Genomic DNA, 57,218 nt, shown 5'->3' with positions numbered 1-57,218 from the left:
GGAAGCCAAGGCCGTGCGCGGCGGGCTCGACCTGTCGCGGGTGATCGCGGTCGGCGACGGCATGCCGACGGACGTCAAGGGCGCGCAGGATTTCGGCCTCGACGTACTCTATATCAGCGCAGGCATTCATGCGGCCGAATACATGGTTGCCGAAAAGACCGATGAGACCAAGCTGACGGCATTCCTGAAAAACGAGGGTGCCACGCCGAAATGGTGGATGCCGAGACTGGCGTAACGGATTTGGCGTGATTGACCTGCACGAAGAGATGACTGGCTAACGGACATGACGGTTTTTCATCGCAACGAGACCCGCGAACCCCTTCCAGAAGCGCTGCGCGGCGGGGTCATCGCCATCGGCAATTTCGATGGCGTGCATCGCGGCCATCAGTCGGTGCTCGACAGGGCTCTGGAAGAGGCACAAGTGCGCGGCGTTCCAGCCCTGGTTTTGACCTTCGAGCCGCACCCGCGCAGCGTCTTCCGCCCGGACAGGCCGGTGTTCCGCCTGACGCCGGCACCACTGAAGGCGCGCATCCTCGAAGGAATGGGATTTTCCGCCGTCATCGAATATCCGTTCGACCGGACTTTCTCCGAGCTGTCCGCATCCGATTTCATCCGCTCCATCCTGATGGACTGGCTGCATGCCAGCCATGTGGTCACCGGGTTCGATTTCCATTTCGGCAAGGGCAGGGAAGGCGGCCCCGCTTTCCTGATGGCCGCCGGTGGCGAAAACGGCTTTGGCGTGACGCTGGTCGATGCTTTTCGCGATGAAAATGCTGCGGTGATCTCCTCCAGCCATATTCGCGCGTTGCTGGGCGAGGGGGATGTCGCGCAGGCGGCCGGATTGCTGGGCTATCGCTACACCGTGGAATCGGAAGTCATTGACGGCAAGAAGCTTGGCCGCACACTCGGCTATCCCACCGCCAACATGCAGCTTCCGCCGGAAGTCGAACTGAGGAACGGCATTTACGCCGTCCGCTTCCGCCGCGCCGACGGCAGCATCCATGATGGCGTTGCCAGCTTCGGCAAGCGCCCGACGGTCGATAGCAACGGCATCGCCCTGCTCGAAACCTTCGTCTTCGATTTTTCCGGCGATCTCTACGGCGAAGTCTGTTCCGTCTCGTTCTTCGGCCACTTGCGCGACGAGCTGAAATTCGACGGCCTCGATCCGCTGGTGGTGCAGATGAAGCAAGACGACGCCGAAGCCCGCGCCTTGCTCTCCGGCGTCAAGGCGCTCAGTATGATCGACAGCAAAATCGCATTCGGTCTGGATGCAAACTCCTAAAAGGATGATCCCAATGGCCACCACGCCCCGCCGGCCCGTCAGCGCCATGGATGCCGCCGAAGCTTTGTTCAAGCCGGTCAAGAAGGTCGCAGCACCCGCCGTCGAGAAGCGTGCTTTGCCGGAAACCAGGGAACTCGTGTCGATCAAGCTCGACAGCGCCGTGCTCCACTATTTCCAGGACGACGGCCCCGGCTGGCAGGACCGCATCAACGACGCGCTCCGCGCCGTGATGGTGGCAAATCCGAAGGATTGATGGGGCTTTTCTGCTGCGTTCCCTCTTCTCCCCAGCGGGGAGAAGGTGGCCCGTAGGGGCCGGATGAGGGGGCCGAAGGCCCCTTCTGTCTTGCTCCGGCTTCGCCGAAGCGCCCCCTCATCGCCTCACTTCGTTCGGCACTTCTCCCCGCTGGGGAGAAGAGGAAATCGGAGCGCTCTGCTGAAACTTTGCCGTTGTCATCTTCCTTTTCGCGCAAAAACCGCTTAAACAACCGGCCACCATGACCCGATATCGTCGATTGATACGTGATCAGCGAATTATTGGCCCGGCCTTCCCAGCGCTTTGATAGCCGCCGGAAGGTCCGGGTTTTCGGCGTTCGGCACGAGCGCCACCGTTTCCCTTATGATATCCCGTTCGCATGCGCGGCGACACGCGCCCAGATATGATTGCTGAAACCATGACCGATACCGTTGAAAAGCTTGATTATTCCAAAACCCTCTATCTGCCGGAAACCGAATTTCCGATGCGCGCCGGCCTGCCGCAGAAGGAGCCGGAAACGGTTGCCCGCTGGCAAGAGATGGGCCTCTACAAGCAGTTGCGCGCGTCTGCCGCCGGCCGCGAAAAATTCGTCCTGCATGACGGCCCGCCCTATGCCAATGGCAATATCCATATCGGCCACGCGCTGAACAAGATCCTGAAAGACATCATCACCCGCTCGTTCCAGATGCGGGGCTTTGATGCAAACTATGTTCCGGGCTGGGATTGCCACGGCCTGCCGATCGAATGGAAGATCGAGGAAGCCTATCGCGCCAAGGGCAAGAACAAGGACGAGGTTCCGGTTAACGAATTCCGCCAGGAATGCCGTGACTTCGCAGCCAACTGGATCAAGATCCAGTCGGCCGAGTTCAAGCGCCTGGGCATCGAGGGCGACTTCGACAATCCCTACACCACGATGGCCTTCCACTCCGAAGCCCGCATCGCTGGCGAACTGTTGAAGATCGCCAAGTCCGGCCAGCTCTATCGCGGCTCCAAGCCAATCATGTGGTCGGTCGTCGAGCGCACGGCATTGGCGGAAGCCGAGGTTGAATATGCCGATATCGAGAGCGATGCGATCTGGGTGAAGTTCCCGGTACTGGAAGGGCCTGAAAGCCTCAAGCACGCCTTCGTCGTGATCTGGACCACGACCCCCTGGACCATCCCGGGCAATCGCGCAATCGCCTATTCGTCGCGTTATCCTTACAGCCTGTTCGAGGTCGAAAGCGCCGAAAACGACTTTGGTCCGCAGCCGGGCGAAAAGCTTATCTTCGCAAAACGCCTTGCCGACGATTGCGCTGCCAAGGCGAAAGTGACGCTCAAGCTGGTTTGCGACGTGACGCCGGAAGAACTGGGCGGGATCACCTGCGCCCACCCGCTCGCCTCCCTTGGCTACGACTTCAAGGTTCCGCTTCTGAACGGCGATCACGTCACCGATGACGCGGGCACCGGTTTCGTCCACACCGCCCCCAGCCACGGCGCGGACGACTTTGTCGTCTGGATGGATCACGCCCGGGCTCTGGAAGCACGCGGCATCTCGTCGAAGATCCCGTTCACCGTCGATGATGCCGGTTTCTACACGGCCGATGCGCCCGGCTTTGGCCCGGATCGCGACGGCGGTGCAGGTCGCGTCATGGATGACAACGGCAAGAAGGGCAATGCCAACGAGCTGGTCATCAAGGCGCTGATCGAGGCGAAGAACCTGTTCGCCCGCGGCCGCCTGAAGCACAGCTATCCACATTCTTGGCGCTCGAAGAAGCCGATCATCTTCCGCAACACGCCGCAATGGTTCGTCTACATGGACAAGGATCTGGGCGCCGGGTTGATCTCCCCCCTTGAGGGGGAGATGTCACCGAAGGTGACAGAGGGGGGTAAAGCCCCCGCGAATTCTGTGCCGGTGACACCCCCCTCTGTCGGCCGGGCCGACATCTCCCCCTCAGGGGGGGAGATCAACCCGGAACGGCCTTCCACCAAGCCCGACACCCTGCGCAATCGCGCCCTGTCCGCCATCGACAACACCCGCTTCGTGCCGGCCGCCGGCCAGAACCGCCTGCGTGCGATGATCGAGAACCGTCCGGACTGGGTGCTGTCCCGCCAGCGCGCCTGGGGTGTGCCGATCGCCGTCTTTGCCGACGTCGAGGGTGAAGTGCTGGTCGATGAGGCCGTGAACGCCCGCATCATCGAAGCCTTCGAGGCCGAAGGCGCGGACGCATGGTTCGCCGAAGGCGCCAAGGACCGCTTTCTCGGCAGTGATCATGACCACGGCAAGTGGATCCAGGTCATGGACATTCTCGACGTCTGGTTCGATTCAGGTTGCACCCACACCTTCACGCTGGAAGATCGCCCGGACCTGAAATGGCCGGCCGACGTCTATCTCGAAGGCTCCGACCAGCATCGCGGCTGGTTTCATTCGTCGCTGCTCGAAAGCTGCGCGACGCGCGGCCGCGCGCCGTACAACGCCGTCGTCACCCACGGGTTCACCATGGACGAAAAGGGCGAGAAGCAGTCGAAATCCAAGGGCAATGTCGTTGCGCCGCAGGACGTGATGAAGGAATCGGGCGCCGATATCCTGCGCCTCTGGGTCGCCACCACCGATTACTGGGAAGACCAGCGGCTTGGCAAGGCGATCATCCAGACCAATATCGACAGCTATCGCAAGCTGCGCAACACCATCCGCTGGATGCTCGGCACCTTGGCGCATGACAAGGGTCCGGAAGGCGGCGAAGACATCGCCTTTGCCGAGATGCCGGAACTCGAGCGCCTGATGCTGCACCGCCTGTCGGAACTCGACCAGCTGGTGCGCGAAGGCTACGACGCCTTCGATTTCAAGCGGATCGCCCGTGCACTGATCGACTTCTCCAACATCGAGCTGTCGGCATTCTATTTCGACATCCGCAAGGACGCGCTCTATTGCGATGCGCCGTCGAGCCCGCGCCGCCGTGCGAGCCTGGTGGTCATCCGCAAGCTGTTTAATTGCCTCGTCACCTGGCTTGCCCCGGTCCTGCCATTCACCACGGAAGAAGCCTGGCTGTCGCGTGATCCGTCGGCCGTCTCCGTGCATCTGGAACAGTTCCCGGCGGTGCCGGCTGAATGGCGCGACGAGGCACTGGCTGAAAAGTGGAAGAAGATTCGCACGGTGCGCAAGGTCGTCACCGGCGCGCTCGAAGTCGAGCGCCGCGACAAGCGGATCGGCTCCTCGCTTGAAGCAGCCCCTGTCGTCCACGTCGGCGATGCCGATCTTCTGGCAGCGCTCGAAGGCGAGGATCTGGCGGAAATCTGCATCACGTCCGGTGTGACGATCGTTGCCGATGCCGGCCCGGCGCAAGCCTTCCGGCTGGACGATGTTGCCTCCGTCAGCGTCGAGCCGGCGCTTGCCGAAGGCGTCAAATGCGCCCGGTCCTGGCGTATCACCGCCGATGTCGGCTCCGATGCCGCGTTCCCGAATGTGTCCGCCCGCGATGCCGCTGCGCTGCGCGAACTCGGCTACGCTTCTTAAGGGATAGTTTACCGGGTGAATTGCGTAATTGCCGCTCATCCGGTAAACCTGCCTGAAAATCGGCGGATTTATCCGTCATGGGCGCAGCAATGCCGCTCAAGTATCGATCGTGCCGGCACCGCTGGAAGGGTTTTCATGGGAATGACGCGAGAGTTTCGAATGTATGCTGGCCTGTTTGCCGTTGTGGCGGGCAGCGTCGTCTTGACCGGCTGCATCGGTGGCCCGACCTACGGGACGGACAAGACGGCCGGCGAGCATCTGATAGACGACCTCGGCAGTTCCGTAAGCCTCGGATCGACCAAGCCCAACAATGTCAAGTATCAGCCGCGTCCCGGCCTGGTGCTGCCGCCTTCAGGCGAAACCGCGCAATTGGTGCAGCCGCAGCAGAATTTGGCCACCAAGGACAATCCGCAGTGGATCGAATCGCCGGAAGACACGCGCCAGCGTCTGCGCGAAGAAGCCGACGCCAACGCCGATAATCCCAGCTACGTCTCGCCACTGGCCAAATCCAGCGCCAATGGCCGCAAGCTGACGACGGCCGAGCAGACGCAGGCCTATCGCGACGCCCGCAAGATCCAGATGGGCGCCTATGCCGACAAGCGCCGGTTCCTCAGCGACCCGCCGCTCGAATACCGCAAGCTGCCGGAAGAGGCGACGGCGGATTTGGGCGAGCCGGAGCAGGTCAAGGAGCGCCGCCGCAAGAAGGAAGCTGCAATCAAGGGCAGCGGCAAGAAGTGGTATCAGATCTACTGATGTTCGATGTTTGAGATTCGCCAAGCTACCGCCAAGGACGCAGAAACCATCCTGCGTTTCATCACTGAACTGGCCGTCTACGAAAAGGCCGGACATGAGGTCGAGGCGACCGTTCAATCGGTGACCTCTTCGCTGTTCGGCGAAAATTCAGTTTCGCATGCGGCCATCTGCGAGCGCGATGGCGTGCCGGTCGGCTTTGCCGTCTGGTTCTTCAGCTATTCCACCTGGCTGGCGCGCAACGGCCTTTATCTCGAAGACCTCTATATTACGCCGGATCAACGTGGGTCGGGCGCCGGGCGAACGATGCTGCGCTATCTGGCGCAGATCGCGGTCGAGAAGGGATGCGGCCGTTTCGAGTGGAGCGTGCTCGACTGGAACGAGCCGGCCATCAAGGCCTATGAGGCAATCGGCGCCGAGCCTTTGTCGGAATGGACACGCTACCGTCTGTCCGGTGCGGCACTCGAAAGCTTTGCCGCCGGGTAAGATTTCCGGATCGGGCGTTCAGCGTCTTCCGGCAAAGAATTCCTTGAGGATGTCTGCGGCGCTCTGACCGGAAAGACCGGAATAGACGTCGGGTGCGTGATGGCAGGTCGGCTGGCTGAAAAAGCGGACGCCGTTATCGACGCCGCCGCCTTTCGGGTCTTCGGCGCCGTAGTAAAGCCGGCGCAGGCGGGCAAACGAAATGGCCGCCGCACACATGGTGCAGGGCTCCAACGTCACGTAGAGATCGGCGCCGTTCAGCCGCTCTGCCCCGATGGCGCTTGCAGCCGTGCGGATCACTTCGATTTCGGCATGCGCGGTCACATCGTTGCGCTCGCGCGTGCGGTTTCCGGCGCTGGCGATAATCTCGCCGTTGACAACAAGGACGGCACCAACAGGCACTTCGCCGCGGGCAGCCGCCATCCTGGCTTGTTCCAAGGCCAAATCCATAAACCGGCTCGTTTCAGCCATCGTCGATACCCGTGATAATTTCTCTTAACCCAAGGGCTGTGACCTGATAGGACAGCCCAAAAGGCAGGCAACACAAATGACATTCAAAGACAAGCCCCAGCGGCCTGGCGGAAAACCCGCACGGTCCGACAAGAAGCCCTATACCGGCGCGCGCAACACCGCTGCCGATCATTCGGCTGTTGATAGCACCGATGCCGAGAAGCCGCGCAAGCCGCGTCCATCAGCGACGGAAACGGTCGGCGCCGACGTGCCGCAGCGCATTTCCAAGATCATGGCGCGCGCCGGCGTGGCCTCGCGCCGCGATATCGAGCGCATGATCATGGAAGGCCGCGTTTCGCTCAACGGCAAGCTGCTCGACAGCCCCGTCGTCAACGCGACGCTTGCCGATCACATCGAAGTGGACGGCCAGCCGATCCGCGGCATCGAGCGCACGCGCCTCTGGCTCTACCACAAGCCGTCCGGGCTGGTGACCACCAATTCCGATCCGGAAGGCCGCGCCACCGTTTTCGACAACCTGCCGGAAGATCTGCCGCGCGTGCTGTCCATCGGCCGCCTCGACATCAATACCGAAGGCCTGCTGCTCTTGACCAACGATGGCGGTCTCGCCCGCGTGCTCGAACTGCCGGCCACCGGCTGGCTGCGCCGCTACCGCGTCCGCGCCCACGGTACCATCGACCAGGCAGCGCTGGACAAGCTGAAGGACGGCATCGCCGTCGACGGCGTGCTCTACGGCGCCATCGATGCGACGCTCGACAAGGTTCAGGGTTCCAACGTCTGGATCACCATGGGCCTGCGTGAAGGCAAGAACCGCGAAATCAAGAACGTCATGGGCGCGCTCGGTCTCGACGTGAACCGGCTGATCCGCATTTCCTATGGCCCGTTCCAGCTCGGCGAACTGCCGGAAGGCCAGGCCCAGGAAATCCGCGGCCGCACATTGCGCGACCAGCTCGGCCCGCGCCTGATCGAGGATGCCAAGGCGAATTTCGATGCGCCGATCTTCGATGCTGCAGCCGCCGAGGACGAAAAGCCGCAGAAGAACGAATGGGCGGCCGGAAAGCCGGAAGCCCGCGAGCGTGGTGCGTTCAAGGAAAAGGCCGGCGACAAGCGCGAGCGTGCTTTGTCGCGGCTGGATACGACACGGCGGGACGACCGCAGCGGCGGCCGTGCTGACCGCAATGACCGTGGCGGACGCGATGCGCCCGAGGCGAAATTTGACGGCCCCAAGCGCGAGCCGGGTTTCCGTGCCCGCAAGGCCAATGTCTGGATGGCGCCGGGCGCCCGGCCCTTGGCCGAAAAAAAGCCGAAGGACGCCCAAGGCGCCGAGGTTGCGGAAAAGCCTGTACGCCGCGAGCGCCCGGAAGGCGCGCCGGACGTCAAGCGCTACGGCAAGTCCAGGGATGGTCTGGCGACCAAGTCCAACCGGAAGTTCGATCCGGACCGCAAGAAGGCAAGCGTCTACGATCGTCCCGATCGCGGCCCGCGCGTGATCGTCACGCGTGATGCAGATGACAACGACTGGATCCGCGCAACGGAAGAGCCGAGCCGCGACGAAGGCCGTGGTGGCGACCGCAAGCGTTCGGGTGGCGACGATCGTGGTGCCCGCAGCTTCGGTGACCGCGCCCCACGTGGTGATCGTCCACAGGGTGCCCGTCCCCAAGGTGACCGCCCGCCACGCCGCGATGGCGACAAGCCGTTCGGCGATCGCAAGCCGCGTGCCGAAGGCGCCGGCTCGTTCTCCGACCGTCCGAGAAGCGACCGGCCTGCCGGTGACCGCCCGCAAGGCGATCGTCCCCGCAAGCCGTTTGGCGAAAAGTCGTTCTCGCGTGAGGATGGCGATCGCAAGCCGCGTGATTTCGGCGATCGTCCGCCGCGTGGAGATCGTCCGCAGGGCGACCGTCCACAGGGGGATCGCCCGCCACGCCGTGACGGTGACCGTCCATTTGGCGGCAAGCCCTCGGGCGACCGGCCAGCTGGCGGAAAATCCTTCGGCGGCAAGCCGGGCGGCGCAAAACCGTTCGGCGCGAAAACCGGCGGTCCTCGCAAGCCAAGCACGGGTGGTGGCAAACCTTCGGGTGGCCGCCCAGCCGGTGGTGGCAAGCCACGCGGCCGCGGGAACTAAGCGCCAGTGCGGATCGTCGGTGGCGAGTTTCGCGGGCGCGGGCTCGCAACGCCCAATTCCAATGACATCCGGCCGACCACGGACCGGACGCGCGAGAGCCTGTTCAATATCCTCAGCCATTCCTATCCGGAAGCGCTCGAGGGCCGCGTGCTGGATCTGTTCGCCGGCACCGGCGCGGTCGGGCTTGAAGCCCTGTCGCGCGGCTGTAGTCAGGCTTTGTTCGTGGAAATGGGCACGGAGGGCAGGGGCCTGTTGCGCACCAATATCGAAGCGTTCGGCCTGACCGGCCGGGCGCGCGTCTTCCGCCGCGATGCCACCGATCTCGGTCCCGCCGGCACCGTCGAGCCTTTCCATTTCCTTTTTGCCGACCCGCCCTATGCCAAGGGTCTTGGGGAGAAGGCGCTTGCTTCGGCCGCCAATGGCGGCTGGCTGGTGCCGGGCGCGCTTGCGGTTCTTGAAGAGAGGGCGGATGTGCATCCCGTGCTGCAGGATGGATTCGACTTCATCGACGACCGCCTGTTCGGCGAAACCAAGATGCATTTCTACCGTTACCGCACCGCGTGATACCGGAAAGACGCTGAGCATGACGCAAGGCCTCGACACATCGCAGACATCAGCCGGCCCGACCGTCGCCCTTGCACTCGGCGGCGGCGGCGCGCGCGGGCTTGCTCATATCCATGTGATCGAAACGCTGAACGAACTCGGCATTCGCCCGGTCGCCATCGCCGGCTCGTCCATCGGCGCGATCATGGGGGCGGGCATGGCGGCGGGGATGAGCGGTACCGATATCCGCGAACACACGCTGGCAACCGTCGGCCGGCGCAAGGAGATCGTCAACCGGCTCTGGAGCCTGCGCCCGGCGAGTTTCGCCAAAGCCGTGACCGGCGGTTTTCGGGTCGGACAATTCAATATCGAACGCATCCTGCCTGCCTTCCTCCCGGAGGCCATTCCGAATGATTTCGCCGCTCTGCATATTCCGTTGAAGGTGATGACGACGGACTATTATGGACAGACCGAGCGCGTTTGTGAGGACGGCGACCTGCATCAGGCGCTGGCCGCCTCGGCAGCCCTTCCGGCCGTCTTCATGCCGGTTCGCATCGATGGCCGTGTGATGATCGACGGCGGCATCTACAATCCGGTCCCGTTCGATCATCTGACGGGGCTGGCCGATATCGTCATCGCCGTCGATGTGGTCGGCGGACCGGATGGCGACGGCGAAACCATGCCGAGCCGGATCGACAGCCTGTTCGGCGCCAGCCAGTTGATGATGCAGTCGATCATCGCGATGAAAATGAAGGCACAACCGCCGGAAATCCTCCTGCGCCCGGATGTCAGCCGCTTCCGGGTGATGGATTTTCTCAAAGCCCAGGAAGTGCTGACCGCCACTGCCGCGGTCAAGGATCAGCTGAAGGCCGCACTCGATACCGCCTTCAACGCCAGAATCCGGGGCTAGGACGGATCAATCGGCTCCGGCCAGAACATCGGGGGCCGGCTTCGGTTTCACCGGTGGGGATTCCGGCAGGATATCGTCGTCGGCAGCGAGCGCCGGCGCCGTCTCGCGCCTCGGCTTGATCAGCGGCTCCGGCTTCACCGGTTCGAAATGCAGCATGTCGCGGCCGGCGCTGATGCCTTCCGCTTCCTGTACCACCAGCCGGGCCTCGTCGCGGCGGCGGATGTCGTTCATGATTTCCTCGGCCTCGTTGTCGGCGATCCCCAGCCCTTCCAGCGTCTTGCGGCCGAACACCAGACCGGATTCGAACGTCTCGCGCAGCTCGTAATCGACGCCACGGGCGCGCAATGACAGGGTGTGCAGCCGGTCATAGGCGCGGGCGTAAATCCGGGCATTCGGATATTCCGCCTGTACCATGTCGACGATCCGGTCGGTGATCTCCTGCTTCTGCGTGCAGATGGCGACGATCTTGGCGCGCTCGATGCCGGCGGCGCGCAGCACGTCCAGCCGTGTTCCATCGCCGAAATAGATGCGGAACCCGAAGGTCGCCGCTTGGCGCACACGGGCGGCGGAATGGTCGATGATCGTCACCTCGCGGCCGCCGGCCAGAAGGATCTGCGAGGCGATCTGGCCGAAACGGGAAAACCCGATCATCAGCACATCGGCGCCGGCACCATCGAAATCCTCCTCCATCTCCTCCGTCGCCTCGTCCTGCTCTTGCATCAGAAGGCCGGCCAGGGCCGAAGCCGCAGGCGTCAGCGCCATCGACAAGGTCACCACGACGATCAGCAGGGAGGCCCAGCTGTCGGAAAATACGCCGGCGGTGGCGGCAGCGGTAAACAGCACGAAACCGAACTCACCCCCCTGCGGCAGGAGCAGGCCGATTCGTACGGCGTCATTGTGCGGCGAACCGGTAACACGGCAAAGCGTGTAGATGACCACGGCCTTGACCAGCATCAGCAAGGGCACGGCGATCAGGATCAGCACAGAGTTCTCAACGATGACATGCAGATCCAGCGACAGCCCGACCGCCATGAAGAACAAGGCGAGCAGCAGCCCACGGAAAGGCTCGATATCGGCTTCCAGCTCATGGCGATAGGATGACTCCGCCAGAAGCACGCCGGCCAGGAAGGCCCCCATCGCCATGGAAAGTCCGGCGAGCTGCATGAGCGTTGCGGCGCCCAGCACGATCAGCAGCGCTGCCGCGATCATGACTTCGCGCGCACCGGTGCGGGCAATGACCTGGAACAGCGGATTGAGCAGATAGCGGCCGGCGATGACCATGATCAGGATCGCACCTATGGCAACGGCAAAATCCTGCAGCGGCGGCGTCGTATCTTCCGGTGCCTGCAGGGCGAGCAGCGGGATCAGCGCCAGAAGCGGCACGATCGCCAGGTCCTGCAGCAAAAGGACCGAAAAGGCGCGCTGGCCATAACGCGTGTTGGTGTCGCCGTTCTCGTCGAGGATCTGCAGCGCAAACGCCGTTGAAGATAGCGCCAGTCCGAAACCGGTGATGACGCTGCCGCTCCAGTCGAGCAGGCCGCCCCAGAAAACGATCGCCGAGATCGCGGTGCCGGTCACAAGCACCTGCGCGGTGCCAAGCCCAAAAATGTCGCGCCGCATCTGCCATAGCCGCGACGGCTTCAGCTCCAGTCCGATGATGAAGAGCAGGAACACGATGCCGAGTTCGGCAAAGCCGAGGATCTGCTCGCCATCGCTGATCTGGTGCAGCAGCGGGCCGATGATGATGCCGGCTGCCAGATAGCCGAGAACGGTGCCGAGCCCGAGCTTCTTGAAGATCGGCGCTGCCACGACGGCGCCACCGAGCAAGAGCAGGGCCTGTGAGGTGAGGGCGGGTGTCGTCGACATACGTGTTTTTCCCTGGCGCGCAGCCGCATATTGCGGCTCTGGCGTGTCTGGCTGGGCAGGAGTTTGCCCTAAATTCGGCATTTGGTCGGGGGCGGCGATCAAGAATCAGGATATGCCCTTGATGCCGGTCCTACTGCACAATAAATGGAGCGGGAATGAAAGGCTAAATCATGTCCGATATTATCGATTCCGGTGTTCTGCAGACAAGGGCGGCCGCGCTCATCGATTTGGCGCTGAAAGCGGGTGCCGATCAGGCCGATGCGGTGGTGGTCCGGGGCCGCTCCCGCTCCGTCTCCGTGCGTCTCGGCAAGGTCGAAGGCACCGACGCATCGGAAAGCGATGATTTCTCGCTGAGGGTTTTCGTCGGCCGCCGTGTCGCCAGCGTTTCGGCCAATCCGGGCTTTGATCTAAAGGTCCTGGCCGAGCGCGCGGTGGCGATGGCCAAGGCCTCTCCCGAAGACCCCTATGCAACGCTTGCCGACAGCGAGCGCCTGGCACGCTCCTATCCGGATCTCGAGCTGTACGATCCGGCGGAAGTCTCGACGGAAACCCTGACGGCGGCTGCCCTTGAAGCCGAAGAGGCCGCACTTGCCGTCAACGGCGTCACCAACTCGAGCGGGGCCGGCGCCTCTGCCGGCATGGGCGGCATGGTCCTGGTCACGTCGCACGGATTTTCCGGCGCCTATATGGGCACCCGCTTCGGCCGCTCGGTCAGCGCCATTGCCGGCGACGGCACCAAGATGGAGCGCGACTATGACTTCGACAGCCGCCTCTATTTCGCCGACCTGAAATCCGCAGCCGAGATCGGCCGCACCGCCGGCGAAAAGGCGGTTGCCCGTATCGGTCCACGCCAGGTGCCGACGCAGAAGAATGTCACGGTTATCTTCGATCCGCGCATGTCGCGCGGTTTTGCCGGGCATATTGCCGGTGCGATCAATGGTGCCTCGGTTGCCCGCAAGACCTCGTTCCTGCGCGACATGATGGGAAAGCCGGTGATGAAGGCCGGTATCACCGTTACCGATGATCCGCTGGTGGTACGCGGCTCTTCTTCGCGCCCGTTCGACGGCGAAGGGGTCACCGGACAGAAACTGTCGATGATCGAGGATGGCGTGCTGCAGCAGTGGTTCCTGTCCACTTCGACCGGCCGGGAACTGGGTTTGGAAACCAACGGACGCGGCGCGCGTGGCGGCACGGCGGTATCACCGTCGGCGACCAATTTTGCGCTGGAACCCGGCGACGTCTCGCGCGAAGAGCTGATCCGCAGCGTCGGAACGGGTTTTTACGTCACCGAATTGATCGGCCAGGGCGTTAACATGCTGACCGGCGAATACAGCCGAGGCGCTTCCGGCTTCTGGATCGAGAATGGCGAATTGACCTTCCCGGTCTCGGAAGTCACCATTGCGTCCAATCTCAAGCAGATGTTCTTTGCCATTACGCTGGCCGACGATATCGACCGCAAGTTCGGCGTCGCTGCCCCGACGCTCGCCATCGAAGGCATGACGCTCGCGGGCAGATAAGCGCCCGACCAAATATCTTTAACGCGGCCGATGCCGCGGGAAACGGAAGTTTGACATGAATGCCGTTCGCCCATCGCCGGAGCAATGGTCCGGCGATCTGGACCTGATCACGATGGCGGCGAAGGCTGCAGGGGAAAAAGCGCTGTCCTATTTCCGCAAGGATCCGGACGTCCAGTGGAAAAACGGCGGCCGTTCGCCGGTCAGCGAAGCGGATTTTGCCGCCAACGATATCCTCAAGGAAAAACTTCTGGCGGCCCGGCCGAACTATGGCTGGTTGTCGGAGGAAACTGACGACGATGAGGCTCGGCTTGGCTGCGATACCGTTTTCGTCGTCGATCCTATCGACGGAACCCGCGCCTTTATCGCCGGCAAGGATGTCTGGTGCGTCAGCGTCGCCGTCGTGCATCGCGGCCGTCCGGTCGCCGGTGTGCTCTTTGCTCCGGCGCTTGGTGAGCTGTTTCAGGCGACCGTAACGGGTGAAGCGCTGAAGAACGGCGCGCCGATCACGGTCAAGGCAATCGGTGCGGAGGTTTTGCGGATCGCGCTTGCCGAGGAAACGGTCGGACTTCTGGAACCCGGCTACCGGGCGAGCGTGTCGCGGATTCCGCATGTGCCGTCGCTGGCCTACCGGATCGCGATGATCGCCGATGGCCGCATCGACGGCACGATCGTCAAGAAAAACTCGCATGATTGGGACTTGGCGGCGGCCGATCTGATCCTGGAGCGGGCAGGCGGCGCACTTTTCAGCCTTGACGCGCAGCCGCTTTCCTACAATCGCCCCAATGTTCGCCATACCGTCCTGTGCGCGGCTGCAAAGCCTGCATTACCAGCGTTGATTGCCGCATCGCAAGGGCTGGAGGGCCATTGACCTTTCCGGCTGAATGCCGCAAACCACGAGCAAAATACGGCAAGAAAATTGGAAGGTCTGATGGCTCAGAATTCGGAAGTAAAACAGCGGCTGCATCTGGTGTTCGGCGGTGAATTGACAACGCTGACCGGTGTTCAGTTCCGTGATCTCGAAAAACTCGATGTCGTCGGCATTTTCCCTGACTATGACAGCGCGCTGACGGCCTGGAAGTCCAAGGCTCAGCTGACCGTCGACAATGCGCATATGCGCTATTTCATCGTCCACATGCACCGGCTCCTGGATCCGGAACAGGCTTGATGCCAGGGCGTTTCGGACAGCCGGGCCTTGCGGCTGGCCGGTGCACGGGAGTTTTGTCCGCATGACCCACATGCTCGCCCGGCTGGCTCTGTCCAGCTATCGCTGGATCGGCACGGCGGTCTATCCGCTGGTCTGGGGCTATCTTGCCGCCCGCGCCGCCAAGGGCAAGGAGGACAGCGCCCGCCGTCAGGAGCGTTACGGCCATGCCAGTGCCCCGCGTCCGCACGGACCGCTGGTCTGGTTTCATGCCGCCAGCGTCGGCGAAACGACTGCCATCATCCCGCTGATCAATGAGGTCTCCCGCCGCGGTATCTCGGTGGTGTTGACCACCGGCACGAAGACATCGGCACGCATTGTCGCCGACCGGCTTGGCTCGCGCGTCATCCATCAGTATGTGCCGCTCGATTTCAAACCTGCCGTCAGCCGTTTCCTCGATTATTGGGAACCGGATCTGGCAATCATCGCGGAATCGGAGATTTGGCCGATGACGATGATGGAACTGGGGCGGCGCCATATTCCGCAAGTGCTGGTCAACGGCCGCCTGTCGGACCGTACGTTCGGCCGCTGGAAGAAGCGTCTCTGGCTTGCCGACGCGCTGTTTGAAAACCTGGCGCTGGTCATTGCTCAATCCGAGGCAGACGCCGACCGGTTTCGCACCCTTGGTGCACTGCCGGTGATGGTGTCCGGCAATCTCAAGGTCGACACGGATGCGCCACCGCACGACAGTCATGCGCTGAAGCATTACCACCAGCAAATCCGCGATCGCAAGACCTGGGCTGCCATCTCGACCTTCGAGGGCGAGGAGAATGCCGCCGGTATCGTTCATCGGGCGCTGAAGGAGCGCACCGGCCTCCTGACCATCATCGTGCCGCGCCATCCCGAGCGTTGCGATGCGATCGAGACGATGCTGACCTCCAAGGGGCTGACGGTCGCAAGGCGCACCCGCAATGACCCGATCACCGCAGAAACCGATATCTTCCTCGGCGATACGATCGGCGAGATGGGGCTTTACCTGCGTTTGACAGAGGTGGCCTTTGTCGGCCGCTCGCTGTTTGCCGAAGGCGGACAGAACCCGTTGGAGCCGGCCATGCTCGGCTGCGCCATCCTGTCGGGCGGCAATGTCCAGAATTTCCGCGACACCTACCAGATGCTCGCCAAGAACGGCAGCGCCAAGATCATCCGCGATGTCGAGATGCTGGCCAAGGGCGTGAATTATCTGCTCGTCAACGACGAGGTTCGTCGCAAGATGATCGATGCCGGGCTTGAAACCGTGCATGAAATGCGCGGAGCATTGTCGGCGACGATTAGGGGCCTCGAGCCCTATATCAACCCGCTGACGGTAAAGGCACGGCTGCAGCCACGCGGCGATAACTGATTTTTTTCCGGTGGGGTATTGATGACGGCCGACAGGACCATTTCCGGCATCCTCTTCGACAAGGACGGAACGCTGCTCGATTATGTGAAGAGCTGGGTTCCGGTGAATTATGAAGTCGCCAGCATCGCTGCCAATGGCGACGCGGCACTGGCAAGGCGCCTGCTTACCGCCGGTGGCATGGATCCCGATACCGGCCATGTGCTGCCCGACAGCCTGCTGGCAGCGGGCAACACCGTCGAAATCGCCACCGGCATGGTCGCGGCGGGCGCGCCCTATACGGTCGAGGCCCTGACGGTGAAACTCGACGGGCTGTTTTCCAATTCGGCTGAATATGCGGTGCCGGTAACCGACCTTGCTGCGTTCTTTTCCGGCCTGCATGCCAAGGGCTACCGCCTCGGCGTCGCTTCGAGCGATAACGAACGCTCGATCCGCGAAACCGCCAAGCGCTTTGGTTTCGATGGTTATCTTGACTATGTCGCCGGCTATGACAGTGGTTTCGGCACCAAGCCGCAGCCCGGCATGGTGCATGGTTTCTGCGCCGCGACCGGGCTTCAGCCCCACCAGGTCGCCGTCGTCGGCGACAACAACCACGACCTGCACATGGGCCGCAATGCCGGCGCCGGCCTGACAGTAGCCGTATTGACCGGCACCGGCTCGCCGCAATCGCTGGTGGCGGCATCCGATCACTGCCTCAACGACATTACCGAGCTTGAGACGGTTTTGGTCTAACGCCGGCCCTGTTTTCTAGCGGAACAGCTGCATCAGCAGCGACGGCGCATTGTTGGCGATGTTGAGCGCCTGAACGGCCAGCTGGACCTGGGCCTGCACGGCTTTGAGCTTGGTGGAGGCATCGTTCATGTCGGCATCCACCAGCCGGCCGACACCCTTCTGAATCGTTGCCGTCAGCGTGCGGTTGAAGTCCGTCTGCATCTCGATGCGCATGCTGAGCGAGCCAAGCGTCGCTCCCCGGTCGGTCAGCGTTTTGTGGATATCGTCATAGCGTTTCAGGAGAAGATCGGTCGCGTAGCCCACCAGTTCGGCGGGCACTTCGCCCATATGCGAGGCGCTGTACATGTCGTCGGTCTGGGCGCCGTTGGCAAAGCCGATCTGGGTGCGTCCGTTGAAGGCCGGCAGCCAGGCCGTTCCCTTGCCGGGGTCTTGATGAGCCACGCCGCCGGTCATGCCGTCGGCCTGTGGGGTATCGACCAGTCCGTTCTGCGCCGCGGTGCTGCCATCGTCATTCTTGTAGGTGGCCGGGCCGAAGACATTGAGATTGCTGTCGCCATAGATGTTGATGATGCCGACTTTGCCCTTCGTGTAGCTGGCCACGATGCCGCCGAAGGCGACATTGGCATCGGGAGGGCTCATCTCGATGTAGTTGAGCGTCTTGCCATTGCCGTCGACATAGCTTTTTTCCGTATAGTGCAACTCGCCCGGCACCAGCAGGTTGCGGCCGTTGAACGACGAGGACTGGGCGGTCGAAAGAAACTGTTTTTCCAGCTCGTAGATCTCCGAGCTGACCTTGTAGCGATCGACGCCCGGCTCTTTCATCGCCATGATCTTGGTCTTGATCTCGGAGGTGATGGAGATGAGGTCCTCCATCCCCTGATAGGAGACATCGACGAGGGCAGCACCCAACTCCAGCGCGTCGATCACGGTGCTCGTCGCCTTGGTGGTGTTGCGCATGTCGGTGGCGATCGACCAATAGGCGGCATTATCGGCTGCCTCCGATATCCGCATGCCGGAGGTGATGACATTCTGCATCTTGGCATGGGTGCTGTCATTATGGCGCAAAATCGCCAAAGCGGCGGTGGCCGCCGAGTTGAAACTTATGTTCATTTTTATGTCCGCTACAAAAAACAGGAAAACGGAAGGCACCAAACCTTGGTTAACCGAGAGTGCCTTAGCCTGGTTAATACTCGGTGTATCGCGCGCGGCCGCCGTCGGCCTGGCAATGCCGTTCGGCGGTGTCACATGAACGGCTCGTTGCTTCGTTCGAGGCGCGCACGGCTTGCAATTCCCGGCAATCTGACGTTTTGTGTCGCGGACCGAGACGGCATTTTTTCGATGGAAAAAATGTTTTGATAGGACAAGAATGTCGCCGCGCAAGACTTTGCGAAATCCGGAAGTAACCGGCCGGCGCTGGGAGGCCCGGAAGGACTGATGGTTTCTGATGCACCGCCATTCTGGTGGACCAAGGCGGATTGGCGCGCCTACGGCCTCTGGCCCTTCTCCTGGATTTACGGCCGCATTTCCGGTTCGCGCATGGATCATGCGCGCCGCGCGTCCGTGCCTATCCCGGTCATCTGCGTCGGTAATTTCACCGTCGGTGGAGCCGGCAAGACGCCGACCGCGATCGCGCTTGCCCGTGCTGCCCGCCAGCGCGGGCTGAAGCCGGGATTCCTCAGCCGCGGCTATGGCGGCTCGCTCGACGTCACGACAGTGGTCGATCCCACCCATCACCGCGCCCGCGACGTCGGCGACGAGCCGCTGCTTCTCGCCCGCGAGGGTCTGGCCGTGGTCTGCCGCAAGCGCGTCGAGGGCGCCCGCCGGCTGGTGGCTGAAGGGGCTGACATCATCATCATGGACGACGGTTTCCAGAGCGCCCGGCTGACCTTCGATTTTTCGCTGCTGGTGATCGACAGCCGCCGCGGCATCGGCAACGGTTTCCTGATCCCCGCCGGTCCGGTGCGTGCGCCGATTCCCCAGCAGATCCGCCATGCCTCAGCTTTGTTGAAGATCGGTAATGGCGATCGTGCCGACGCGCTGATCCGCCGCTCGGCGCGCGCCGGCAAGCCGATCTACGCCGCCAATGTCGAACATCTCGACGATGGCGGGCTGAAGGATGTTGCGGTGATGGCCTGGGTGGGCATTGCCGATCCGGAAAAATTCTTCCGCACGGTGCGCGAAACAGGGGCGATCATCGCCGAAACCCGCAGCTTTCCGGACCATCACCATTTTTCAGAGGACGAGATCGGCGATCTGCTCGATCATGCCGCCGCCCATGGCTACCAGCTGGTGACCACCGCCAAGGATATGGTGCGGCTGGAACCCGGGCATGGCCGCGCCGGGGAGCTGATAGAAAAGAGCAGGGTGATCGAAGTGGAAGTCCGCTTCGACGATCCCGGCTCACCGGGCAAGATCATCGATGCTGCGGTCAAGGCGGCCCGCACCCGCAATCTGCGCAAGTCGTAGGCACGAGTGCCACCGGGCGCGATTACGTTGGAATGACGGAACGTCTAAATCTGGTTTGGCAGGATGCCGGCGCGCTTGTCCGCCTCATAGGAGGCCTCGGCGTCGGCATAGGGTTCCTGTCGCGCCACGCTCCAGTAGCGCAGCTCATCGACCGGGATGACGGCGCCGGTCATTGCGCAGATGACATGCGATCCGGGCAAGACGATCTGAAAGTCGCCGTCGAGATAGCGGATCTTGGCTTCCCGGTTGCCGTTGCCCTCGAATCTGTTCATCGTCCTGCGACCTCGCATCAATTTTCGTCCGCTGTTTGGAAGCGCCATCTCGACAGGCATCCCGGTGGACGCGTCAAGATGAGCGTTCCAGCGTCATCTGTCGTGACCATGCTCTAGCGCGACATTGCCGAAATTTCCAGCGCAATTGACGGTTCGGATGCTCAACTGCGTCCGAACAGCCGCTCGATATCGGAAAGCTTCAGCTCGATATAGGTTGGCCGCCCGTGGTTGCACTGGCCGGAGCCTGGCGTCGCCTCCATCTGCCGCAGCAGCGCGTTCATTTCCTCGGGCCTGAGCCGCCGGCCGGACCGCACCGAGCCGTGGCAGGCCATGGTCGCCGCCAGATAATCCAGCCGGCTGGCAAGGCCGTTGGCGGTGTCCCATTCGGCCAGCTCGTCGGCCAGCTGCCGCACCAGCCCGACGGCATCCATCTCGCCGAGCATCGAGGGTGTTTCGCGAATGGCAATCGCCCCCGGCCCGAAGCGCTCGATGCCGAGCCCGAGCCGCGAGAATTCCGCCGAATGGCTGATCAGCCGGTCGCAATCGTCTTCCGGCAGATCGACGATCTCGGGAATGAGCAGGGCTTGCGCTGGGATCGGCCGCGAGTTCAGCCCTTTGCGCAATTCTTCGAACACCAGCCGTTCATGGGCGGCATGCTGATCGACGATGACAAGGCCATCCTCCGTCTGGGCGACGATATAGTTTTCATGCAGCTGCGCCCGGGCTGCGCCAAGCGGATGGGCTTTTTCCGGTTGAGGGGCGGCGGCAAGTTCGGGTTCGCTCGACGGTGCGCGGGCCGACGGCATTGTCATCCCGGCAAAGGCTTCCTGTGGCCGTTCACCGAAACCGGCAGGCGCCGAGCCGAAATCCATCGGCCGGTAGGGGGAGGCGGCGGCCGTCCAGTTGCCGTTCGGCCGCTGCGGCTCTGGCCGGAATGCCCGCATCAGGCCGCTGGCGCCGGTCGTCGAGGCGCGGTCGCCATCCTGTGCCAGTGCCTGGCGGATCGCACCGATGATCAGGCCGCGTATCATCCCGGGATCGCGGAAGCGGACATCGGATTTGGCCGGATGCACGTTGACATCGACCACATCCGGATCGACCGTCAGCGACAGCACCGCCACTGGATAGCGCCCCTGCGGAATGGTCTCCGCATAGGCGGCGCGTAGGGCCGACCAGATCAGCTTGTCCTGCACCGGGCGGCCGTTGACAAAGGCATATTGCTGCAGCGAATTGCCGCGGTTGAAGGTCGGCACACCGGCAAAGCCGGTCAGCCGCGCGCCCTCGCGTTCGGCATCGATCTCGATCGCGTTGTCGCGGAAATCCCGGCCCAGCACCTGGGCAATCCGCGCCAGCCGGTCGTCGCCGGTCGAGGGGAATTCCAGCGTTGTCCGGTCGGATCCGGACAGCACGAAGCGCACGCCCGGAAAGGCGATCGCCATGCGCCGGACGACCTCGGAGATGGCCGAGGCCTCGGCCCGCTCGGTTTTCATGAAATTGAGCCGTGCCGGCGTCGCAAAGAACAGGTCGCGCACCTCGACCACGGTGCCCTGGTTGACGGCAGCGGGCTTCACCGGTTGCAGCTTGCCGCCGAACACGCCGATTTCGGCGCCATGGCTGGCGCCACCCGGACGGCTGGTGATCGTCAGCCGCGCCACCGAGCCGATCGAGGGCAGGGCTTCGCCGCGAAACCCCAGTGTGCGGATGTCCAGAAGATTGCCGTCGAGCTTGGATGTGCAATGGCGGCGCACCGCCAGTTCCAGATCGTCCGGCCCCATGCCGCAGCCATTGTCCGTTACCCTGAGCAAGGTCTTGCCGCCGCCCGCCGTGGCGATCTCGATGCGGGTGGCGCCGGCATCGAGCGCATTTTCGATCAGCTCCTTGGCCGCACTGGCAGGGCGTTCGATGACCTCGCCGGCGGCGATCTGGTTGATGAGGGTTTCTGAGAGTTGCTTGATGGCCATGGTCTATTGTCCGGGATTCGGCTGCACATGAAAAGGATGCTGGAGGGTCTATCCCCGGCTGTGTCGAGGTGGTGGTCCGGGACGAATTCGGCCGGGTTTAATCTGGCCTTAATACAAAGCTGCGACGGTCTGCGACAACCTGAATGAGCACAGGTTTTGTCATTTGGAGCCTGTGGCGCAGCTGTCCGCCCAGGAACGGAACCCCAAATACGGCCTGATAGGCGCGTTTGTCAGCATGTCCCCGGAAAAAGAAGCCGCCAAGGTTATAAGAGGGCTATGCAATGAATGATGTAGCGTCTTTCGGCGCGAACATCCAGAAAACCGTGCTCGAGGCGACATCTGACGCACTCGGCTTGGCCATTCTTGTCTGCGACAAGAATGATGAGATCGTTTTTGCCAGTCGCCCCATTCTCCAGTTCTATCCCATTCCGGTGCATTTTCTGGAGGCGGGAACACGGCTGAAGGATTTTCTCGGCGCGATCTTTGATTCCGGCGTTCGCAGCGGCACGGCGCCCGAGACCAGCCGCCGTCATGCCAATCGCGACGAATGGATTTCCGAACATCTGTCGCATCACTGGCGCGAACGTTTCGACGCCGTCGAGCGCATCGGCCGCCAACGCTGGATCAATGTGCGCAAGCGTCGCCTGTCGAGCGGCCTGGGCATCGTCGCGATCAGTGACGTTTCCGAGCAGAAGAAGCGCGAAGAGAAGATGCAGCTCGATATGGAGCGCGTCGAACTCACCGAGGGCATCCTCGATTGCCTGCCCAATCCGATCTGCGTCAAGGATCGCAATCTCAGCTATGTCGCCGTCAACAAGGCATTCTGTGCCATCCACGGCATGACCGCCGACGCCATCCTCGGGCGATCCGTCTGGGATCTGCTGGAGCCGGATCTGGCTGAAAAATTCGAACGTTCCGACCGGGAAACGCTGGAGAACGGCGATGCCCACTGCCAGCCGGAACAGATCGTCCAGGCGGATGGCGAAGATCTCTGGGTCGTCACCCGCAAGTTCCGCGTTGGCGATCCCGGCAAATATCTGCTTGTCACCTGCATGAATGACGTGACCGATCTGGTTGTCGGCTATGGCGGACTGGATGATATCACGTCCGGCCGGTCGCCTTTGGACATCAAGGATTACGGCGCCTTCGCCCCGGCGCAGAATTGCTACGATCCGTTCCGTTCGATCGATATGCAGCATCTGGTCGAAGCCGGCGCCATCATCGATCCCGACATGAAGGGCAAGCAGAAAATTCTCTTGATGACATCGGCGGCAGCTGTCGAAATCAACCTGGTGCCGCAATTGCGCCGCTGGGGTTATGACGCCTGCGCGGTCAGAAATACCACCGAGCTTGCAGCCTTCAGGGATGCGTGTGCGGCGCGCGGGATCACGATCGAGGCCCTGCTGATCGATGGCACGATGGCAGATGCGCTGGCGACGGTGGCGAACTGGACGATGTCTCCGTCGCTGGTGATTGCCAAGGATTGGAAAGCCATCGAACTGCGCGCCAGCATTCTGGCTTTGTGCGAAAACGGGATCGGCGCCTTGCCGTCGGCAGAGTCTGAAGGCCCGGCCGATTGGGACATCATCGTACCAGACGTGAGCTTGACCGGCCGGCCGATGCCCGAGGTCGAGGTCGTGGTTGCCGAAGACAATGAAATCAACCAGTTCGTCTTTGCCCAGATCCTCGAAGGCCTCGGCATATCCTACCGCATCGCCGCCAATGGCGAGGAGGCCGTCAAGCTGTGGCAGCAATACCGGCCGAACCTGGTGCTGATGGATGTCTCGATGCCGGTGATGAACGGGTTTGATGCGACGCGCGCCATCCGCGCTCTCGAGAAGACTGCAAGCTTCCAGACGCCAATCATTGCCGTCACGGCGCAGGCGCTCGATATCGATATAGAGCAGAGCAAGCTCGCCGGCATGGACGATTACATCACCAAGCCGATCAGCCCGGACATGATCGAGGCCGTCTACCGCAAGTTCGTCAACACCAAAGCCGAGCGCATGACGGGCTGACGACCCTTTCTGTCCGAATGGCGATGAAACACCCAGAAAAGGCAAGCAAGAGCACAGGTTTGAACCCTATTGATGTCAACTCCCTAGAATTAGGGAGAAGCATGCGGAAAGAGAGGAAGAGGCGCTTTCGAAATCTTAACCCTCCATGCCCATCGTCTGTTCCTGACACTGCCTTGAATCCAATCCTGGGAATGCGTTTATGAATTCTGCTGAAACACCGTCTCAGCACATCAGCCGGAACGATTTGCATGCAATGGCCTATACCGATCCGCTGACCGGATTGGGCAATTCCTACAGATTGCGCGACAAGGTGCGCGAAATCGCTGCCGATCGCGCCAGTGATCCCGCGCCGTTCACGATCGGCCTTGCCAATCTCGACGGGTTCAAGCCGATCAACGATCTCTTCGGCCCCGAAGCCGGTGATGAAATCCTCTGCCAGGTGGCCAACCGGCTGCTTGCCTGCGTGCCGGATGGCGCCACCGTGATCCGCGCCGGCGGCGACGAGTTCGCCTTCGTGTTGCCGCTTGTGTTCGAGCGCAAGGCCGCCGAAAAGATCGGCCATATGCTGAAGGAGGTGCTCTCGGCCCCTTTCGATCTCGGCGAGCGCAATGTCCGCCTGTCCGCCTCCTTCGGCTTTGCCGTCTATCCGTTTGCCGGCGAGGAATTCGAGGACCTGTTGAAAAGCGCCGACACGGCGCTCTATCGCTCCAAGCGGCGCGGCCGTGGGCAGATCACCGTCTATTCCCAGGAAATCGCCCAGGAGATGAAGCGCGCGACGCAGCTCGAACAGGCGCTGCGCAATGCCATCATCGCCGATGAGGTCGATGTCCATTTCCAGCCGATCGTCAGCCTGAAAAACGACACGGTGGTCGGTTTCGAGGCGCTCGCCCGCTGGTGCGATCCCGATCTCGGCTATGTCTCGCCGGCCGTTTTCGTGCCGCTCGCCGAAGAGCGCGGCTTCATCGATTCCCTGTCGGAAACGCTGCTGCGCAAGGCGGCCGAGACCGCGCTGCTCTGGCCGAAGGAACTGTTTTTATCCTTCAATCTGTCATCGGCCCAACTGATGGACCCATCGACCAGCACCAACGTCCTGTCGATCATCCGGCAGGTCGGCCTTGATCCGCGCCGGCTGGAACTGGAAATCACCGAGACCGCCGTGATGACCGATGCGGACGTGGCGCAAAAGATCGTCACCGAACTTCGCGCCGCCGGTGTTCGCATTTCGCTCGATGATTTCGGTACGGGCCAGTCGAGCCTCGGGCGTCTGAGAGATTTCTCCTTCGACAAGGTCAAGGTCGACCGTGCCTTCGTCTCGCGCATTTCCGCCGACCGGGCATCCGAACATATCGTCAAGGCGATCATCGCCATGTGCGATGGCCTCAACCTCGAAGTCGTTGCCGAAGGCATCGAGGATTTCTCGGAAGCCTTGAAACTGAAGGGGCTCGGCTGCGGCATGGGGCAGGGCTATTTCTACGGAAAGCCGGCCGATTCCGTCACCACCCTGCGTTATCTCGCCGAGAATTATCACGAAGCCGGCCCGGCGCTCTCCGTCGCGGTCTGAGATTTTTCGCTCAACTCTCCCGCTCCCGGCGTCCTTCCTCCAGAAGCCAGTCGCGCACCCGGCGTGCCTGGAGATTGAGCTCGCGCGAACGCGGCCAGACGACGTAGAAGGCCAGATCCGTCTTCAGCACATGATTGCCGACCGGAACGAGCGCGCCTGAGCGGACCTGCCGTTCGATCAGATGGTTCCATCCAAGTGCTACGCCTTCGCCGGCGAGCACCGCCTGGATCACCAGGACATAATCGTTCAACGTCAGCCTCCGCGCCTTGGCGGGATAGGACACGCCGGCACTGGCAAACCATTCCTGCCAGCTGTAGGCCTGCCTCACCGGCTCCTCCAGATGGATCAACGGGTGTTTCAAAAGATCAGCCGGCCGCTGCGGCATGCCGTTGGCTTCGACGAAGGCGGGCGATGCGACCGCGCAGATCACCTCGGGCGCCAAAAGTGCCGTATGATAGCGTGGCCAGTGGACCGGATCGCCACCGCCGCGGACGGCTAGCGGGATCGGCTCTTCCTCGAGGTCCAGATCGCGCACGCTGGTCTGGATGCGCAGGTCGATCTCGGGCAGGTCCTCGCGCAGTTTCGTCAGCCGCGGCAGCATCCACATCGAGGCAAAGGCGGTCGAAGCGGCGAGCGTCACATTGGTCTCGCGGCGTTTGGCGCGGATTTCCTCGGCGGATTTCTGGATGCGCGACAGGCCGAGCGAGACGTCGGCATGGAATTTTTCGCCCGCTTCGGTCAATTGCACGGCCCGATGCACCCGGTGAAACAGCGGCACGCCGAGCTGCTCTTCCAGCCCGCGAATGGCATAGGAGACGGCGGCCTGCGTCATCGCCAGCTCATTGGCGGCGCGGGTGAAATTCTGATGCCTTCCGGCCGCCTCGAAGACGATCAGGCTGGAGGCGGAGGGCAGCAGGCGGCGAAGAGTTTCCATAAGGTGAGCTTATATCATGTCTCCAATTTTTCCAGCGTTACACTGGGCTTTTTCACGATTAGCCTCGATTACGAAAAGGGGAGGCATCATATGGAAACGCTCTTGGCTACTGAAGCAGATCCGGCAAGACGCGCACGGCCCGCCCGCACGGCCCGGCGTGACAATGCGGCGAAGATCGTCGGCATTCCCTATATCGCCCGCAACATCCCGACCTACGATATCCTCAGCGAAGACAACCTCCAGAAGATCGAACGCGTCGCCGACCGCATCCTCAGCGAAGTCGGCATCGAGTTTCGCGACGATCCGGCCTCGCTGGATCACTGGAAGCGGGCAGGGGCCAAGGTCGATGGTCTGCTGGTGCGCTTTGAGCCGGGCATGCTGAACGAGATCGTCTCGACTGCACCGGCCCAGTTCACCCAGCATGCCCGCAATCCCGCTCACAATGTCGAGATCGGCGGCAGGAACGTCGTCTTCTCGCCGGCTTACGGTTCGCCCTTCGTCATGGACCTCGACAACGGCCGCCGCTACGGCACCCTGGAGGATTTCCGCAACTTCATCAAGCTGGCCCAGTCGAGCCCGTGGCTGCATCATTCCGGCGGCACGATCTGCGAGCCGGTCGACGTGCCCGTCAACAAGCGCCATCTCGACATGGTCTATAGCCATATCAAATATTCCGACCGCGCCTTCATGGGCTCGATTACCGCAGAAGACCGGGCGGAAGATTCGATCGATATGGCGCGGATCGTTTTCGGGCGCGATTTCGTCGATCGCAACTGTGTCATCCTCGGCAATGTCAACGTCAACTCGCCGCTGGTCTGGGACGGCACCATGACCAGATCGCTGCGCGCCTATGCCCGCGCCAACCAGGCGGCGGTCATCGTGCCGTTCATTCTCGGCGGTGCCATGGGTCCGGTCACCAATGCCGGCGCTATCGCCCAATCCTATGCCGAGACGCTGGCCGGCTGCGCGCTGACGCAGCTGGAACGCAAGGGTGCGCCGGTGATCTTCGGCAATTTCCTCTCGTCGATGTCGCTACGCTCGGGCTCTCCCACCTTCGGTACGCCGGAGCCGGCGATCGGCTCGATGGTCATCGGCCAGCTCGCCCGGCGGCTGAAACTGCCGCTGCGCTGTGCCGGCAATTTTTCCAATTCGAAGCTGCCGGATGGGCAGGCGATGCAGGAAGGCGTCATGTCGATGCTGTCGGCCGTGCATTGCGGCGCCAATTTCATCCTGCATTCCGCCGGCTTCCTCGATGGGCTGCTCGCCATGTCCTACGAAAAATTCGTGATGGATACGGATTTCTGCGGCGCGCTGCATTCCTACCTCGCAGGCGTGGTGGTGGACGACAATACGCTCGCCATGGACGCCTTCCTGCAGGTCGGCCCCGGCAGCCATTTTCTCGGCTGCGACCACACGATGCGCAACTACCAGACGGCATTCTGGGATTCAGGCCTGTCCGACAACGAGCCGTTCGAGAAGTGGAGCGAGGAGGGCGGCTCGACCGACATGGCGGCGCGCGCCAACAAACGCTGGAAAAAGACGCTGGCCGAATACGAAGCGCCGCCTCTGGACGTGGCAATCGACGAGGCGTTGACGGAGTATATGACGAAACGCAAGAACAGCATGGCGGATGCCTGGTATTGAGAGGTTACCCCTCACCAAGCGCGCCCAAGGGCTCGACATGCGTCTCGCCCGGGCTTGCTATCCTCTCCCGCAAGGGGAGAGGTAAAACTGAGGCGCCCTCCGCATGTCTTCCTCTCCCCTTGCGGGAGAGGATACGCAGGCCGGGCGAGTTTACGAGCCCTTGGCCGAAGTTGGTGAGGGGTGCTGCAACAGTCTCGAACTTGAAACCTGAGCCAGACCATGACCCTGTCGAAAGACCCGCTTCTCCAGCCCTACCAGCTCAAGCATCTGACGCTGAAAAACCGGATCATGTCGACCTCGCATGAGCCGGCCTATTCCGAAGACGGCATGCCGAAGGACCGCTACCGGCTCTATCATCTTGAAAAGGCCAAGGGTGGCATCGCACTGACCATGACGGCGGGATCGGCGATCGTCTCGGAGGATTCGCCGCCGGCGTTTGGCAATCTCCATGCCTATTCCGACGAGATCGTGCCGTGGCTGAAGAAGATCACCGACGACTGTCACGAGCACGGCGCCGCCGTGATGATCCAGCTCACCCATCTTGGCCGCCGCACCGGCTGGAACAAGGGTGACTGGCTGCCGGTGCTGTCGCCGTCGCCGGTGCGCGAAGCCGCCCACCGGGCGTTTCCCAAGGAGATCGAGGATTGGGACATCGAGCGCATCGTCGGTGATTATGCCAGTGCCGCCCAGCGCATGCAGGCGGCCGGGCTCGATGGCATCGAGTTCGAAGCCTATGGCCACCTGATGGACGGCTTCTGGTCGCCGGCGACCAACCATCGCGACGACGAGTTTGGCGGCTCGCTGGATAACCGCATGCGCTTCTCCGACATGGTGCTCGATGCCGTCCGCAAGGCCGTCGGGCCGGATTTCATCGTCGGCATCCGCATGGTGGCGGACGAGCAATGGGATATCGGCCTGTCCCGGGAGGAGGGCGTCGGGATCGCCAGGCGGCTGGCCGGTTCCGGCAAGGTCGATTTCCTCAACATCATTCGCGGCCATATCGACCATGATGCGCATCTGACCAATGTCATTCCGATCCAGGGCATGGCCGCATCGCCGCATCTGGATTTCGCAGGCGACGTTCGCGCGGCCACGAAATTTCCCGTTTTCCACGCCGCCCGCATCGCCGATGTCGCCACCGCCCGTCACGCGATTGCCGAGGGCAAGCTCGACATGGTCGGCATGACGCGCGCCCATATCGCCGATCCGCATATCGTCAAAAAGATCATCGAGGGCCGCGAAAGCCAGATCCGCCCCTGCGTCGGCGCCACCTATTGTCTCGACCGCATCTACGAGGGCGGCGGCGCGCTCTGTATCCACAATGCGGCCACAGGCCGCGAGGCGGCCATCCCGCATGTGATTTCCAAGACAACCGGGCCACTGCGTAAGGTGGTCGTGGTCGGCGCCGGACCCGCCGGGCTGGAGGCGGCCCGGGTACTGGCCGAGCGCGGCCATTCGGTCGAAATTCTGGAGGCGACCGGCGAAGCAGGCGGCCAGATTCTGCTGGCAGCCCGCAATCCGCGCCGCAGGGAAATGATCGGCATCGTCGACTGGCGCTTGTCCGAGCTGGAGCGGCTGGGCGTTCCCATCCATTACAATGTCTTTGCCGAAGCCACCGATATTCTGGAGCGAAAACCCGATCTGGTCGTCATCGCCACCGGCGGTATCGCGCAAAATTCGCTGCTTGAGGCGGGCGATGACCTGGTGGTGTCCAGCTGGGATATCATTGCCGGTGCCATCAAGCCCGAAGGTCCGGTCCTGCTTTACGATGACAATGGTGCCCATACCGGCATGACGGCAGCGGAAATGATCGCGGCCACCGGTGCCGAGCTGGAGATCGTCTCGCCGGAACGCATGTTCGCACCGGAAATTGGTGGTATGAACCATGTGCCCTATGCCAAGGCCTTTGCGGAAAAGAATGTGCGGGTGACCATCAACACAAGGCTGAAATCGGTGCGCCGCGAGGGCAATCAGTTGGTGGCGGTGCTGGGCTCGGACTATTCGGCGCATGCCTCGGTCGAACGGCGCGTCGCCCAGGTCGTCGTCGAGCACGGCACCCTGCCGATGGCCGGCCTCTATCTCGAGCTGAAACCCCTGTCGAGCAATCTGGGTGCGGTGGATTACAAAGCCCTGATCCGCCAGGAAAACCCGATCAAGATGCGAAATCCCGACGGAGTGTTCGACCTGTTCCGCATTGGCGACGCCGTCGCCAGCCGCAATATCCATGCGGGAATTTATGACGCGCTGCGGTACGGAGTGCTGTTTTGAAGATGAGGCTCAAGGTGCCACCATCGAACGGCTAACGGTTCGTGCTCTGTGCCGAGAGGTTGTTGGGCTCTCCGAGCTACAGCCAAACTCTCCGTCGTCCCTGTGCTTGTCACAGGGATCCAGTCAGCCCAAGTCCTTGGGCTGAAAGACTTTTTGACCCGACAGACGTCGGGTCGCTGGATCCACGCCACAAGGGCGAGGATGACGGAGGTGGGATATCGTCTGTGTCAAATAGCCAATCTGCACACTAGTCAGCATGACAAAGGCGCCACCTTCCGGTAGCGCCTTTGCATATCATCCAGCGTCCGAGAACGCTTACTGGTTGGATGCAGGCTTATTCAGCCGGCTTCACGTCCGTTGCCGGAGCCGTGGCCGACGTGGTTGTCGTATCGACCGGGGCATTGGCATTCTTTTCCGCAACCTGCTGCGACTTGGTCTTGAATTCCGGTGCGGCCTTCAGCGTATCGGCGGTTTCCGCCGTGGTCAGCTTCAGGTCGTCGGAATTCGGCACATCGGCGACGGCAATCGTATCGAGCGGAACGGCAACGTTCTTTTCGCCGAGACCGAGGAAGCCGCCAACGCCGATCACGGCTGCTTCGACCGAGCCATCCTTGGTAAAGATCACGTCGTTGATCTCGCCGATGCTTTCATCCGACGCATTGTAAACGGACTGGCCGATATAGGTGCTGGCGGCGATCTGGTCGGCCCCCTGTTCGGTCAGGTAACCGGCGCCAGACGCAGGCGCAGTTGCGGCTGACTGGTCCATCGGCTTCTTCATCGCGTCGGCGGGCTGTTCGCCGGTCATCGGTGTTTCCATCGCCGGCGGCTGTGCCGAAGGCTGGGTGGTTTCCTGAGCAAAGCCCATTGGCGCGAAGATGGTTACGCCTGCAAAAAGTGCACCTGCAGCGACGGAAGTCACGAGTTTCTTGGTCATTGTGAACCTACCTTTTCGTTCTTTTTGTCGATCAAGGCGCGGCATCCAAAATCTTACCGCCGCACCGGTGATGCAGACACAACGTGGCAGGCTGGGAGTGGTTCCGCAAAAAATTATGCAATTTTCGAGGGAACTTTTAATGAGGTTTTTTATCCCGCGCCGGAGCAAAGGCGGTAAAACCGAACATCGAGCCCGGTTTTACGTTTTTGGGTCGAAAGCCCCAAAGCGAAGACAGGTTGTACCATCCCCCAGCCTTCAGAGCTGATAAACCGGTTCGAAACGGCCCTTGACGGTAAGACCGAGTTCAAACGTCTTGCCGGCGTTCGGATCGGCCTTGCGGGCTGCGTCGTTCATGTCCTGCCAGGCGGAGGTCACCAGCAGGCGGTCCGCCTTGGTGCCGATGAAGGCGGGGCAGCTGGACTGGGTGGCGGGAACGGCGTGGCGGGCAATCCGTGTACCGTCCGGCGCGTAGACGTCGACGGCACCCTGGCCCCAGCGCGCATTCCAGATCAGCCCGTCGGCGTCGCAGACCGAGCCGTCGACATCGCCGGGATTGCCGCTCTGGTCGCTGAAGACCGTTGCCTCACCGGTCGGCAGACCGGTCGCCGGATCGAGATCGACCCGCATGATGTGATTGATGGCGGAATCGACAAAATAGCCGATGCTGCCATCCGGCGAAAAGCAGATGCCGTTCGGAATGCTGATACTGCCGTAGATCCGTGTCACCACGCCCTTGGCAACATGATAGATCGCGCCGGCTTCCTTTTCGGCCTTGCGGCCCATGGTGCTGACCCAGATGCTGCCGGACGGATGCACGCGGCCATCGTTGGAGCGGTTGCCCGGATTGCTTTCCAATGCTGCGTAGGCCGTCAGTTCGCCGCTTTTGCTGTCGCGGATGAACAGGCCGCGATCCGACGCGATCAACTGGCGCAGCGGATCGATCACCGCCAGCACGCTGCCCATGAAGGGCAGTGCATGCAGGGTTTTGCGGCCACTTTCCAGATGCAGTTCATGCAGCTCGCGGCCCTTGATGTTGAACCACCAGGCGGTGCCGGTGGCCGGATCGAAGGTCGGGCCTTCGCCGAGTTCGAGTGTCAGGTCGCTGAGGATGCTGCCGGAAAAGGGAATTGTTTCGCTCATGCTCATGCCCCGAACACTGCGTCATAGGCCTTGATGGTGACCCGCGCGCGCTCCGCAACCTCGGCAGCGCTCATGCCGGCCTTGTACAGGCTGGAGCCGAGGCCGAAGCTCTTGATGCCGATCTTGGCATAGTCGCCGAAATTGGTGTCGGAGACGCCGCCGACGGCGGCGATTTCCAGGTCCGGCGGCAGGATGGTGCGGATCGCCGCGATACCGGCCGGGCCCAGCACGCTGGCGGGAAAGAATTTCAGGCCCGTTGCGCCGGCATGGGCGGCGGCCAGCGCTTCGGTGGGGGTGAGCACGCCGGGCATGGTGACCATGCCACGGGCGGCCGCAAGCGCGATCACGTCTGTCTCGACATTCGGGCTGACCATCAGCTTGCCCCCGACGCCGTCGAGTTTTTCCACCTGCTCGGTGGTCAACACAGTCCCGGCGCCGATCAGGCAGTTGGCGGGCGCCATCTTGACGGCAGTCTCGATCGAACGGAACGGATCAGGCGAATTGAGCGGGATCTCGATGGCGGTAAACCCGGCTTCGAGCAGTGCGCCGACCACGCCCTGGGTTTCTTCCGGCTTCAGACCGCGCAGGATGGCGATCAGCGGATATTTCATCGGCGGGAAAGGGATGCGGGTCATGACTGTTCTTTCTTTGAATAGGCGAGTGGCTTCAGGCAGGCCAGATGGCGTTGGCGGCGGCGGCGAGGCCCTGGCGAACGGCGGCATCGGCATCGATGGTCACGGGGGTAAGGTCGAGCGCTGACAGGGCCGATTGATAAAGACCGGCAAGCGCTCCGGACGCGACGAGGCAAACGCTGCTTCCGGGCTTTGCCGTGGCCAGCGCGCCGGCAATTTCGAGGCCGATCAGGGTTCCGGACAGCCGGGCCTTGGCATCATTGGCAGACAGCCCATGCAGCAACTGGCCGCTGCGCACCGTAAAGACCAGATTGGTGGCAAGGGCTGGAGTTTTGACGGCCTTGGCAACCGCACCGAGAAAAGCCGGATCATCATTGGCAAAGGCGCCGGCATCGGCAACGGCATGGCTGAGGATCGAGTGCTTGGCGATGACGTCGAACAGTTCGCCGGTCATGAAGGTGGAGAAACCATCGACGATGCCGCCGGTAACGCGCACCCACTTGCTGTGCGTGCCCGGCATGCAGATCAGATGACTGCCGTTGCCGAGTTGCGATATGGCGCCGAGCAGCTGGGTTTCCTCGCCGCGGATCACATCGGGCGCGTCTTCGTTGCGCTGGGCAAGACCGGGCAGGATGCGGATATCCCGGTTGGTATCGGGCACGGTGACGGCCGCCTTGACGATGGCGCCGAGCGGAGCCGGCGTATCGAGATAGCCTGCCTCGACCCAGCCCTGGCGGGCACCCGCCATGCCGCAGACGATCACCGGCAGATGCGGCGGTGCTGCAACAGCAGCAAGATGGGATTCGAGGATGGCGGAAAAACCGGTCTTGGTGGCTGTCGTCATGCCTTCGCCGCTGCGGCGTTCGGCAAGGATCTCCCCGCTTTCGCTGATGACCCACAGGCGGAAACTCGAGGTTCCCCAGTCCACTGCCGCATAGGATGCTGCCGTCATTAAAATACGCCTCCGTCGATGATCATGGCCTGAGCCGTCATGCGCGCCGAACAGTCGGAAGCGAGATAGAGACAAGGCCCCACCATGTCTTCAGCGACGAGCATGTGCTTCAGGCACTGTTTTTCCAGCATGCCGGCAATCGCGGCATCGTCTATCCAGAGCTTCTTCTGTCGCTCGGTCACCACCATGCCCGGCAGCACCGCATTGACGCGGATAGTGTCCGGTCCGAGCTTGCCGGCCAGCGATTTGGTCAGGCCGACGATACCCGCCTTGGCGGTCGCATAAGCGGGGATATCACCCATATTGAGCATGAAGGCGATCGACGAGAAGTTGATGATCGAGCCGCCACCGGCCCGCCGCATATGCGGGGCGGCGGCCTGGCAGGCAAAGAAGACATGGCGCAGATTGACCGCCTGGCTCTCGTCCCAGCTCGCTTCGGTCACGTCCTCAAGCGGTTGACGGTCGTCGCGCGCGGCATTGTTGATGAGAATGCTGAGCGACCCCATTGCGGCAGCGGCCTGATCGACGGCGGACTTAATCGCGGCAATGTCGCGCAGATCGGCCTGGATGAAAACCGGGGCATGGTCGACCGCAGCGGCAAGCCGTTCCACCAGCGCGATGCTTTCCGATTCGGCAATGTCGATAAAGGCAACGCGCGCACCCTGCCGCGCAAAGCCTTCGACCAAAGCGGCTCCGATGCCCGAGCCGCCGCCGGTGATCAGGACGCCACGCCCTTTCAGGTCGTGAAATTGTGCGGCTGGCAAGGCCATGATTGTGTGCTCTCCCGGATGCAAGCATCTCAACGCATGCTTGCTTTTACATGTTTGCTGTTCCATTATTTGGAACTGTATCTTATTATTTGGAATTATCGCGCTGGACATGTTGGCTTGTCAAGTCAATGCCCCGGCGTGCGGCAAATGGACAGGCATGATGGAACACGACCAAACGGATACGTCTTCTTCGGCTTCTGCACACCATAGCGGGACGGGCACGCTGGGCAAGGTTCTTTCCGTGCTGGAGACGGTCGTGACGTCCGACCAGCCGCTGCGGTTCAGCGATATTCTGGCTTTGTCCGGCCAGCCGCGTGGCACCCTGCACAGGCAGCTCTCCCATCTCGTCGAAGAAGGATTGCTGACGCAGGGGCGTGATCTCTGCTACGAGCCCGGCCTGCGATTGCTGAAGTTCGCCTACCGGTCCTGGTCGAAGAACCAGTTCCGCGCCGTCGCCGCTCCGCATCTGCGGCGCCTGCATGAAGCAACCGGCGAAACGGTTCATCTGGGTGTGTTGCGTGGTACTGAGATCATCTATGTCGACAAGGTGGAAAGCCGCCAGACGGTGCGGATGCAATCGCAGATCGGCAATGCCTCTCCGGTCTATTGCACCGGCCTTGGGAAAGCGGCGCTGTCCGTGCTGCCGGCGGACCGGCTCGCCGACACGCTGAGCCAGCTGACTTTCCGTCGTTTTACCGCCAATACACATCTTTCCGTGGCCTCTTTGATGCATGATCTGGACGAGGCCCGTCTGCGGGGTTATGCCTTTGATCGTGAGGAACACGAAACGGAAATCCGCTGTGTTGCCGCTCCGATCCATGATGCCGGGTTAGATCTCGTCGCCGGCATATCCGTGACGGGGCCGGCATATCGGGTGACGATGGAGCAATTGGAAAACTGGGCACGCCCGGTTCGCCAAGTGGCTCTGGCGATCAGCGAAGACGTCGAAATCCGTCTTGGCCCTGGCCGTTAGACTTTCGTAATGCCTTTACGGTGAATGGCGAATCGACTGGACGTGGGGAAGTCGGACCTGTAGTTTTAATATATCAGATTCTGTGCCTGCCGACGTTCGAAATCCCGCCTCGAAGACGGGATTGCCGGGATTGAAACCGGCAAGAAAGCCTGGGGCGCGGCGGAACGGTTTTCGTGACGCCGAATACTTTGGGTGCGGGCCTGGAAGAGGTAGAAAATGGTGGATTTCAGCGGACATCTATCACCCTGCACGGTTACCGCGGAACAACGGGGGACCGAGGCGATGACGCGGGAAGCGGATGTCCGGCAGGCTTTGGAAACAGTCTCGCATATCTACGGCTTTCACGGCTTTCTGGTGATGGTCGTGCCGGCAAAAACCTGCTCCAGCCTTTCCGATACCGTGGTCATGACGAATTGGCCCAAGGATTTCCTGATCAACTATGATGCGGCCAATATGATGGCAGGCAGTCCGGTCATCGCCCGTCTGCGCAAGAGCACCATTCCCTTCACCTATGATACCACGCTTGATTCCCCGAGGCGCTCGGATGGCAGGGGAAGCGAAGTCCTCAGCCTGTTCGAGCGGGTCAACCTGCGGCGCGGCGTCTATATCCCAGTCCACGATGTGCACGGCACCTGTGGCGCAATCGCTTTTGGCGGCAATCGCGAACTGGTCAATTCCGCCGAATTGAAGGAGTTGACCTACAAGGCCGCTCACCTGTTCGGCCGGCTGAGTGAAATCAAGGCGATCCGCGCGCCCATGCCTGCAGTATTGTCGCGGCGCGAAGTCGAATGCCTGCACTGGGCGGCCGAGGGCAAGACCACCACGGAAATGGCGAAGATCCTCGATCTGTCGGAATACACAGTCAACCACTACCTCAGCCGCGCCACCCGCAAACTGGATTCTGTCAATCGCGTTCAAACCGTGGCAAAAGCGATACGTGCCGGATTGATCAATTGAGAAATGTTTATGAATGCAAGCAGGAAACCGGCATGATGCGTAGGGTGAAATATCGGGCAAGCCCCAAGGGGCTTGGCCGGCAACGCACTCAAGTGTGCGGCGGAGTTTGTGAATGCGCGATACGTTGATGGCAGAACCGATCGAAAAAGAGCAGTCGCGCGGCGGAGATTTCGCCTCGGATATCGCAGCACTGGAAACCCAGTTCGATGCGATCCGCTACATGAAAAGGATCACCCAGGCCTTCGGCTTCAAGGCGTTTCTTGTCTGCATGGTTCCGTCCTTCGATGCGGACAAGCTCTCCAGCGCCTCGATCCTGTCCAACATGCCGGCGGATCTGGTCACGACATATGACAGCATCTCGCTGCTGAAACATTCGACCGGCATCCGCCGTCTGAGGGAAACCACGACGCCGTTCCAGTTGACGCTTGACGATTGGGAGAAGGAGAGTGGCCGCCTGCCGCAGACGAACGAATATATCGGCATGTTGCGCGATCACGGGATTTTGCAGGCTAATTATTTCCCGGTTCACGATGCCGATGGCAGCCGGGCCACGGTGATCTGGATGGGACGGCGTGCCGATCTGCCGATGTCTGCGATGATGGAACTGCAGATGATCGCTATCCATGTCTACAACCGCCTGACGGAAATCGGCTCGTTCTGGAAGGGTGCCCCCGTTGCGCTGTCGGAGCGTGAAATCCAATGTCTGAATTGGACTGCCGCCGGCAAGACGAGTTCGGAGATTGCCGGGATACTTGGCCTGTCCGAACACACGGTCAACCACTACCTCAACCATGTCAGCAAGAAGCTGGATGCGGTCAATCGCACGCAAGCTGTCGTCAAGGCGATGAAGAAGGGCTATATCAACTGAGTGCGCTTGCTCGCCGCCCGGCCAAGATTTAAGCAGCCCCTGCGATTATTGCTGGCTTTTTAGATGAACATTAAGATTTGCAGCGCACCTTTACTGCCGGTGGAATGATTTCACTGGGAGGATGCGTCAACACTCCTGTCTTCGGCATGACCGGGGAAGGATCGTCAGACGCTGTTTACATTGCCGGCATCGTTCGTCTGGAAGGACGCATTGCACTGCCGCATGAATGCATCCCCCGCACCATTTTCCAAAATGATATTCATGTGACGCAGCAACACGTGTGGCCTTCGCCCGTTGCCGTCGCGCTTGCGAGGATACGAGATGCTGTTCAAGACTGCGACCTCCCGTAATATATTCTCCGTGGTGGCGACCGGGCTCTTTGCCACGGTGGTGACTGCGGGCACACTGTTCTGGATCTCCTATTCCGAAGTCAAACGTCGCAGCGTCGACGAAATGAACGCCGCCGCCGCGCTGACCGCCGCCGATCTGAAATCGCAGCTGACACAGGGCCTGCAGCTCGTCGCGACCTTCCAGAGCGTTTTTTCAGCGCTTGAAACATCCGGGGCGGCAAACCGCACCTCGGCCGATGCGATGATGCGAAAGGCTCTTCAGGACAGTCCCTTCGCGCTCGGTGTCTGGAGCGGCTGGGAGCCGAACGCTTTCGACGGCAAGGATGCAGATTATGTCAACAAGCCGGGACATGACGCGACCGGTCGTTATGTTCCTTACTGGGTTCGTGCGGGTGGCAAGATCGATGTGACGCCGCTCACCGACTACGACAAGCCTGGGCCGGGCGATTACTACCAGCTGCCGTTCAAGGCACAGAAGATGGTGGTGATCGAACCCTACAAATACGTGGTCGATGGCAAGGATGTGATGATGACCACACTGGTCGGTCCCGTCACCGTCGATGGCAAGCCACTCGGCGTCACCGGTATCGACATTGCGCTCGACAGCCTGACATCGAAACTCGCCGGCATGAAGCCACTCGGCGATGGAAACGTCGCGCTCGTCTCGCAAGGCGGACATTTCCTCAGTCACGTCAACGCCGACAATCTCGGCAAGGCGTTCAAGGATAGCAGCGTCGATGCCGCCGCGTGGCAGCAGATGATTGACAACCCGGGCAAGCCGGTCGAGGTCGCCGGCGAGGATGGGACGGATTTCCTTTCCGTGGCCGTTCCCGTCCAGCTGTTGCCGGATACCGCCTGGTACGCCATCGTCTCCGTGCCGAAATCGACAGTCTTTGCCTATCTGACGCGCATGGCCTGGATTTCCGTCATTATCATCGGTGTCGCCTCGGTTCTGCTGGTGCTGCTTGGTGTCTTGATCTCCAACCGCTTCCGCCGCCGCCTCGAAGCCATCGTCAATGCCACCGGCGAAATCGCCAGGGGCAATACCGGTATCGTCATTGGCGATGCCGAGCGCAATGACGAAATCGGCGACATGGCCCGTTCGCTTGCCATCCTGCGCGACGCGACGATCGCCAAGCAGCGCCTTGAGGCCGAAGCCGCAGAAACCCGTACGCTCAGCGAGGAAGAACGCCAGCGCCGCGCCGCAGAGACGCAGGAAAACGAGCGCCAGATGCGCTTTGCCGTCACCGAACTCGGCACCGGCCTGCAGCGGCTGGCCGACGGCGACGTCACGTTCCGCCTGATGACGCCGTTCATCGGCTCGCTTGACGCGCTGCGCGAAGACTTCAACAGCTCGATGACCACCCTGCAGCAGACCCTGCAGTCGGTCGGCAATAATGCGCTCGGCATTCAGGCCGGATCGGCCGAAATCCGCTCCTCGGCCGACGATCTGGCCAAGCGCACCGAACAGCAGGCTGCCTCCGTCGAGGAAACCGCCGCAGCGCTCGACCAGATCACCGCCTCGGTGCGGGACTCCACCGTGCGTGCCGAAGAGGCCGGCCAGCTGGTCGCCAAGGCAAAATCGGGTGCACAGACATCGAGCGCCGTCGTCAAGAGTGCCATCGATGCCGTCGGCCAGATTGAAACGTCGTCGCAGGAAATCTCGAGCATCATCGGCGTTATCGACGAGATCGCCTTCCAGACCAACCTCCTCGCCCTCAACGCCGGTGTCGAAGCCGCGCGTGCCGGCGATGCAGGCAAGGGCTTTGCCGTCGTTGCCCAGGAAGTGCGTGAACTCGCCCAGCGTTCGGCCAATGCGGCCAAGGAAATCAAGGCTTTGATTTCGAAATCCGGTCAGCAGGTCAAGACCGGCGTCGAACTGGTCGGCCAGGCCGGCAAGGCGCTGGAAGTGATCGTCCACGAGGTCGATGAAATCAACCTGCGTGTCTCCTCGATCGTCGAGGCGGCTCGCGAACAGTCGATCGGCCTCAACGACATCAACCGCGCCGTCAACGTCATGGATCAGGGCACGCAGCAGAATGCGGCCATGGTCGAAGAATCGACCGCTGCCAGCCACACGCTTGCCGCCGAAGCCTCGGCGCTGACGACGCTGCTGTCGAATTTCCAGCTTGGCGAGGTGTCACAGGCGAGCCTGCACCGTGCTGCGGCCGATACCGGATCGCACCGGGCACCCGCCGCTCCCGTCCGCAGTTCCTCCCTGTCAAAGCCGGGCATCCGGCCGGCCTCGGTGACGACACCGGCTGTCCAGTCGCCCGCCCGCTCGCTCGGCCAAAAACTTGCCGGTGCATTCCAGGGACATGGCGGCGCTGCTGCTGCTCCGGCCAATGACGGCTGGGACGAATTTTGAGCAAGAACAAGGGCGCGCCTGCTGGCGCCCTTCTGCCAACGTCCTTGTCGCAAAATCCGGCAATGCCGCAAGCTGTGCAACGCAACTGCACAATAACTAGCCGGATTTGATGTTGCGCCGCACTGGCGCCGATCGCCAAACGCCGGTTTTCAACGGCTTTCCCAAACTGGCACGGTTCCTGCTTTGTAAAAGGCATGTCCAGAGGGGACTATAATAAGGACTGCGCCCAAGAAGGTCGCGACAGACAAGGCCGCTTTCAGCCAAAAGGTGATCCCGGATGTACGGACACCACACGGCAGAGAGCGGCCTTTTCTTTTGTTCCGGTTTTTCTGACCGGCCTCATTGGCGAAACACTCCGGCTCGATTATCTAATAGCCAGTCCCGATGGTCGGTTTTCCAGTGGCGGGACTGGTATGAATGACAGTGCAGAAACGCATGGCAGAGACAGCAGGGCAAACCAGCCGCGCTGGCGGCAGGAGTGAATGACATGACCGACGTGACCAAGGAACAGGTTCTCGACAAGCTCAGAGGCGTTCGAGGACCGGATATGGACGGCAATATCGTCGATATGGGTCTGGTCTCCGATGTCTTCATTTCCGATTCCAAGGTCTATTTCTCGATTACCGTCCCGGCCGAGCGGGCGCGCGAACTCGATCCCTTGCGTGCCGCCGCCGAACGGGTGGTCAAGGATATCCCGGGCGTCAAGGGCGCTATGGTGGCGCTGACGGCCGACAAGAAAGGCGCCTCGTCTTCCGCGCCGGTCCAGCGGCCCGCTGCCGCACCATCCCAGGCGGCCCATTCGCACGCCGGCCATTCCCATGCAGGCCACAGCCACGCACCCGCTGCCGCTGCGGCCGCTCCGCGTACACCCACGGCTGCGGCAAAAGCCGGGATTCCGGGCGTGGGCGCGATCATCGCTGTTGCCTCCGGCAAGGGCGGAGTCGGCAAGTCGACCACATCGGTCAACCTCGCCCTGGCGCTGAAGGCCAATGGTCTGCGCGTCGGCATTCTCGACGCCGATATCTATGGCCCGTCGATGCCGCGCCTGTTGAAGATTTCCGGACGGCCGCAGCAGATCGAAGGCCGGATGATCCGGCCGATGGAAAATTACGGTCTGAAGGTCATGTCGATGGGCTTCCTCGTCGATGAGGAAGTCGCGATGATCTGGCGTGGGCCGATGATCCAGTCGGCATTGTTGCAGATGCTGCGCGAAGTCGCCTGGGGCGATCTCGACGTGCTCGTCGTCGACATGCCGCCGGGGACGGGCGACGCCCAGCTGACCATGGCGCAGCAGGTGCCGCTGGCCGGTGCCGTCATCGTCTCGACGCCGCAGGACCTGGCGCTGATCGATGCGCGCAAGGGGCTGGCGATGTTCCGCAAGGTCGAGGTTCCGGTCCTCGGCATCGTCGAGAACATGAGCTACTTCATCGCTCCCGATACCGGCAATCGCTACGATATCTTCGGCCATGGCGGCGCCCGCAAGGAGGCCGAGCGGATCGGCGTGCCGTTCCTTGGCGAAGTGCCCTTGACCATGGGTATCCGCGAGACGTCCGATGCAGGCACGCCCGTTGTTGCATCCGAGCCCGACAGCGAGATCGCCCGCGTCTATCGCGAGATCGCCAGGAAGGTCTGGGAGCAGGTCGGCGCCCATCAGGGAGACAAGGCCCGCACCATGCCGAACATCGTGTTCGAGTAAGCCGGCGAGGAAAGCGGAAAGTCGCTGATATCTGCCGCGCGGGCTGCGGAAAACCCGAACCGAAAAGGGCGGCTGTTGACATTCGGGCGGCGAGCGTCGTTAAGTCTTTAGGCGACATTGTGGCGCTTTGCCACTTTCTGCATTGATTTTAAGTGTGCCTTGTTCCATATGCCTCCCCGCATCCGCAAGGCTGCACCAGCGGTGCTGCCCTCCGTCGGGCTCCGCATGACTGTGATGACCGTTTGAGGGTTTGTCGTAAACGACGAGAGTTTCCATATGGATCTGCCGCGCGCAGCTTTGATGTTATACGGCCGGCCGGTTCCGGTTCGCCATAGTCCGGCTCCTGTTACCGTCCGTCGCCACCGCGATGCGGTGATAGCCTGCGTCTGCGCCGATGGCGCCCGCACAAGGTCCGCAGCATGATCACTGCCTATCGTGACAATGGGCAAGCCGTGGTTATCAGCGCGGCGCAGCCTCCCACGTCCCTGCCGTCCGATGTGGTCTGGATCGACATGCTGCGTCCGGACAAGGCCGAAGATCTTCTGGTTGAGGGGTTCCTCGGCATCGACGTGCCGACCCGCGACGACCTGAAGGACATCGAGCCCTCCAGCCGTCTCTACACCGCCAAGGATGCTGTTTTCATGACGGCATCGCTGGTTTGCAAGGCTGAAGGCGGACATCCGGAGCTAGCCGATATCGCCTTCGTTCTGACCAAGGGCCTGTTGATCACCATCCGTTATGACGAGCCCAAGGCATTCGATCTGTTCACGGCCGCGATGCACCGCATTCCCGGCGGGTGCGCGACCGGAACGGTCCTGGTGACGCGGCTTTTCGAAACCATCGTCGATCGCACCGCCGAGATTCTCGAGATCGCCGTTGCCCGGATCGATGGCTTGTCACTGCAGGTGTTCGGTGATCGGCCCGTCGGCAAGCGCCGGCCGCCGCATTATCTCGAAGCCAAGCTGATGGACGTGGCGTCGCATCACCGGCTGGTGGCGAAGACCCGCGACAGCCTTGCGTCGCTCTCCCGCGTCCTGACATTTCTCTATACCGTCCCGGCGGTTCAGGAGAACAAGGAGACCAAGGAGCTTTGTCGGACAATTTCGCGTGATATCCAGTCGCTGTCGGAGCATGCCTCGTTCATTTCGGGAAACATCACTTTCCTCTTGGATGCATCCCTTGGGCTGATCAACGTCGAACAGAACGCCATCATCAAGATTTTCTCGATTGCAGCGGTCGTCTTTCTGCCGCCGACCCTCGTCGCTTCGCTCTACGGCATGAACTTCGACTTCATGCCTGAACTGAAATGGGCGTTCGGTTATCCCATGGCCGTGATCGGCATGGTGATTTCGGCCATCGTCCCCTACTATTTCTTTCGCTGGAAAGGCTGGCTCTGAGAGCCCGAAATATTCAGATGTCTCATTCTGCAGCTCAACCGGAGACGCGCGACAAGGCAATACGGAAGCTTCTGGCTCTGTCCCTTGGTTCGATCGGTGTTGTCTATGGCGATATTGGTACCAGCCCGCTTTACGCGTTTCGCGAAGCCCTGCGCCCGGTTTCCGCTGATGGCGTGACCCGTCTTGAGATCATCGGGTTGATCTCGCTGATGATCTGGACGCTGACCATCATCGTCACCCTGAAATACGTGCTGTTCCTGCTGCGGGCCGACAACAATGGCGAGGGCGGTACGCTGTCGCTGCTGGCGCTACTGATGAAATATTCCAGCAAGCGCGCAAACCGGCTGTTCTTCCTCGGCATCGCCGGTGCTGCCCTGTTCATCGGCGATGCGATCATCGCGCCCGCCCTGTCCGTACTCTCGGCGGTCGAAGGCCTGAAACTGGTGACGCCGGCGCTGTCGCCCTATGTGGTGCCGATCTCGGTGGTCATCCTGCTGCTGCTCTTTGCCGTGCAATCGCGCGGCACGGCGGCAGTCTCGAAATTCTTCGGCCCGATCATGGCTTTGTGGTTCATCGTGCTGGCGGTTGCCGGCATCAGCCACATTACCGACGACTACGGCATTCTCGCCGCGTTCAATCCCTATTATGCCGTTCATTTCCTGTTTCACGCCGGTTATGTCGGCATTGTCGTGCTCGGCGCCGTCTTCCTGACGGTCACGGGTGCCGAGGCGCTTTACGCCGATCTCGGCCATTTCGGCCGCAAGCCTATCCAGTGGGCGTGGATCGGCCTCGTCTTTCCGGCGCTGGCATTGAACTATCTGGGGCAGGGCGCTCTCGTCCTAAAGCATCCGGAAGCGATGTCTGATCCGTTTTACCTGATGTTCCCGGAATGGGCCTTGCTGCCGGTGGTCATCCTTGCCACCTGTGCCACGATCATCGCCGCCCAGGCCGTCATCACGGGTGCCTTCTCGCTAACCCGCCAGGCGATCCATCTCGGCTTCCTGCCGCGCATGGCGATCTTTCATACGTCGGAAACCCAGACCGGCCAGATCTACCTGCCCAATGTCAACATGCTGCTGATGTTCGGCGTCATGCTGCTGGTGTTCGTCTTCGGCTCGTCCGAATCGCTCGCCACCGCCTATGGTATCTCCGTCACCGGCGCGATGGTCGTCGATACGTTCCTCGCCTACGAGTTCGTGCGGGTGCGCTGGCGGTGGCCGCTCTATCTGGCGATCGGCACCCTGCTGCCGCTGCTCATGCTGGAATTGGTCTTCTTCGGCGCCAACATGTTGAAGATCCATGACGGCGGTTACGTGCCTGTGCTGATCGCCGCAGCGATCATCGTCATCATGTGGACATGGCGGCGCGGCACCAAGATCCTGCACGACAAGACGCGGCATACCGACATTCCGCTCGCCTCCTTCGTCAAATCGATCGAGCGCAAGAGCGAACATGCGCCTGTGTCGGTGCCGGGAACGGCGATCTTCCTGACCAGCGATCCGGAATCGACGCCGGCAGCGCTCTTACACAATATCAAGCACAACCACGTGCTGCACGCGCAGAACTTCATCCTGACGATCCGCACCTTGAACACACCGGTGGTGCCCAAGGACCAGCGTGTCACGGCAAGCAGCCTGTCGGAGCGCTTCAGCCTGCTGGAAATGCGCTTCGGCTACATGGAAACCCAGAACGTCTCGCAGGCGCTCGGCCTGTTCCGCAAGACCGGGTTGAAGTTCGATATCATGTCGACCTCGTTCTATCTGGGACGGCGCAAGCTGGTTCCGGATGCGCAATCGGGCATGCCGCACTGGCAGGACAGGCTGTTCATCGGCCTTGCCAATGCCGCCATCGACCCATCCGACTATTTCCGCCTGCCGACCAATCGCGTGGTGGAACTGGGTTCGCACGTCATCATCTGATTGCAAGCAGAATTCCAAAACGCCTCCTGCGCCTTGGCCGGGAGGCGTTCTGCGTTCAGCCCCCACATTCCGGGCCGGCGTCATTAACCAACCATCAAGGTTAATGCTTCATTGTCAGGGCAGTTGAAGCGGTAAACACGTGATTGAACGCGATGTCACCGCTCGTCCGATTCACTTCCGCGGGGATAGACGGTCCGGGTATTTTTGCCGGATGGAGACCCGCGTCTGTCAGTGCGTGGAGTACGGTTGGTGCGTAAGAGTAAAGTGTTGCGTTTTCCGTCCGGTTTGCCGTCCGCGCGCTGGACTGCCCCCTTGATGCTGGGCATCGGTCTGTTCGTCGGGTTTCCCTCGGTCGCTGCCCATTCCGATCTTGCCACCTTCCTCTCCGGCATCAATCGCGGCGGCGAACGCTGGCGCATGCACATGACCCGCTCGCCGGCAGGCTCGCTGCACGAGGTCGAGATGGTCTTCAACGATCCGGTCGTCGCCGGCGCGATCGGCGATGGGGCAGGGATCGACATGCCGGATGGTGGCAAGGTCTCCCTGAGCGCCGAGCAGAAACAGGCCGATCCGCGCACCGACGAAGACCGGGTCAACCGCAAGGACAAGAAGGGCCGCATCATTGCCGTTGCGCCCGTCACGCCGCCGAAGGATTTTACCGCAGGCTCGATCCTGCAGCGTACCAGCTCGCTGACCGATCCTTTGTTCGATGCGGCGGAGCGGATGGTGTTTTCCAAGTCCAAGATCCAGGGCAAGGAAATCAAGATCGCCACGGCCTTCTACAAGAAGAAGGCTCCGAAGATCGATCCGGGCATGTCGCCGATGCTGGCCAGCCTGGTGACCAACCAGTCGGCCGATATTCTTGCCACCGCCTACGCACCCGCTGAGCCCGACTATTCTCGCCAGTCGCCGTTCGATTCGATCCTGCGGGAAAACAAGACCGGTGGCCGTTTCATTCCCGATATCGCGCCTGAGGATCATGCCTGGGCTGCCAATCCGCTGCCTGCCTCGGTCTTTTCGGAAGCCGAACAGAAATGCCTGACCTCGGGCATCTATTTCGAATCGCGCGGCGAAACACTGAAAGGCCAGGCGGCCGTCGCCCAGGTCATTCTCAACCGCGTCCGCAATCCGGCCTATCCATCGACGGTTTGCGGTGTCGTCTATCAGAACAAGGGTTGGTACAACCGTTGCCAGTTCTCGTTTGCCTGCGATCGCATTCCCGACATCGTCTGGTCGCGCTCCGCCTGGGCGACCGCCAAGGAAATCGCCCTTGCTGTGACTGCCGGAAAAATCTGGTTCCCCGAAGTCGGCTCCGCGACGCATTATCATGCGACCTATGTGAAGCCTGACTGGGGCCCGACGATGAAGCGGGTCTCCAAGATCGGCAAGCATATCTTCTACCGCACCTATGGCGGCGGCTGGAGCTGATGGCCAGCCAAGCGGCTGGGGCCGGGCGCAGCATTCCTGTGATGGTCCGGCAAAGCCTCAAGTGATTCCCGGCGAATCCGGCCAAGTCTTCGCTTTCATCGACTAAATCAATGTTTTTATTCAATAATATTGTGCCCTAACAAGGGCTTCAGGTGCCTTGACTATGCAGGCCCCTAAAACTATGTTGCGGCCGACTTCAGAACGGGCCGAGCGGTGGCTTCAAATCCGGCCTTTGTGTGACCAAGCTCATGGTTTATCACCGTGACGGTAGCAAAAGGGAGGACGCCACATGACGGATAACCGGAAAGAGGGTCTGGAAGATCGGCTGAAACGCCTCGGGTCCGAGCTGTCTGAAAAGCGCAAGGAAGACCCGAAATACGCTGCGGATGAAGCGCGCGCTGCGCAGAACCGCAAGGGCTATCAGGTCGCTATCAAGCTTTCGAGCGAATTTGTGGCGGCGATCATTGTCGGTGCACTTCTGGGCTATCTTTTGGACCATTTTGCGGGTACAGCGCCGTGGGGGATGATTGTGCTTCTCCTGCTTGGTTTTTGTGCCGGTGTGCTGAACGTGCTGCGTTCGGCGGGCATGGTGGCAGCGCCTCACCCGGCAGATACGCTGGGCAAGGGCATCAAGAACAAGAGTGACGACGCGTAAACACGCTGTTGTCGCAGGTTGAAATATCCGCCCCTTGGCGGTTTGTAACGAGAGAGAGCGGCTGTGGCAGGCGATAAGGTAGATCCGGTACACCAGTTTGTGGTCAACAAGATCATTCCGATCGAAATTGGCGGTATTGATTTCTCTTTCACCAATGCCTCTCTGTTCATGGTGGCAACGCTCGCCGTGGCCACGGCATTCCTCTATTTCACGACGTCGACGCGCAGCCTGGTTCCCGGCCGCATGCAGTCCGTCTCCGAGATTTCCTATGAGTTCATCGCCTCGATGCTGCGCGAAGGTGCGGGCTCCCACGGCATGAAATTCTTCCCGATGGTGTTCTCGCTGTTCATGTTCATCCTGACAGCGAACATGCTCGGCATGGTTCCCTACTTTTTCACCGTCACCAGCCAGATCGTCGTGACCTTTGCGCTTGCGCTCTTCGTCATCGGCACTGTTCTGGTCTACGGTTTCTATAAGCACGGCCTTGGCTTCCTCAATGTGTTCGTGCCCTCTGGCGTACCCGGTATCCTTCTGCCTTTGGTTATTGCAATCGAAGTGATCTCCTTCCTGTCCCGTCCGATCAGCCTTTCGGTTCGTCTCTTTGCGAACATGCTGGCCGGCCACATCACGCTGAAAGTGTTCGCAGGCTTCGTCGCCTCGCTCGGAACCCTCGGCGCGCTGGGCATCGGTGGTGCGATCCTTCCGCTCATCATGACCGTGGCCCTTACGGGTCTCGAATTCCTCGTGTCCTTCCTCCAGGCCTATGTCTTTGCGGTGCTGACTTGCATGTACCTCAACGACGCAGTGCATCCGGGCGGGCACTAAGGAATAAAGTCGTGGGCCTGGCCGGTTTCGACCGGCCAAGGCATCAAAATTAGCCGCAACAACCATTTCGAAGGAGAAAATCATGGAAGCGGAAGCAGCAAAGTACATCGGCGCAGGTCTCGCTTGCCTCGGTATGGCCGGCACGGCTCTCGGCCTCGGCAACATTTTCGGTAGCTACCTTTCGGGCGCCCTGCGCAACCCGTCGGCAGCGGACAGCCAGTTCGGCCGTCTCGTATTCGGCTTCGCCGTTACGGAAGCTCTGGGCATCTTCTCGCTGCTCGTAGCTCTGCTTCTCCTTTTCGCCGTCTAAGTTCGGCTTGAAGGCAGGGCCGCGGTTTCAAGTCGCGGCCCGCATCTTTTCTGAGTGCACCTGGAGGTGAGCATGTTTGTGACCGCGGCATACGCCCAGTCAACCACCACCGAAGGCGCAGAGACCCACGACGCCGCTGCCGGCGAGGTCCACACCGAAACCGGTGTAGCCCATGAAGGCGGACATGGCTCGGGAGTGTTCCCGCCCTTCGATACTTCGACATTCGCATCGCAGCTTCTCTGGCTGGCGATTACCTTCGGTCTTTTCTACCTTCTGATGTCGAAGGTCGTCATGCCGCGCATCGGCAGCATTCTTGAGACGCGTAACGACACGATCGCACGCGACCTCGACGATGCCGCCCGCTCGAAGGCAGAGGCGGATGCAGCCATTGCTGCCTACGAACAGGAACTGGCCGCTGCCAAGGCCAAGGGCAACGCGATCGCATCGACTGCGCGCGAAGCTGCAAAGGCAAAGGCTACTGCCGATCGCACTGCGGTCGAAGTCAGCCTGAACAACAAGATTTCCGCTGCCGAAGCCCGTATCGCCGATATCAAGACGAAGGCCCTGGCCGACGTTGGTGCGATCGCCGAGGAAACTGCGGCCGCCGTCGTCGAGCAGTTGATCGGCGGCAAGGTATCGAAGGCCGAGATCGCATCCGCGGTCAAAGCGGCGAAGTAAGGAGAGCATCATGGATTTGACCTCACTGGCCACATTCTGGGCCACAGTCGGCTTGGTGCTTTTCCTCGCTCTCATCGTGTACCTGAAGGTTCCGGGCATGCTGGCAAAGTCGCTCGACGAGCGCGCTGGCCGCATCACCAACGAACTGGCCGAAGCCAAGCGCCTGCGCGCCGAAGCGCAAGCGCTGCTCGTCGAATACCAGCGCAAGCGCAAGGAAGCCGAAGCTGAAGCTGCCAACATCGTTGCCGCTGCTGAACGCGAAGCTGAAATGCTGACTGCCGAAGCCAAGCAGAAGACCGACGAATTCGTCGCCCGCCGCACGGCTCTGTCGGAACAGAAGATCAAGCAGGCCGAAACCGACGCCATCAACTCGGTGCGCGCCACCGCCGTCGACATCGCCATCGCTGCCGCCGAAAGCGTCATCACGGCAAAGTCGGATGCGGCAACCCAGGCCGCCCTGTTCGCCAAGGCGATCGGCGACGTGAAGACGCGCCTGAACTGAACGACTGCATCATGAAGATTTGAAAAGGCTGGCTCGCGCCGGCCTTTTTTGTGCCTGCATTTTTGTTATTGCGAAGCCGCCTGCCGGGAGAGGTGTGCCTGTGACGGTGGGCTGAAGAGAGCCGGTATGTGTCTCTCGTCCAGCAAAAGCCATCGGCAGCCGGATGCGCCCAGCTTTTTAGTTGCTGGTGCTTGCCGTCGGCGCCATGGTCAGGCAGGCCTGTTCGAACTCCAGCATCGTCTCTGCGCTGTTATCGCCGGGCAGGACTGCGTCGGTTGCCATATTGCCCGCATCATCCGGCGTCCCGTCGTCGTAGACGAACGACTGGATGTAATAGGCAAGCCCGCCCTTCCAGACCTTTCGGCCATCGATATCCTTGCAGCTATAGGCGGTCTGAAGATCCGATTGCAATGCGTCCGCGGTCGGCTCTTGCGCAGCGGGAACGCTGGTCGCTGTTGTGGCGGCGAGGAAGATCAAGCCAAAAAACACGGTTTAAAACCTTTCGAGGGAATCGCGGGTGCATGTTGATTTTGATTCTATAACCCGTCCGCCTGGCTGTTTGTTACCGGGGGCACGCCGCGCACAAGAAAAACCTCAGCTGTGCTTTTGACGTCAATGACAAAAAGGGAACGCAGGGCGCAGGCCCTTGTTCCAAGCCCTTGCTCCAAGACTGCGCCAGTCGTCTCAAGGCTCAGCCCGGCAATTCCTCGTCCGTTGTTTCAACGCCGTCCTGCCGCAATGGCCGGAAGCTCATCCGGTGCAGCGGGCAGGGGCCATGATCGTCGATGGCGTTGCGGTGGCGCCGCGTCGCATAGCCGGCATGGGTGGAAAACCCATAGGCGGGAAAAACCAGATGGGCGCGGCTCATCATCCGGTCGCGCGAAACCTTGGCAATGATCGAGGCCGCCGCGATCGACAGCGAGCGGGCATCGCCCTTGACGACCGCCTTGCCTACACAGGCAAGCCCGGGGGGTATGTCGCGGCCATCCGCCAGCACCAGAGCCGGAGCCATGGAAAGGCCAAAGACTGCCCGCCGCATGGCATCGAGGCTCGCCTTGCGGATATCCGTGTCATCGATCCTGCCGGCAGCAGACGAGGCGATGGAGACGATGGAGGACGAGAGGATGAGATCGAACAATTCCTCGCGCCGGGCGATCGACAGCTGCTTGCTGTCGTTCAAGCCGTCCGGAATGTTGTCGGGATCGAGAATGACGGCAGCGGCAACGACGGGGCCGGCCAACGGGCCGCGTCCGGCCTCATCGGTGCCTGCGACCGGCCAAAGCCCATCGCGGCGCCCGGCCAGCTCGAAGCTGAAGTCGGGGCCTTCAATAGTGTCGAAAAGAAAGGGGGAATCGGGCGGTGTGCGTCGTGACATGCGGCGAAACTCGCACACAAGCCCGATTCCCTGCAAGTCCTTCGGCAATGAGGCGGTTGCCGGAGGATGACCGCTGCTGCCTCGGGGCAGGAAACAGCATCGGTATAGCGATTTCCGGGATCGATCCCGGAAAAACCCTTGAGCGTTGCGTTAGAGCAGCGACAGCTGAACGCCGGTCCCGAGTGGCGGAACGAAAAGATCGCAGTTCAGCGGGCGCCTCGTGACATTCAGTTCCAGCCGCTTTGCCGCCAGCTCGAAACGGCGGCCGATCTGCCAGGCATAGGGACCGGCACCTTTCATGCGCTTGCCGAACTCGGCATCGTAATCCTTGCCGCCGCGCATCGAGCGGACCAGCGACATGACGTGGCGGTAGCGATCCGGATAGTTACGCAGCAGCCAGTCGCGAAACAGCGGGCTGACTTCGAGCGGCAGGCGCAGCAGCACGTAGCTCGCATGCGTCGCACCGGCCGTCTTGCCCGCGTCCAGCACCCGTTCGATCTCATGGTCGTTGAGGGCCGGGATGACCGGTGCCATCATCACCGTTGCGGGAATGCCGGCCTCTGTCAGCGCCTTGATCGCTTCCAGCCGCTTGGACGGTGTCGAGGCCCGTGGTTCCATCAGCCGGGCAAGCTTTCGGTCGAGCGTCGTCACCGACAGGCCGACCTTGGCGAGACCCTTCTCGGCCATCGGCGCCAGGATATCGATATCGCGCATGACCATCGCCGATTTGGTGACGATCATGACAGGATGATCTGCGCCTTTGAGAACCTCAAGGATCTGGCGCATGATCCGCCATTCCTTCTCGATCGGCTGGTAGGGGTCGGTATTGGTGCCGATGGCGATCGGGCGCACCTTGTAGCCGGGCTTGGCCAGCTCCCGCTCCAGAAGCTTTGCGGCATCCGGCTTGGCAAACAGCTTTGCCTCGAAATCGAGCCCCGGCGACAGTCCCATATAGGCGTGGGTCGGGCGGGCGAAGCAATAGATGCAGCCGTGCTCGCATCCCCGGTAAGGATTTACGGAACGGTCGAAGGGAATGTCGGGCGAATCGTTGCGGCTGATGATCGAGCGGGGCTTTTCGATCTGAACTTCGGTCTTGAAGACCGGCAGATCCTCCAGGGAATCCCAGCCGTCATCCTCGAGTTGCCGCGATAGGGGTTCGAACCGCCCGGACGAATTGATCGCAGCACCCCGGCCGCGCCGCCGGTCGATCTCGATGCGCAGCCCGGAGCCGGCAATCATTGCTTCGGCCATATCTGCCGTATTGGCAGGCGCCAAAGCACCCTGCCTGATCTGAGACAGCTCGTTCATGGGTTTCTCCGGAGGAATATCCTTGCAGACGTTTTAGTATCCTCTGATTATTTTCCTATCGCGAAAACGAGAACAATGCAAGAACAAAAAATCGGAAACTGCTGTTGCTCTCGTTCTCCCGAGTGCCGCATCCTGCTTTGGGGGCGCGCGCATTCATCATGAATCAAATGTTAATCGGCCGGAAACGAAGGGCGTGTAGAAATTCTGTGTGCAATGCGGTATGGACGGCGATGCTGACGATCATCACCGAAACCCGCGATAACGAGGCCGAACTTGCGCAGACGCTGTCGGCGCTTGTGGCGGGTGCCGTGGAAGGTCTGGTGAGCGACGTGATCGTACTCGATCACGCATCGCAGGATGGCTCCAGCCGGGTGGCAGACGCCGCCGGAGCCCGGTTTTGCACCAGCTGGGACATGACGGATATCGTCCGTTCCGCGCGCGGCGATTGGCTGCTCTTGCTTGAAGCAGGTGCGCGGCCGGTAGGGCGATGGATCGACGACGTGGCGGAGTATATGTCGCTGAACAAGATGCCGGCACGCTTTTCGCCCTCCCGGCAGTATCGCCGGCCGTTCCTGCAGCGCATCGTCACCCGCCCGGCGGCGCTCGAGCTGGGGCTGCTGCTGTCGAAGCAACAGGCAGCGGTGATCGCCAAAACGTCCATGCAGCTTGGCGATTTTGCCAACGGGCGAGCAATACGCAAGCTTGGAAGCGAACTCGTGCCGGCCTGGGTGGCGATCGCCAACCGTCCGGGCGCCGAAACGCTGTAGCTGCAACTCGCCGCAAAAAGAGCAGGCCCTTTCGAACCTGCCCTGACGTCATTGAAAAATCGACCGTGAAAATGTCTTGCCGCGTAAAACCCAGCCACCGCGTCGTATCGCTTGGCGAGGCGGTTTTCAGTGCGTGAAATCCGCCTCGTTCATGCTGTCTGGATTGATCTGGAAACCGGACGCCGTCGATAGATAAGCCTGCATCCTGTCATCCTCGTTCCGTCTTTCGATGAGTTGGTTTTACACTGCCGCATCGTGGCGCGCTGTTACGAAAGGAACAGGGAAGATCGGGTTTATCTGAAACGGAGAGGTCAGCCGCGCTTCAGGTGTTCGTCCAGCCTTGGCATGATCTCGACGAAATTGCAGGGCATGTGCCGGTAGTCGAGTTGCTGCTTCAGGATGCCGTCCCAGGCATCCTTGCAGGCACCGGGGGAGCCGGGCAGCACGAAGATGAAGGTGGCGTTGGCGACGCCGCCGGTGGCGCGCGACTGGATCGTCGAGGTGCCGATCTTGTCATAGGAGATCCGGTGGAAGACCTCGGAAAAGCCGTCCATGCGCTTTTCGAACAAGGGCTCCAGCGCTTCCGGCGTCACGTCACGTCCGGTAAAGCCCGTGCCGCCGGTGGTGATCACCACGTCGATCGTGTCGGTGAGCGTCCAGGCCTTTACCTGTGCCGCAATTCTCTGCGTGTCATCCGGTACGATGGCACGGGCCTCAAGCCGGTGTCCTGCCTCGGTGATGCGGGCGGCCAGCGTGTCGCCGGACCGGTCGTCCGCCAGCGTGCGGGTATCGGAAACCGTCAGGACCGCGATGCCGACCGGAACGAAGGGTCTTGTCTCCTTACTCTCGGTCATCGTGGTCTTCCTCTCCATGGACGCTGTGGCAGGGCAGAACGTACCAGTTCGGGTTCTGCCTGGAAAGAACAGCCGCCGCCGCGTCGCGGGCTTCAGCGCTTGCATAAAGGCCAAAGCAAGAAGCGCCCGATCCGGACATCCGCACAAAGGAGGCGCCCGTCAGACCAAGCGCCTCGGAGACCGCTCCGATCTCCGGCTCAAGAGCGCGGGCAGGCGGCTCCAGATCGTTGCGCAGGTCTTTCAGAACATCGATCCAGCCATCACGCGGCGGCTTGCCCGGAGGCATCGAGAGCGGCGGCCTGGTCTTGTCCGTCAGCGATTTGAAAATCACCGGGGTCGAAACGGCCTTCAGCGGATTGACGATCAGCATCGGAAAAGATGGAAAATCCATCACCGTCCGGATGTCTTCACCTATGCCGCGCGCAACCAGCGGCCGGCCATAAAGGCACATCGGCACGTCGGCGCCCAGTTTCAGCGCTATTTGCTGCAGGCTGCTGCGATCGATGGAAGCCTGCCAGAGATCGAGCAAGCCAAGAAGTGCCGCCGCCGCATCCGCCGAGCCGCCGCCGATGCCGGAGGCGACCGGCAGGTTCTTTTCGAGGTGCAGATGGACCGGCGCGGCCTTGATGCCCTTTTCGTGGAGATGCGCGCGCAACAGGTCACGCGCCTTCAGCACCAGGTTTCCATACGACGCTTCCCCCGTGTTCGGCAGATCGGCGGCAAAGCGGCCGGAGAGGGTGAAGCGGTCTTCATTGGAAACGGAAAAGCCGACGCGGTCTCCCGCATCGGCAAAGGTCACGAGGCTTTCCAGCAGATGGTAACCATCGGCGCGCTGGCCGACCACATGCAGAGCCAGATTGATTTTCGCCGGCGCTATGCGCGTCAGCGAAAAACCCACAATACCATCCTCATGTGCCATGGAGAGGCAGGATCAGGATTTCTTGCCGGCAGCAACGTCCGGCGCCACCTTCTTCGGCTGAGTATCGCCGGCTTCGGCGGCAGCCGGAACCTTGACTTCGACCGGCGGCAGGCCGCTTTCGATCTTCGCCTTGATCTTCGGAATTTCCGCTTCTTCGGGCTTCAGCGCCAGCGTCTGGTTCCACTGGAACACCGCTTCCAGCTTGCGGCCGACACGCCAGTAAGCATCGCCCAGATGATCATTGATGGTGGCATCGCCGGCCATCAGTTCGACCGCACGCTCCAGTTCGCCAACGGCGTCATCGAAACGGCCCATCCGGAAATAGGCCCAGCCGAGCGAATCGACGATGTAACCGTCATCCGGCTTCAGATCGACCGCCTTGCGGATCATGCCGAGGCCTTGTTCAAGGTTGATGTTCATATCGACCCAGGAATAGCCGAGATAGTTCAAGACCTGCGGCTGGTCGGGGTTGAGGTCCAGCGCCTTCTTGAAGCTCGGCTCGGCCTTGTCCCACATTTTCTGGCGCTCATAGGCAATGCCGCGCTGGAAGAAGATCGTCCAGTCGCTGCGCTGCGGAACCGGGCCGATCGCCTCCACGGCGCGGTCGTAGACCAGACCCATTTCCTTGTAGTCCTTGGCATCCGACAGCACGCTGCCATAGGCGAGGTAGCTGCGCACGTCCTTCGGATCGAGCTCGATCAATTCCTTCAGATGCTGCTTGGCCTCATCGACCTTGCCGATCGAGGCGAGGCTGAGCCCCAGCTGCATTTCCGACAGGCGCCGCATCGGCGAATTTTCCGGCACGCTCTTGTAGAGCGCGATGGCCCGCTCGGGCTTCTTCAGGTTTTCGGCGATGCCGCCGAGCATGACGAGGATATCGGCGCTTTCCGGATCCAGCGCCCGGGCCGTCTGCAGGTAGAGCGAGACGATGTCTTCCGCGCCGTCGCGGTTCAGCGCCGCACCGATCGAAAACAGCACGGCGGCCGCACCCTGGGTGGCGCTGCGGACCTGCTGTTCCTGCGGCTTGCCTTCTTCGATGCTGGTGCGCAGCGCCTTCAGCGGTGCATAATTGCTGATGAAGCCTTCGCCGACCGAAACCGCATCGAGCGCCTTCTGCTTGTTGCCGTCGCGGGCCTCGAGTTTTGCCAGCGCAACGACGGCGCGCATGAAGGTGTCGGGGGCAGCGCTGCCGCCTTCGCGGTCGAGAACGGCATCATTCAGCTTGGAGCGGGCCGTGGACTTGTCGCCGGCGGCCAGCGCAATGGCGCCCTGATGGTACGATTTGAAGATCCGGAACCATTCCGGCCCCTCCATCGCCTCGATCTCGGCGATCGCGTCCTTCGGCTTGCCTTCGCCGGCCTTCGCCCAGCCGAGCAACAGGCCGTTCATCAGCCGGTCGAGATCGTTCGGGCCTTCATAATTGAGGATTTTCTGCGCGTGGCGATATTCGCGCTTTCGGATCGCCTCGACGGCACGGGTGATCGTGGTGATGCGCTCGACGGAACTGTCGGTCTTCAACTCTTCGGCAATTTTGGCGCCGCCGTCGAAATCGCCGTTCATCAGCGAGGTGATCATCAGGCGCTGCTTGACGTCGACATTGTCAGGTTCGAATTCGAGCGCCGTGCGATAGAGCTTGGTTGCCGTATCGAGATCGTGATCGACATCGGCCGTGCGGGCAGCGAGAAACGCGCCGGAGAAGCTGTTGACCGAATTCAGATCGAATGGCTTGCTTTCTTCGACCGCAGGCTTTTCCTCGGCAAAGCTCGTGGCCACGCCGGAAAACGACGCCAGGGCCAGGAAGGCAGCGCCGCTGAGCAGGCGAAGAAGGTGTTTTTGCCGCATGACAAGCCTTTCGTTACGAGCGGCGCCCCTTGGCGCCGACACCGGATTCGCGCGGAATCAGTCCCAAATCAATAACGCATAACCCGGCAAACCGGAATCGGTTTGAACGCAAGGCAAAACGCAATTCGACATACCGCCGTCAACTTCGGCTCACTCGATCGTGAGCGCCGCTCGACGGCAGCCGGAACATGGACGGATAGAATGGCTTTTTTGGCGCAGTGCGGCAAGAAATTCCTTAAACCGTGCGGCCGATCCTTGCAACGGCGCGTCAGCTGACGCGGTCGATGCAGAAATCGATAACCTCGAGAAGCGCGTCCTTCCAGGGTGATTCGGGCAGCGGTGCCAGCGCATCGCGGGCAATCGTACCGTAATGCTGGGCCCGGGCGATGGTGTCGGTCAGGCCGCCGTAGCGGGTGATCAGGCCTAATGCCTTTTCCAGGTTCTGGTCGTTGCTCTCGCCGCCCTCGATTGCCTGGCGCCAGAAACTGCGCTCTTCGGCCGTGCCTCGGCGATAGGAGAGAATGACGGGCAGGGTGATCTTGCCTTCGCGGAAATCGTCGCCGGTATTCTTGCCGAGATCGGCCGCCTTGCCGCCATAGTCGAGCACGTCATCGACCAGCTGGAAGGCAAGGCCGAGGTTCATCCCATAGGATTTCAACGCGTTGCGGCTGGCCTTGTCGGTCTTGGCGACGATCGGGCCGACTTCGGACGCGGCTGCAAAC

Annotated in this window: 51 protein-coding genes (2 of these 51 cut by a window edge); 33 read left to right on the top strand and 18 right to left on the bottom strand. The window is 61.6% G+C overall.

The features are described from left to right. From ACP7BS_RS06450 to ACP7BS_RS06425, 6 genes are all read left to right on the top strand, one after another. Positions 1-235: the 3' portion of a TIGR01459 family HAD-type hydrolase gene (locus ACP7BS_RS06450; RefSeq protein ID WP_426237046.1), read on the top strand. Its footprint begins 614 nt before the window's first position; only the last 235 of its 849 coding nucleotides appear in the window; its start codon lies beyond the left edge, outside the window; it ends in the stop codon at positions 233-235. A 48-nt stretch (positions 236-283) separates the two neighbouring features. Continuing rightward, the gene (locus ACP7BS_RS06445; protein ID WP_426237044.1) at positions 284-1,282 is read left to right on the top strand and encodes a bifunctional riboflavin kinase/FAD synthetase; all 999 of its coding nucleotides are present in this window, start codon (positions 284-286) and stop codon (positions 1,280-1,282) included. Between the two features lie 13 nt (positions 1,283-1,295). After that, entirely contained in the window at positions 1,296-1,535 is a 240-nt protein-coding gene (locus tag ACP7BS_RS06440; RefSeq protein ID WP_426237043.1) for a BrnA antitoxin family protein, read from the top strand. Positions 1,536-1,953: 418 nt separating this feature from the next. Beyond that, positions 1,954-5,025 carry an isoleucine--tRNA ligase gene (gene ileS / locus ACP7BS_RS06435; protein ID WP_426237041.1) on the top strand — a complete coding sequence of 1,024 codons (3,072 nt, stop codon included), beginning with the start codon at positions 1,954-1,956 and terminating at the stop codon, positions 5,023-5,025. 135 nt (positions 5,026-5,160) lie between these two features. Further along, entirely contained in the window at positions 5,161-5,778 is a 618-nt protein-coding gene (locus ACP7BS_RS06430; protein ID WP_426237040.1) for a hypothetical protein, read from the top strand. Between the two features lie 6 nt (positions 5,779-5,784). After that, complete coding sequence (locus tag ACP7BS_RS06425; RefSeq protein WP_426237038.1) at positions 5,785-6,261, top strand: GNAT family N-acetyltransferase; 477 nt, start codon at positions 5,785-5,787, stop codon at positions 6,259-6,261. An 18-nt stretch (positions 6,262-6,279) separates the two neighbouring features. Here ACP7BS_RS06425 and ACP7BS_RS06420 read toward each other — a convergent pair whose 3' ends face one another. Continuing rightward, positions 6,280-6,729: a nucleoside deaminase gene (locus tag ACP7BS_RS06420; RefSeq protein ID WP_426228944.1), complete on the bottom strand. Its 450-nt coding sequence runs from the start codon at positions 6,727-6,729 to the stop codon at positions 6,280-6,282. 76 nt (positions 6,730-6,805) lie between these two features. Between ACP7BS_RS06420 and ACP7BS_RS06415 the strand changes: the two genes are divergently transcribed. From ACP7BS_RS06415 to ACP7BS_RS06405, 3 genes are read left to right on the top strand one after another with little or no spacing between them, the layout of a single operon-like run. Further along, positions 6,806-8,848 carry a pseudouridine synthase gene (locus ACP7BS_RS06415; protein WP_426237036.1) on the top strand — a complete coding sequence of 681 codons (2,043 nt, stop codon included), beginning with the start codon at positions 6,806-6,808 and terminating at the stop codon, positions 8,846-8,848. Between the two features lie 6 nt (positions 8,849-8,854). Next, on the top strand, positions 8,855-9,412 hold the full coding sequence (gene rsmD / locus ACP7BS_RS06410; protein WP_426237034.1) for a 16S rRNA (guanine(966)-N(2))-methyltransferase RsmD: 558 nt from the start codon (positions 8,855-8,857) through the stop codon (positions 9,410-9,412). Positions 9,413-9,431: 19 nt separating this feature from the next. Further along, positions 9,432-10,301, top strand: a complete 870-nt coding sequence (locus tag ACP7BS_RS06405) for a patatin-like phospholipase family protein (protein WP_426237032.1) — start codon at positions 9,432-9,434, stop codon at positions 10,299-10,301. 6 nt (positions 10,302-10,307) lie between these two features. Here ACP7BS_RS06405 and ACP7BS_RS06400 read toward each other — a convergent pair whose 3' ends face one another. Then, positions 10,308-12,167: a monovalent cation:proton antiporter-2 (CPA2) family protein gene (locus ACP7BS_RS06400; RefSeq protein WP_426237031.1), complete on the bottom strand. Its 1,860-nt coding sequence runs from the start codon at positions 12,165-12,167 to the stop codon at positions 10,308-10,310. 170 nt (positions 12,168-12,337) lie between these two features. Between ACP7BS_RS06400 and ACP7BS_RS06395 the strand changes: the two genes are divergently transcribed. From ACP7BS_RS06395 to ACP7BS_RS06375, 5 genes are all read left to right on the top strand, one after another. Next, on the top strand, positions 12,338-13,684 hold the full coding sequence (locus ACP7BS_RS06395; RefSeq protein ID WP_426237030.1) for a TldD/PmbA family protein: 1,347 nt from the start codon (positions 12,338-12,340) through the stop codon (positions 13,682-13,684). A gap of 55 nt (positions 13,685-13,739) precedes the next feature. Continuing rightward, on the top strand, positions 13,740-14,552 hold the full coding sequence (locus ACP7BS_RS06390; RefSeq protein WP_426237028.1) for a 3'(2'),5'-bisphosphate nucleotidase CysQ: 813 nt from the start codon (positions 13,740-13,742) through the stop codon (positions 14,550-14,552). A 60-nt stretch (positions 14,553-14,612) separates the two neighbouring features. Continuing rightward, positions 14,613-14,849: a DUF4170 domain-containing protein gene (locus tag ACP7BS_RS06385; protein ID WP_318412638.1), complete on the top strand. Its 237-nt coding sequence runs from the start codon at positions 14,613-14,615 to the stop codon at positions 14,847-14,849. Between the two features lie 61 nt (positions 14,850-14,910). Next, positions 14,911-16,224, top strand: coding sequence for a lipid IV(A) 3-deoxy-D-manno-octulosonic acid transferase (gene waaA / locus ACP7BS_RS06380; protein ID WP_426237026.1), 1,314 nt, complete (start codon positions 14,911-14,913; stop codon positions 16,222-16,224). Between the two features lie 21 nt (positions 16,225-16,245). After that, entirely contained in the window at positions 16,246-16,953 is a 708-nt protein-coding gene (locus ACP7BS_RS06375; RefSeq protein ID WP_426237024.1) for an HAD family hydrolase, read from the top strand. Positions 16,954-16,968: 15 nt separating this feature from the next. Here the strand turns inward: ACP7BS_RS06375 and ACP7BS_RS06370 are convergent, their stop codons facing one another. Beyond that, complete coding sequence (locus ACP7BS_RS06370) at positions 16,969-18,063, bottom strand: flagellin (RefSeq protein ID WP_426237022.1); 1,095 nt, start codon at positions 18,061-18,063, stop codon at positions 16,969-16,971. Between the two features lie 324 nt (positions 18,064-18,387). Here ACP7BS_RS06370 and lpxK point away from each other — a divergent pair, with 324 nt between their 5' ends. Then, positions 18,388-19,419, top strand: a complete 1,032-nt coding sequence (lpxK, locus tag ACP7BS_RS06365; RefSeq protein ID WP_426237020.1) for a tetraacyldisaccharide 4'-kinase — start codon at positions 18,388-18,390, stop codon at positions 19,417-19,419. Positions 19,420-19,463: 44 nt separating this feature from the next. Here the strand turns inward: lpxK and ACP7BS_RS06360 are convergent, their stop codons facing one another. Further along, positions 19,464-19,691, bottom strand: a complete 228-nt coding sequence (locus ACP7BS_RS06360) for a DUF2093 domain-containing protein (RefSeq protein WP_113243156.1) — start codon at positions 19,689-19,691, stop codon at positions 19,464-19,466. 161 nt (positions 19,692-19,852) lie between these two features. Then, a complete protein-coding gene (gene mutL, locus ACP7BS_RS06355) occupies positions 19,853-21,652 on the bottom strand; it encodes a DNA mismatch repair endonuclease MutL (RefSeq protein WP_426237018.1) in 1,800 nt (599 codons plus the stop codon). A 281-nt stretch (positions 21,653-21,933) separates the two neighbouring features. On the opposite strand from mutL, the gene ACP7BS_RS06350 reads away from it, so the two are divergent. Beyond that, positions 21,934-23,670: a response regulator gene (locus ACP7BS_RS06350; RefSeq protein ID WP_426228933.1), complete on the top strand. Its 1,737-nt coding sequence runs from the start codon at positions 21,934-21,936 to the stop codon at positions 23,668-23,670. Positions 23,671-23,869: 199 nt separating this feature from the next. Further along, entirely contained in the window at positions 23,870-25,231 is a 1,362-nt protein-coding gene (locus tag ACP7BS_RS06345) for a putative bifunctional diguanylate cyclase/phosphodiesterase (RefSeq protein ID WP_426228932.1), read from the top strand. Between the two features lie 10 nt (positions 25,232-25,241). Here ACP7BS_RS06345 and ACP7BS_RS06340 read toward each other — a convergent pair whose 3' ends face one another. Further along, positions 25,242-26,165 (bottom strand): LysR substrate-binding domain-containing protein, encoded by a 924-nt coding sequence (locus ACP7BS_RS06340; protein WP_426237016.1) that lies wholly within the window; start codon positions 26,163-26,165, stop codon positions 25,242-25,244. Positions 26,166-26,255: 90 nt separating this feature from the next. On the opposite strand from ACP7BS_RS06340, the gene ACP7BS_RS06335 reads away from it, so the two are divergent. Both ACP7BS_RS06335 and ACP7BS_RS06330 read left to right on the top strand, forming a co-directional pair. Further along, entirely contained in the window at positions 26,256-27,809 is a 1,554-nt protein-coding gene (locus ACP7BS_RS06335; RefSeq protein WP_426237014.1) for a trimethylamine methyltransferase family protein, read from the top strand. Positions 27,810-28,028: 219 nt separating this feature from the next. Continuing rightward, positions 28,029-30,077, top strand: coding sequence for an NAD(P)-binding protein (locus ACP7BS_RS06330; protein ID WP_426237012.1), 2,049 nt, complete (start codon positions 28,029-28,031; stop codon positions 30,075-30,077). Between the two features lie 334 nt (positions 30,078-30,411). On the opposite strand, the gene ACP7BS_RS06325 is transcribed toward ACP7BS_RS06330, so the two are convergent. From ACP7BS_RS06325 to ACP7BS_RS06305, 5 genes are all read right to left on the bottom strand, one after another. Then, positions 30,412-31,011 carry a PRC-barrel domain-containing protein gene (locus ACP7BS_RS06325; protein WP_426237010.1) on the bottom strand — a complete coding sequence of 200 codons (600 nt, stop codon included), beginning with the start codon at positions 31,009-31,011 and terminating at the stop codon, positions 30,412-30,414. A 255-nt stretch (positions 31,012-31,266) separates the two neighbouring features. Further along, complete coding sequence (locus tag ACP7BS_RS06320) at positions 31,267-32,151, bottom strand: SMP-30/gluconolactonase/LRE family protein (RefSeq protein ID WP_426237008.1); 885 nt, start codon at positions 32,149-32,151, stop codon at positions 31,267-31,269. A gap of 2 nt (positions 32,152-32,153) precedes the next feature. Continuing rightward, positions 32,154-32,786 (bottom strand): 2-dehydro-3-deoxy-6-phosphogalactonate aldolase, encoded by a 633-nt coding sequence (locus tag ACP7BS_RS06315; RefSeq protein ID WP_426237006.1) that lies wholly within the window; start codon positions 32,784-32,786, stop codon positions 32,154-32,156. A gap of 31 nt (positions 32,787-32,817) precedes the next feature. Then, positions 32,818-33,735 (bottom strand): 2-dehydro-3-deoxygalactonokinase, encoded by a 918-nt coding sequence (locus ACP7BS_RS06310; protein ID WP_426237004.1) that lies wholly within the window; start codon positions 33,733-33,735, stop codon positions 32,818-32,820. Continuing rightward, on the bottom strand, positions 33,735-34,505 hold the full coding sequence (locus tag ACP7BS_RS06305; RefSeq protein ID WP_426228923.1) for an SDR family NAD(P)-dependent oxidoreductase: 771 nt from the start codon (positions 34,503-34,505) through the stop codon (positions 33,735-33,737). Before ACP7BS_RS06305 ends, ACP7BS_RS06310 begins: the two co-directional genes overlap by 1 nt. Before the next feature lie 160 nt (positions 34,506-34,665). Between ACP7BS_RS06305 and ACP7BS_RS06300 the strand changes: the two genes are divergently transcribed. The 13 genes from ACP7BS_RS06300 to ACP7BS_RS06240 all read left to right on the top strand — a co-directional run bounded on the left by ACP7BS_RS06300 (position 34,666) and on the right by ACP7BS_RS06240 (position 49,431). Continuing rightward, complete coding sequence (locus tag ACP7BS_RS06300) at positions 34,666-35,478, top strand: IclR family transcriptional regulator (protein ID WP_426237002.1); 813 nt, start codon at positions 34,666-34,668, stop codon at positions 35,476-35,478. A gap of 216 nt (positions 35,479-35,694) precedes the next feature. Beyond that, on the top strand, positions 35,695-36,435 hold the full coding sequence (locus ACP7BS_RS06295) for a helix-turn-helix transcriptional regulator (protein ID WP_426237000.1): 741 nt from the start codon (positions 35,695-35,697) through the stop codon (positions 36,433-36,435). 112 nt (positions 36,436-36,547) lie between these two features. After that, positions 36,548-37,303 carry a LuxR family transcriptional regulator gene (locus ACP7BS_RS06290; RefSeq protein WP_426236998.1) on the top strand — a complete coding sequence of 252 codons (756 nt, stop codon included), beginning with the start codon at positions 36,548-36,550 and terminating at the stop codon, positions 37,301-37,303. 321 nt (positions 37,304-37,624) lie between these two features. Then, positions 37,625-40,021, top strand: coding sequence for a methyl-accepting chemotaxis protein (locus ACP7BS_RS06285; protein ID WP_426228920.1), 2,397 nt, complete (start codon positions 37,625-37,627; stop codon positions 40,019-40,021). A gap of 487 nt (positions 40,022-40,508) precedes the next feature. Then, a complete protein-coding gene (gene apbC, locus ACP7BS_RS06280; RefSeq protein ID WP_426236996.1) occupies positions 40,509-41,717 on the top strand; it encodes an iron-sulfur cluster carrier protein ApbC in 1,209 nt (402 codons plus the stop codon). A 419-nt stretch (positions 41,718-42,136) separates the two neighbouring features. Beyond that, on the top strand, positions 42,137-43,114 hold the full coding sequence (locus tag ACP7BS_RS06275; RefSeq protein WP_426236994.1) for a magnesium transporter CorA family protein: 978 nt from the start codon (positions 42,137-42,139) through the stop codon (positions 43,112-43,114). A 17-nt stretch (positions 43,115-43,131) separates the two neighbouring features. After that, positions 43,132-45,033 carry a potassium transporter Kup gene (locus tag ACP7BS_RS06270; RefSeq protein ID WP_426236992.1) on the top strand — a complete coding sequence of 634 codons (1,902 nt, stop codon included), beginning with the start codon at positions 43,132-43,134 and terminating at the stop codon, positions 45,031-45,033. A gap of 249 nt (positions 45,034-45,282) precedes the next feature. After that, positions 45,283-46,461, top strand: coding sequence for a cell wall hydrolase (locus ACP7BS_RS06265; protein ID WP_426236990.1), 1,179 nt, complete (start codon positions 45,283-45,285; stop codon positions 46,459-46,461). Positions 46,462-46,750: 289 nt separating this feature from the next. Next, positions 46,751-47,116 (top strand): AtpZ/AtpI family protein, encoded by a 366-nt coding sequence (locus tag ACP7BS_RS06260; RefSeq protein ID WP_426236988.1) that lies wholly within the window; start codon positions 46,751-46,753, stop codon positions 47,114-47,116. A gap of 63 nt (positions 47,117-47,179) precedes the next feature. After that, a complete protein-coding gene (locus ACP7BS_RS06255; RefSeq protein ID WP_426125166.1) occupies positions 47,180-47,941 on the top strand; it encodes a F0F1 ATP synthase subunit A in 762 nt (253 codons plus the stop codon). Positions 47,942-48,023: 82 nt separating this feature from the next. Next, on the top strand, positions 48,024-48,251 hold the full coding sequence (locus tag ACP7BS_RS06250) for a F0F1 ATP synthase subunit C (RefSeq protein WP_056332699.1): 228 nt from the start codon (positions 48,024-48,026) through the stop codon (positions 48,249-48,251). A 72-nt stretch (positions 48,252-48,323) separates the two neighbouring features. Next, complete coding sequence (locus ACP7BS_RS06245; protein ID WP_426125163.1) at positions 48,324-48,929, top strand: F0F1 ATP synthase subunit B; 606 nt, start codon at positions 48,324-48,326, stop codon at positions 48,927-48,929. Between the two features lie 10 nt (positions 48,930-48,939). Next, the gene (locus ACP7BS_RS06240; protein WP_426125161.1) at positions 48,940-49,431 is read left to right on the top strand and encodes a F0F1 ATP synthase subunit B; all 492 of its coding nucleotides are present in this window, start codon (positions 48,940-48,942) and stop codon (positions 49,429-49,431) included. A 177-nt stretch (positions 49,432-49,608) separates the two neighbouring features. Here the strand turns inward: ACP7BS_RS06240 and ACP7BS_RS06235 are convergent, their stop codons facing one another. From ACP7BS_RS06235 to ACP7BS_RS06225, 3 genes are all read right to left on the bottom strand, one after another. After that, on the bottom strand, positions 49,609-49,920 hold the full coding sequence (locus tag ACP7BS_RS06235) for a hypothetical protein (protein WP_426236986.1): 312 nt from the start codon (positions 49,918-49,920) through the stop codon (positions 49,609-49,611). 202 nt (positions 49,921-50,122) lie between these two features. Continuing rightward, positions 50,123-50,806: a ribonuclease HII gene (locus ACP7BS_RS06230; protein WP_426236984.1), complete on the bottom strand. Its 684-nt coding sequence runs from the start codon at positions 50,804-50,806 to the stop codon at positions 50,123-50,125. Between the two features lie 150 nt (positions 50,807-50,956). Next, positions 50,957-52,114, bottom strand: a complete 1,158-nt coding sequence (locus tag ACP7BS_RS06225) for a PA0069 family radical SAM protein (RefSeq protein WP_426236982.1) — start codon at positions 52,112-52,114, stop codon at positions 50,957-50,959. Between the two features lie 230 nt (positions 52,115-52,344). Between ACP7BS_RS06225 and ACP7BS_RS06220 the strand changes: the two genes are divergently transcribed. Next, a complete protein-coding gene (locus ACP7BS_RS06220; protein WP_426237464.1) occupies positions 52,345-52,881 on the top strand; it encodes a glycosyl transferase in 537 nt (178 codons plus the stop codon). 311 nt (positions 52,882-53,192) lie between these two features. Here the strand turns inward: ACP7BS_RS06220 and moaB are convergent, their stop codons facing one another. From moaB to ACP7BS_RS06200, 4 genes are all read right to left on the bottom strand, one after another. Beyond that, complete coding sequence (gene moaB / locus ACP7BS_RS06215) at positions 53,193-53,735, bottom strand: molybdenum cofactor biosynthesis protein B (RefSeq protein WP_426228912.1); 543 nt, start codon at positions 53,733-53,735, stop codon at positions 53,193-53,195. Beyond that, a complete protein-coding gene (locus ACP7BS_RS06210; protein WP_426236980.1) occupies positions 53,722-54,654 on the bottom strand; it encodes a 4-(cytidine 5'-diphospho)-2-C-methyl-D-erythritol kinase in 933 nt (310 codons plus the stop codon). Before ACP7BS_RS06210 ends, moaB begins: the two co-directional genes overlap by 14 nt. 12 nt (positions 54,655-54,666) lie before the next feature. Continuing rightward, positions 54,667-56,496: a tetratricopeptide repeat protein gene (locus ACP7BS_RS06205; RefSeq protein WP_426236978.1), complete on the bottom strand. Its 1,830-nt coding sequence runs from the start codon at positions 56,494-56,496 to the stop codon at positions 54,667-54,669. 268 nt (positions 56,497-56,764) lie between these two features. Then, a protein-coding gene (locus ACP7BS_RS06200; RefSeq protein WP_426237462.1) for a polyprenyl synthetase family protein crosses the window boundary here: on the bottom strand, positions 56,765-57,218 show its 3' portion. The gene runs 563 nt beyond the window's last position; only the last 454 of its 1,017 coding nucleotides appear in the window; its start codon lies off the right edge, out of view; the stop codon is at positions 56,765-56,767.

The sequence above is a fragment of the Pararhizobium sp. DWP1-1-3 genome (assembly GCF_049896125.1).
Lineage (GTDB): Bacteria > Pseudomonadota > Alphaproteobacteria > Rhizobiales > Rhizobiaceae > Pararhizobium.
The sequence above is the reverse complement of the archived record's forward strand: the minus strand, read 5'-3'. Positions and strand labels throughout refer to the sequence as shown.

Coding starts and splice junctions, on each gene's coding strand:
- ACP7BS_RS06445 (WP_426237044.1), top strand. CDS start 284: ATGACGGTTTTTCATCGCAACGAGACCCGCGAACCCCTTCCAGAAGCG.
- ACP7BS_RS06440 (WP_426237043.1), top strand. CDS start 1,296: ATGGCCACCACGCCCCGCCGGCCCGTCAGCGCCATGGATGCCGCCGAA.
- ileS (WP_426237041.1), top strand. CDS start 1,954: ATGACCGATACCGTTGAAAAGCTTGATTATTCCAAAACCCTCTATCTG.
- ACP7BS_RS06430 (WP_426237040.1), top strand. CDS start 5,161: ATGGGAATGACGCGAGAGTTTCGAATGTATGCTGGCCTGTTTGCCGTT.
- ACP7BS_RS06425 (WP_426237038.1), top strand. CDS start 5,785: ATGTTTGAGATTCGCCAAGCTACCGCCAAGGACGCAGAAACCATCCTG.
- ACP7BS_RS06420 (WP_426228944.1), bottom strand. CDS start 6,729: ATGGCTGAAACGAGCCGGTTTATGGATTTGGCCTTGGAACAAGCCAGG.
- ACP7BS_RS06415 (WP_426237036.1), top strand. CDS start 6,806: ATGACATTCAAAGACAAGCCCCAGCGGCCTGGCGGAAAACCCGCACGG.
- ACP7BS_RS06405 (WP_426237032.1), top strand. CDS start 9,432: ATGACGCAAGGCCTCGACACATCGCAGACATCAGCCGGCCCGACCGTC.
- ACP7BS_RS06400 (WP_426237031.1), bottom strand. CDS start 12,167: ATGTCGACGACACCCGCCCTCACCTCACAGGCCCTGCTCTTGCTCGGT.
- ACP7BS_RS06395 (WP_426237030.1), top strand. CDS start 12,338: ATGTCCGATATTATCGATTCCGGTGTTCTGCAGACAAGGGCGGCCGCG.
- ACP7BS_RS06390 (WP_426237028.1), top strand. CDS start 13,740: ATGAATGCCGTTCGCCCATCGCCGGAGCAATGGTCCGGCGATCTGGAC.
- ACP7BS_RS06385 (WP_318412638.1), top strand. CDS start 14,613: ATGGCTCAGAATTCGGAAGTAAAACAGCGGCTGCATCTGGTGTTCGGC.
- waaA (WP_426237026.1), top strand. CDS start 14,911: ATGACCCACATGCTCGCCCGGCTGGCTCTGTCCAGCTATCGCTGGATC.
- ACP7BS_RS06375 (WP_426237024.1), top strand. CDS start 16,246: ATGACGGCCGACAGGACCATTTCCGGCATCCTCTTCGACAAGGACGGA.
- ACP7BS_RS06370 (WP_426237022.1), bottom strand. CDS start 18,063: ATGAACATAAGTTTCAACTCGGCGGCCACCGCCGCTTTGGCGATTTTG.
- lpxK (WP_426237020.1), top strand. CDS start 18,388: ATGGTTTCTGATGCACCGCCATTCTGGTGGACCAAGGCGGATTGGCGC.
- ACP7BS_RS06360 (WP_113243156.1), bottom strand. CDS start 19,691: ATGAACAGATTCGAGGGCAACGGCAACCGGGAAGCCAAGATCCGCTAT.
- mutL (WP_426237018.1), bottom strand. CDS start 21,652: ATGGCCATCAAGCAACTCTCAGAAACCCTCATCAACCAGATCGCCGCC.
- ACP7BS_RS06350 (WP_426228933.1), top strand. CDS start 21,934: ATGAATGATGTAGCGTCTTTCGGCGCGAACATCCAGAAAACCGTGCTC.
- ACP7BS_RS06345 (WP_426228932.1), top strand. CDS start 23,870: ATGAATTCTGCTGAAACACCGTCTCAGCACATCAGCCGGAACGATTTG.
- ACP7BS_RS06340 (WP_426237016.1), bottom strand. CDS start 26,165: ATGGAAACTCTTCGCCGCCTGCTGCCCTCCGCCTCCAGCCTGATCGTC.
- ACP7BS_RS06335 (WP_426237014.1), top strand. CDS start 26,256: ATGGAAACGCTCTTGGCTACTGAAGCAGATCCGGCAAGACGCGCACGG.
- ACP7BS_RS06330 (WP_426237012.1), top strand. CDS start 28,029: ATGACCCTGTCGAAAGACCCGCTTCTCCAGCCCTACCAGCTCAAGCAT.
- ACP7BS_RS06325 (WP_426237010.1), bottom strand. CDS start 31,011: ATGACCAAGAAACTCGTGACTTCCGTCGCTGCAGGTGCACTTTTTGCA.
- ACP7BS_RS06320 (WP_426237008.1), bottom strand. CDS start 32,151: ATGAGCGAAACAATTCCCTTTTCCGGCAGCATCCTCAGCGACCTGACA.
- ACP7BS_RS06315 (WP_426237006.1), bottom strand. CDS start 32,786: ATGACCCGCATCCCTTTCCCGCCGATGAAATATCCGCTGATCGCCATC.
- ACP7BS_RS06310 (WP_426237004.1), bottom strand. CDS start 33,735: ATGACGGCAGCATCCTATGCGGCAGTGGACTGGGGAACCTCGAGTTTC.
- ACP7BS_RS06305 (WP_426228923.1), bottom strand. CDS start 34,505: ATGGCCTTGCCAGCCGCACAATTTCACGACCTGAAAGGGCGTGGCGTC.
- ACP7BS_RS06300 (WP_426237002.1), top strand. CDS start 34,666: ATGGAACACGACCAAACGGATACGTCTTCTTCGGCTTCTGCACACCAT.
- ACP7BS_RS06295 (WP_426237000.1), top strand. CDS start 35,695: ATGGTGGATTTCAGCGGACATCTATCACCCTGCACGGTTACCGCGGAA.
- ACP7BS_RS06290 (WP_426236998.1), top strand. CDS start 36,548: ATGCGCGATACGTTGATGGCAGAACCGATCGAAAAAGAGCAGTCGCGC.
- ACP7BS_RS06285 (WP_426228920.1), top strand. CDS start 37,625: ATGCTGTTCAAGACTGCGACCTCCCGTAATATATTCTCCGTGGTGGCG.
- apbC (WP_426236996.1), top strand. CDS start 40,509: ATGACCGACGTGACCAAGGAACAGGTTCTCGACAAGCTCAGAGGCGTT.
- ACP7BS_RS06275 (WP_426236994.1), top strand. CDS start 42,137: ATGATCACTGCCTATCGTGACAATGGGCAAGCCGTGGTTATCAGCGCG.
- ACP7BS_RS06270 (WP_426236992.1), top strand. CDS start 43,132: ATGTCTCATTCTGCAGCTCAACCGGAGACGCGCGACAAGGCAATACGG.
- ACP7BS_RS06260 (WP_426236988.1), top strand. CDS start 46,751: ATGACGGATAACCGGAAAGAGGGTCTGGAAGATCGGCTGAAACGCCTC.
- ACP7BS_RS06250 (WP_056332699.1), top strand. CDS start 48,024: ATGGAAGCGGAAGCAGCAAAGTACATCGGCGCAGGTCTCGCTTGCCTC.
- ACP7BS_RS06245 (WP_426125163.1), top strand. CDS start 48,324: ATGTTTGTGACCGCGGCATACGCCCAGTCAACCACCACCGAAGGCGCA.
- ACP7BS_RS06240 (WP_426125161.1), top strand. CDS start 48,940: ATGGATTTGACCTCACTGGCCACATTCTGGGCCACAGTCGGCTTGGTG.
- ACP7BS_RS06230 (WP_426236984.1), bottom strand. CDS start 50,806: ATGTCACGACGCACACCGCCCGATTCCCCCTTTCTTTTCGACACTATT.
- ACP7BS_RS06225 (WP_426236982.1), bottom strand. CDS start 52,114: ATGAACGAGCTGTCTCAGATCAGGCAGGGTGCTTTGGCGCCTGCCAAT.
- ACP7BS_RS06220 (WP_426237464.1), top strand. CDS start 52,345: ATGCTGACGATCATCACCGAAACCCGCGATAACGAGGCCGAACTTGCG.
- moaB (WP_426228912.1), bottom strand. CDS start 53,735: ATGACCGAGAGTAAGGAGACAAGACCCTTCGTTCCGGTCGGCATCGCG.
- ACP7BS_RS06210 (WP_426236980.1), bottom strand. CDS start 54,654: ATGGCACATGAGGATGGTATTGTGGGTTTTTCGCTGACGCGCATAGCG.
- ACP7BS_RS06205 (WP_426236978.1), bottom strand. CDS start 56,496: ATGCGGCAAAAACACCTTCTTCGCCTGCTCAGCGGCGCTGCCTTCCTG.